The organism is Methylophaga sp. UBA3603, assembly GCF_002375335.1.
Taxonomy (GTDB): domain Bacteria; phylum Pseudomonadota; class Gammaproteobacteria; order Nitrosococcales; family Methylophagaceae; genus Methylophaga.
The window spans coordinates 173,015-230,685 of sequence record NZ_DFMC01000010.1 but is presented as its reverse complement, the minus strand read 5'-3'; the positions used below and the strand labels follow the sequence as shown (position 1 = coordinate 230,685).

The window sequence follows — 57,671 nt, the reverse complement described above, 5'->3', positions numbered from 1 at the left end:
GGTAGGCCGGACTGCGGCAGCCATGTTTCATAAACTCATGAATCAGTTCCGCTTCGACTTCATATTCGAACTTACCCGGTTCGGTAAACTGCATCGCCCGGATATGTGCTTTGGCTGACGCTTCAGCCGCGTAGCGCATGCTCTTGATTTCCTGGCTGCTCTTAAACAGACGTAACTCATTGAGGCAATGTTCCAGTTCGATGATTTCAGTAGGAGAGTGTTTGCCTGAGCGGGAGGCCTGGCGAAGATGATTTAGCCAACCTACCATATGCTGATCAAATGCAGGTTGGTTACCCATGGTGTAATAGACTTTTTCCTTGTCTTCCATCAATCCCGGCAAAATATCATCTAGATCGGCGATAGGATAAGAATCATCTGCGTCATATAATGCAATGGCACCCTCCTGACCGGCACGATAACCATCCCAGATTTCCTTATCGAGATCGCGTTCCCGGCAGAACAGGATGAATTCGCCATGTTCCCGTCCGGGGATCAATACCAAAACTGACTCTGGCTCATCAAAACCACAAAGGTAATGAAAATTGCTGTCACTGCGAAATGGAAAATCGACATCGCGGTTACGTGGGTGAACCACAGCGTTTGGTAACACGGCAATACTGTCCGGGCCCATGATTTCCATCAATCTCTGGCGCCGTTTGGCGAATTCTTTTTTAGTCATTAATGCTCAATTATCTTGTCTTCGGGAGTAGTCGGATTTAACTCACCATAAAGGAGGAACAGACCCATTCGGAGATATTCCACTAATTCTTCATAGTTATTATCGTCATCGTCACTGGGTTGCAATTCAATATCATCAACCTGACTGATTTGTAACACATCTGTTAGATACTCCTGACAATCTGCCGGCAGTTCAGTTTCGTTGGTCAGACCAGAAACACCCAACCCGTATACCAGGCCCTGAGACCAATCGCTTAAAGCAGCAAGCCGTGAGCCCAAAGGTGCGTCATCATCCGGCAATTCCAGCTGAAAATCGAAATCAAGACTGTTAAGCGACTGCATCGTCTCATCAAACAGACCCAGCAGGTTTTGTTTTTCTTCTTCGCCAGGATGGTAATCCTCAAATAAATCGCTATACCAGGTATTACGATTGGCCTGAGAATTCATACACAACAAACCGCATAATGCGCCCTGCAACTCGGCTGTGCTGGCAGGACCATCGGCGGTCACGTTTTCCGGCGACAGGGATGGAAAATATAATTGAGACATAGAGATACAACCTGAAATTAAAAAACACATCATGCAGTTGTTGACCGGGTCAACGGCGCACGTCTATAGTTAGGCATTATTCTCGCATAGCCAAGACGCATATTAATGGATAAAAACCCGATTCAACAATTGGAACAGCAGCTCGATGAGCTGTTACGGGCCAGTAGACGCTTGCGTGAAGAGAATATGTTACTTCGTTCTCAGCAGGCAGCCTGGCTGAGTGAGCGTGCGCAATTAGTTGAAAAAACTGAAATTGCCCGTAACCGCATCGAGAATATGGTGAACCGTCTGAAGCAGCTGGATGAAGAACTATGACCGTACCTGTTAACGTCACAATCCTCGGTAAAGATTATCAAGTTGCCTGTCCCGAAGATCAACAAGATGCGCTAATTGCCTCTGCACGTATGGTGCATCAGAACATGGAAAAAATCCGTAACACCGGGAAGGTGGTAGGGGTTGATCGCATTGCAGTTATGGCGGCTTTAAATATTGCGCATGAGTTGCTGTCATTACAGCAGGATGAAAGTCAGGACATCAAAAAAGTTAATGAAAAAATTTCTCTGCTTAAAGAGCGGGTTAGTGCATTTATTAACGAAGATAGGCAGTTGGAATTATAAAATACTGACGACTTGGCGAATAAAGTTGCGTATCATTTAACTAACCCTGCGGTGAGCGATAGCGACATGTGTTGTCTTGAGCCGATAAGCAAATGCTTTAGGAAACCAAATTTACGGGGTTGAAAAACAAGCCCGCTCCGACGGGAAGTTTGCCATCCCCATGCGGTTTCCCACTTGAACCAACAGGTTCAAGAACCCCGTTCGTAACGCCACTGTGGGGCCTTTCTTTAAATTCTCTGTTGTGTGCAGATTCAGATCAGCGCATGCCGAGCTGATTAATCTTCGTTAATAACCTATTGAGCATCTCACGCTCATCACTGCTTAACGCATCGCTAAGTTGTTTTTCATGTCTTGCCAAGACTATCTCTAACGCTTCCTCAATCAGCTTTTTGCCTTTATCGGTCAGTTTCACCAACCGACTCCGCTGATCATCCGAACATTGTCGCCGAGTGATTAAGCCGTTTTTTTCCAGACTGTTAAGCACTTTGGTTAACCCCCCCGAGCTCACCAGATTCACCTGGCATATATTGGATGGGGTTTGCTCGTAGGGTGGCCCCTGCAAGCGCAATGATACCAACGCGTCAAATTCACCCACATTCAGATGAAATTGCTCCATCACAATTTTTGCATCAGAAAAAAATAATTCACGCGCACGAAACAGCCGCTTTATTGTCTCTGCTACAGCAAGATCATCGCTGTGCCAGCAACTGCGCATTTGTTCGAGTGTTTCTTCTATACTTAATAAGCGATCTGCCAAGTGAGTTCCTCCTGAGATGACAGAATTATGACAAAAAAATTTACTTGCACGTAAAAGAATCTTGCATTAGTCTTTCCAGAAACCTTTCTAGAAAGAATTCTAAGCTATTCCCCTCGCTTTCACCAGCGAATAACAAAGGATCTGTCATGCGTGATAACTCACTTGATACTAAGCCCTCTTATCTGCAGGCTTTAGCAATCACCGCTTTTTTCTCGTTAAGCCTTCTGTGTCATTCCGTCAGCGCTGAACAAAACCTTCCCAGAGTTCAGGTGGTAGAACCGGAAGTTCGCACGTTGACTGAGTGGAAAGAATTCACCGGTCGTTTTGAAGCGGTGGAGATGGTTGAATTGCGCGCAAGAGTAACGGGCTATCTGGATAAAGTGCATTTCGACGATGGCCAGATGGTAGAAAAGGGCGACTTATTATTTGAAATTGATCCGCGGCCTTATGCAGCGGCAGTGGCCAGAGCTGAAGCAGAACTGGCCAGAATGGAGAGTCAACTGAAACTGGCTGACCTGGATACCAAACGGGGTGAAAGGTTATTAACCCAGAGTGCGATTTCTCAGGAAGAGGTGGATACCCGTCGGGCACGTTTTCAGGAAGCCAATACTAATGTTGCATCTGCTGCAGCTGCGTTGAAAACCGCTAAACTGGACTTACAGTACGCCAAAATTACCGCTCCGGTAAGTGGACGGATTTCAAATCGCCGTGTTGACGTCGGTAATCTAATTGGCAGTGGAGATACAGGTGAACCTCTGACCACCATTGTCTCGCTGGACCCGCTGCATTTTGTTTTTGACGTATCAGAAACAGAATATCTGGAATTGATTCGTTTGCCAGAGGGCCAGGAGCAATTGGTTAATGGCAGAACCATGCCGACGGAACTTAAATTAATTGATGAAAAGAACTGGACGCGTGAAGGTCGCATCGATTTTGTTGATAATCGGCTGGACGAAAATACGGGTACGCTGAGAATGCGCGTCGTTGTTGACAATGCCGATGGTGTCTTACGTCCAGGACTTTTTGCCCGTTTGCGTTTACCAACCAGTCAAAATGCAGAAGCGATGCTGGTTCCGGATAAAGCGATTGTGACCGATCAGGCAGCCAAAATAGTGATGACGGTGGATGCCGAAGGCAAAGTCATTCCTAAACCGGTTGAACTTGGCACGCTACAAGGTGATATGCGGGTTATCAGAAGTGGATTGACAACATCAGATCGCATTATTGTTGAAGGTTTGCTGAGAGCTCGTCCGGGTGCCGAAGTGAATGCTGTTCCATATCAAGCTGATGAACAGCCTAATGATGACGGACAAGACTCATGAAGTTCACCCATTTCTTTGTTGAAAGACCAATTTTCGCGACCGTTATTTCGGTCCTGATTGTCCTGGTGGGCACAATTGCCTATAACAATTTGCCTGTTGCACAGTACCCTGAAATTGCGCCGCCCAGTATAGCGGTCACTGCCACCTACCCTGGCGCCACAGCCGAAACGGCTGGTAATACTGTAGCGACAGTATTGGAACAGCAGATCAACGGGGTAGAGAACATGCTCTACATGAAATCTGAAAATACCTCAGATGGACGCACCTCACTGAATATTACGTTCAAGCCGGGTACCGATTTAGATACAGCGCAGGTGCTGGTGCAAAACCGCATTGCCATTGCCGAGCCCTTACTTCCGGAGGAGGTGACTCGACAAGGTATCGATATTCGTAAAAACTCACCTGATTTGATGATGGTTATTCATATTCTGTCTTCAGATGGCAGTCGCGATAACCTCTATGTTTCAAATTATGCCAGAACCCAGGTAGTTGACCGGTTGGCCCGTATAGACGGGGTCGGTGAGGCGCGGATTGTTGCAGAGCGGGCTTATGCAATGCGGATCTGGATTGATCCGGAACGGGCTCAGTCGTTTGGTTTAACAGCGAATGAAGTAGTTGCCGCTTTACGTGAGAACAACACCCAGATTGCTGCCGGTACTATCAACAGAGAACCGATTGAAACCAAAGGCGGTTTTGAGTTGAGTGTGGAAACACAGGGCCGGCTGCTGGAAGAAGAAGAATTCGGCAATATCATTGTAAAACGTGGCACTGATGGCCGGACCGTGAGATTACGGGATTTAGCCAGAGTCGAGTTGGCTGCACAGGACTATAACAACATCGGTTATCTGGATGACAATCTGGCTTTACCGGTCGTTATCTTCCAACGCCCGGGTTCCAATGCATTGGAAACTGCTCAGGCGTTACGGGCAGAGATGAAAGATATTGCTCAAAGTATGCCTTATGGGGTCGAATACCAGATTATTTACGATCCAACCGAGTTTATCGCCAAATCCATCGAGAAGATTTATCACACCATTCTAGAAGCCATCATTCTGGTTATTTTGGTGGTAATGCTGTTCCTGCAGAGCTGGCGAGCATCCATTATTCCTATTTTGGCCATACCGGTTTCACTGATTGGTACGTTTGCCGTCATGTCCTTGCTAGGAGTTTCATTAAATAACCTGTCGTTATTTGGATTGGTATTGGCAATCGGTATTGTGGTTGATGACGCCATTGTTGTGGTTGAAAATGTGGAGCGTTACATACGAGATGGATTCACTCCTCGAGAAGCGGCACATAAAACCATGGATGAAGTGGGCGGCGCCTTGGTGGCTATTGCCATCGTATTGACTGCCGTATTTATTCCGACGGCTTTTATTTCAGGCATTTCCGGGGCATTTTATCAGCAATTTGCCTTGACCATTGCCACAGCAACCATTATTTCGCTGATTGTCTCTTTGACATTATCGCCGGCTTTATCAGCGTTGTTATTAAAGCCACATGTTGAAGGCCATCAGCCAAATGGTATTTGGGGCAAGCTTAGTTCTCCATTTCGTGCGTTTGGCAATGGCTTTAATCGTGCCTTTGAGTGGATGGGGGATCGTTATTCGGCACTGACACGCAAGTTGTTACGCATGATGACGGTAATGCTACTGATATACGTCGGTTTGATCATGTTGACTGGCTATCAGTTCAATAAAGTGCCAACAGGGTTTATTCCTGAACAGGATCAAGGTTATTTGATCAATGTCCTACAGTTACCCCCTGGCGCCACGTTGGAAAGAACTGATGCGGCAGCACGCGAAGCTTCGGCACGTTTAAGAAATGTTCCCGGCGTTGCACATGCGGTTTTGTTTGTTGGTCTGGATGGGCCTACTTTTACCAACGCATCTAACTCAGCGGTTATCTTTACGCCATTGGATTCGTTTGAAGACCGCATTGCCGCCGGTATTACCATCGATGATATTGTTGCAGGATCACAGCAGGCCTTATCTCAGGTTGATGCAGCGATGGCTTTTGCGATCAGACCACCGCCAGTTAGGGGTATGGGGAACTCAGGTGGGTGGAAATTGTATGTTCAGGATCGTGGCGGGCTTGGTCTGGAAAGGTTACAGGCTGTTACCAATGAGGTGATTGGCGCAGCAAATCAAACAGATGGTTTATCGGCAGTGTTTACCTTCTTTAACTCTGGAACCCCCAGAATTTACGCTGATATTGATCGTACCCGGGCAGAAATGCTCAATGTACCGGTAGGCAATGTTATCGATACCCTGGAAATCTATCTTGGCTCACGTTACGTCAACGATTTTAACTTTCTGAATCGGACTTATCGAGTTGTGGCGCAGGCGGATGGCCCTTACCGTGATGAAATTGAAGATATCGGTAAATTACGTACCCGCTCTGATAATGGAGCGATGGTGCCCATTGGGACGATAGCGACGTTTGAAAACATTACGGGACCAATACGTCTGCCGCATTACAATCTGTATCCTGCGATCGAAGTGCAGGGCAATACCGCACCGGGTTACTCCAGTGGCGAATCACTTGCCATTGTCGAAGAACTATTAAGCGATACATTGCCGGAGGGAATCAGTTTTGAATGGACTGAGCTGGCCTTGCAAGAGAAGTTAGCCGGCGACACAGCCTTTCTTAGTTTTTCTCTGGCAGTTGTCTTTGTCTTTCTGCTACTGGCAGCGTTATACGAAAGCTGGTTACTGCCCCTTGCAGTAGTGTTGATTGTTCCTATGTGTTTACTGGCAGCAATACTTGGGGTCAGTTTACGCGGTATGGACAACAACATTCTGGTGCAGATTGGCTTTGTGGTGCTGATTGGTTTGGCATCAAAAAATGCCATATTAATTGTTGAGTTTGCCAAACAGGCTGAAGATCGTGGTTTGAGCCGACTGGATGCTGCAGTTGAAGCAGCACGTACACGTTTGCGTCCAATCCTGATGACATCCTTTGCCTTCATTCTAGGCGTGGTACCATTAGTCTTGGCCTCTGGTGCTGGCGCCGAAATGCGGCAGGCCTTAGGAACGGCAGTATTTTTTGGTATGCTTGGTGTGACCTTCTTCGGACTGATATTTACCCCGGTCTTTTATGTTTTCTGCCGCTGGCTGGCGTCATTAAGGGATAAACGCGAGCAGCAACAAACCGCTGATGAAGTGAATTAAGTTCAGCAGACTGAGCTGGTTTGAACATTGAAACTCCATGGTCTCGAGCGAGTCCGATTAAGCGTCACACTAATTTTTGGAGGGATTATGAAACTATTGACGAGCATAATGATTGCGCTGACATCTTCAGTAGCACTTGCTGATACACAGATCGAGCTTTATGAAGTGGACAAACAGGGAACCGGCAAAAGCCTGGGAACCGTAGCAGTACATCAATCAGCATTTGGTCTGGTTTTTACCCCGGATTTAAAATCGTTAACACCCGGTTTGCATGGCTTTCATGTGCATCAGAATCCAAGCTGTGATGCCGCTGAAAAAGACGGTGAAATGGTGCCTGCATTAGCCGCTGGTGGTCATTATGATCCCTACGATACTGGTAAGCACGACACCCCTTGGGGCAGTGGTCATGCCGGTGACTTGCCACCGTTGTATGTAGCCGATGATGGAACAGCAACTCATCCAGTGCTTGCACCACGCTTGACGCTTAAAGATTTACAAGGGCGTTCATTAATGATTCATGCTGGTGGTGACAATCACTCTGATCATCCTAAACCCTTAGGTGGTGGCGGTGCCCGAGTCGCCTGCGGTGTAACGGAATAATCTCCGTCAACTAGATAAATCAGTAATCAGACCGGAAGCAAGATTGAAATATTAAGTCCGCCTTCCGGTCTGTTTGTTGCAATAATCTCGCCGCCGTGGATTTCAATAGCACGATGAGCAATCGTCAGCCCCAGACCGATACCATCTTGCTGGTGGTTGTCACGACTGCGAAAGAACGGCTGAAAAATTTGCTGTAAATCCTGTTCAGCAATTCCCGGACCCTGATCTTCTATAGTGATTTGCCAATGACCGGCTAATTTTTCAGTGGTTAGTTGGATCACTCCATTTTCAGGTGAATACTTAATCGCATTGCGCAAAACATTTTCAATAGCACTATGAATAAGCTCAGGGCGTGCAAACAGACTGATTTGCTCAAAAGTATTGTGCGTTATCTGAACATGTTTATTCTGGGCTTCAAAACGAGCGTCCTCCACAATATCCAGCAGCATTTCTGTTAGATCGAAAAGTTGTCTTTCATCATTTTCAGTTGTCGGATTTTCCAGACGAGATAAATTCAGCAACTCACCGATGAGATGATCGATACGCTCGGATTCACGTTCAACCCGATCCAGCATTTTTGCGGTTTTATCCGGACTTTGCTGTGCCAAACCAATCGCAGCCTGCATCCGTGCCAAGGGTGAACGTAACTCATGAGAAACGTCGTGGAGTAATCGTTTCTGTGCATTCAGCAACTGGCTTATGCGCCCGGTCATATAATCAAAGTTCTGCCCCAGTTCAGCCAATTCATCACGACGTTTTCCCATAGCCGGGCTAATTCGGGTATCCAGTTTGCCATCTGCAACATCATTAAAGGCTTTCTTTAGAATACGGATGGGTTTGGTAAACCACCAGGCCAGTAAAGCACTGAATAATAATCCCGACATCAACCACATGCCCAGTAATAATAAGAGTGGTGGTTTAGGAGGTTTGGGCCGATCCAGCTTCTGGCCGAGTTTTTCAGGGGAGGGGATAAATAACAGCAAGGCTCTGCCATCTTCCAAAATTACTTGTTGGACAGAGCGTATTCTTTGATTTTCAAATAATAATTGTCTCGTCGTTGCCAGTAATTGCGGATCAATATTCCGTTGCAGAATATCCTGATTATCCTGATTAACGGCGAAAAGCTTAATGCCATTACGTTGTTGTTCATGGAGGTACTTTTTTAGCGGCTCGATACCGGCATAACGCGCTATATCAGCCGCACTGTCGACAAGGTCTGTAGCTTTCCAGCCCATTTGCACCGGAATTGCCTCGAAGGACTGACGTTCTGCATTATGGCGTAGCCACATGCCACTGGCGACACCAATACTCGTCAGTAATAAAGCCAATAAAAAAACAAAAAAGAATTTCCAGAATAAACTTCGCATTACTTAATCAACTGATAACCTTTACCACGGACTGTCTGAATATAAGAATGGCCATCCTGTTGTTCTCCCAGCTTATGCCGAATACTGCTCATATGCACATCAATACTGCGATCAAAGCGTGCCAGCGGCCGGCCTAATGCTGCTTCTGATAATGCATTTTTACTGACGACCTGACCGGCATTTCTTGCAAGGGATTCCAACAGGCTGAATTCGGTACTGGTCAGTTCCAGCGCGGTATCAAACCATAAGGCTTTACGTTGTTGAGGCCAGAGTTGTAACGGACCCGTTTGAATAACGGTTTCATCCTGTTGCTGTTGTCGGGTGATTTCACTGCGCCGCAAAATAGCTTTGATTCGAGCAATTAATTCTCTGGGAGTACAGGGTTTAGGTACATAGTCATCGGCCCCAGATTCCAGTCCCATGATGCGATCAACATCGTCACCCTTTGCGGTAAACATTAAAATGGGCACATGACTTTGCTGACGGATGAGTTTTAATACTTCAGTGCCACTCATATCAGGCAACATCACATCCAGAATCACAATGTCGAAATCTCCCTGCAAGGCAAGCTGCAGCCCTTCTGTTGCTGTATCTGCAGTGCGAACCTGAAACTTCTCTTCCTCCAGATAGTCTTGAAATAGACCAGAAAGAATCACATCATCATCAATAATTAATACTTTGCTCACAGAGATGTCCTGTTATTTTTTTAAAGTAATGATACGTCCGCAAATATTAATCAGCTAATTGTAAATCAGTGTTTTACCTGAATTTACATATCAAAACAGTCATTAACAGTTAATCCATCAATACTGTCTGCAACCTGTCGAACGACAGTATTTCGTTAAAAAAAATAACCTTTTTAGGAGAATACCTATGCGTAGCAAATTAATGGCGCTCAGTTTGATTCCAGCTTTATTTTTAGCAGTACCTGCCATGGCCGATAAACATAAAAGCTGTGGTGAAGGCAGTAAATACAGCGATATGAAGAAAATGCACGGTGAACATGATGGTATCCCTCTTATGTTGCAAGGCATTGATTTAAACGAGGATCAAAAATCAGAAATCAAAAAATTAGTTGAGGCTCAGCAAACTGATAAAAGAAATGATATGAAGTCGCACTGGGAGCTGCGCAAGAAATTAAACCAATTGGCTTTTAATGATCGTCTGGATCAAAACAAGCTAGAAGCCATAATCAATGAAGCCACAGAATCTCATGCCGACAGATTAGCTAAAAAAGCTAAATTGAATAATGCGATTTTCAATGTGCTAACAGCAGAACAAAAACAGCAGCTGAAGCAGAAAATGGCCGACTCTGAAAACCGTAACAAGCCTTGAATAAAATTACTTACCTCATCCTGACAATGAATGCAGGATGAGGTTTTTATGGGCGTTGTTCAGGATTTCTTTTGAAGCAGTGAAATTACTGAAGCTGTTTGCGGACGCACACCACGCCAGATATAAAAGGCTTCTGCGGCCTGTTCAACCAGCATGCCCATACCATCAATTGTCTTGGCTGCATTATGTGTTTTAGCCCATTTGATAAATGCTGTATCAGCTTCGCTGTACATCATGTCATAACAGCAGGCGCCACTTGCCAGCACCGTATCAGGCAAAGGAGGCACTTCACCCTGTAAACTGGCTGCGGTGGCATTAATCACCACATCAAATTCACCGTCAATGTCATCAAATCCACCGCCATGAACATTGCCCAGATGGGCAAACAGCTCGGCAAGGTGAATGGATTTTGAAGCCGTTCTGTTGGCAATAAATATTCCGAGCGGTTTGTATTCAAGTAGGGGCGCGATCACGCCACGTGAAGCGCCACCGGCTCCAAGTAATAAAATTCTTTTGCCGGTAAGCTCCACCTGATGATTGACCGCTAAATCACGGCAAAGACCAATGCCATCTGTATTGTCACCAAACAAGCTGCCATCACTATTGAATACAACGGTATTAACTGCTCCAGCCAATTCGGCCCGGGCAGATTTTTGCTGGGTTATCTCCCAGACCTGCTCCTTAAATGGCACCGTTACATTGATGCCTTTTAACTTAAGCACGTCGCGAAGCTGTTGAAGACTGTTATGCAGTCCGTCCAACTGTACTTCAATCGCTGTATATTCAATATCCTCACCGGTTTGTCTGGCAAACGCGGCATGAATCAGCGGGGATTTACTATGGTGGATCGGGTTACCGATCACGGCGTATTTATCTGTCATGATTTAGCGCTGTAACTGTTGTGCAATATCTTTAGCGAAATAGGTGAGGATACCGTCTGCACCCGCACGTTTAAATGCCAGCAGGCTTTCCATAATCACTTCTTCACTGAGCCAGCCTTTCAACGTTGCTGCCTTGAGCATCGCATATTCACCACTGACCTGATAAACAAAAGTGGGTTTCTGGAAAGACTGTTTCACCCGGTACAAGACATCAAGATAGGGCATGCCGGGTTTAACCATCACCATATCAGCACCTTCCTGAATATCCAATGCGACTTCATGTAAAGCCTCATCAGAATTGGCTGGATCCATCTGATAACTGAATTTATTGCCACCGGCTAAATTCCCTGCACTGCCCACAGCATCGCGAAATGGTCCATAAAAACTGGAGGCATATTTAGCGGAGTAAGCCATGATACGAGTATGTATGTGCCCGGCATTTTCCAGCGTGTTACGTATCGCGCCAATACGTCCATCCATCATATCGGAGGGAGCGACTACATCGGCTCCTGCCTCGGCATGAGATAACGCCTGTTTGATTAATACTTCCACCGTTTCATCATTAATAATATAGGCGTTGTCATCAATCAGCCCATCCTGACCGTGAGTGGTAAAAGGATCCAGAGCAACATCAGTCATTACCCCCAAATCGGGGAAGGCTTTTTTTAAGGCTCTGACAGCGCGTTGCGCCAGACCATCGGGATTAAACGCTTCTGCAGCATCCAGTGACTTCTGCTCCAATGGGGTCACTGGAAACAATGCCATCATCGGAATACCCAATTTGTGAATGATTTCAGCTTCCTGAAGCAGCAAATCAATGCTCAATCTCTCCATCCCAGGCATTGAAGTGACTTTTTCTCGTTGATTTTTGCCTTCGAGTACAAAGCAGGGATAAATCAGATCATCGACGGTGAGCTGATGCTCTCGAACCAGTCGCCGGGAAAAGTCATCTTTGCGCAAACGGCGGGGTCTTTGTTGTGGAAAAGCGGAAAAATTAAAATACTGTTGGGTCATAAGTTCTGCCAGGTAAATAAGCTGCGCTTCATACTACCGCTGGCAAGGTAACTTGTCATCGTTTTTAGCGTGGACGCATAGGCTGCAGATAGGCTAAAATTGCAAAGATTTTGTCCGGGGAGAACGTCGTCCCCTGTTCCTTTTTTATCTGGTGGAGGTTCCCCTTGCGTACAACTGCGCTACTTGCTCTTGAAGATGGCACGGTCTTTCACGGCGAATCAATCGGTGCTGTGGGCCAGTCAGTTGGTGAAGTGGTCTTCAACACCGCGATGACAGGTTATCAGGAAATTATTACCGACCCGTCGTATTGCCGCCAAATCGTCACCCTGACTTATCCGCATATCGGTAACGTTGGCGTCAATAAAGACGATGAAGAATCTGACCAGGTGTATGCCAGTGGTTTAATCATTCGCGAACTTTCACCGGTCATGTCCAGCTGGCGTGGTGAAGAAGCTTTGGATAAATATCTTGAGCGCCAGAATGTAGTCGGACTGGCTGGTATTGATACCCGGCGGCTGACCCGTCTGTTACGGGAAAAAGGTGCGCAAAAAGGCTGCATCGTTGCTGGCGATAATATTGATGTTGATGCGGCAATTGCTGCGGCCAAAGCCTTTGCTGGTTTGAAAGGCATGGATCTGGCCAAAGAAGTTTCAACCAAACAGGCTTATGAGTGGACTGATGGTATCTGGCACATCGACAACCAGTCTCGTAAAGCCGAGCCGCGTTTTCATGTGGTTGCCTATGATTATGGCATCAAGAAAAACATCATGCGTATGCTTACCGAACGTGGCTGCAAATTGACAGTAGTGCCTGCACAAATGCCTGCTGAAGAAGTCATGAAGTTGAATCCTGATGGTATTTTCCTGGCCAATGGCCCGGGTGATCCAGAACCTTGTGATTATGCGATTAAGGCGATTCAGTATTTCCTCGATAAAGAGATGCCGATTTTTGGTATCTGTCTGGGACATCAATTACTGGCATTGGCCTGTGGTGCCAAAACCGAAAAAATGAAATTCGGTCATCATGGGGCGAATCATCCGGTTCAGGAATTGCTGGCAGGTCTGGTGATGATTACCAGTCAGAATCACAGTTTTGCTGTAGATGAATCCACTCTGCCTGACACCGTTGAAACCACTCATCGTTCTTTATTTGATGGAACATTGCAGGGTATTCATCATAAAACCAAACCGGCTTTCAGCTTCCAGGGACATCCGGAAGCCAGCCCTGGTCCACAGGATGCATCACCTCTATTCGATCACTTTATCGACCTACTCGAACAAGCGACAGGTAAATAACACATAATGGCTAAACGTACTGATATTCAAAGCATTCTGATTCTGGGTGCTGGTCCGATTGTTATCGGTCAGGCCTGCGAATTTGATTATTCTGGCGCACAGGCTTGTAAAGCCCTGCGAGAAGAAGGTTATCGCGTCATTCTGGTCAATTCCAACCCGGCCACTATCATGACTGACCCAAATATGGCTGATGCGACATATATTGAGCCAGTTACCTGGGAAGCAGTCAGCAAGGTTATCGAAGTTGAACGTCCCGATGCGATATTGCCAACCATGGGAGGCCAAACCGCGTTGAACTGTGCATTGGCACTGGAAAAACATGGCGTTTTGGAAAAATATGGCGTCGAGATGATCGGTGCTGACAGTGAAGCCATAAATAAGGCCGAAGATCGCGATTTGTTCCGCGCGGCGATGCGTAAAATTGGTCTGGATATGCCGCAATCGGATATTGCGCACTCCCTTGATGAAGCGCTTGAAGTTCAACAGAAATTTGGTTTCCCGGTCATTATCCGGCCGTCATTTACCATGGGCGGCAGCGGTGGCGGAATTGCCTATAACCGTGAAGACTTTGTCGATATCTGCCAGCGTGGCTTATATCTCAGCCCGACCTCAGAATTGCTGATTGAAGAGTCAATCATCGGCTGGAAAGAATACGAAATGGAAGTGGTGCGTGACAAAAAAGATAACGCCATCATTATCTGTTCCATTGAAAACTTTGATGCAATGGGCGTGCATACTGGTGACTCAATCACTGTGGCACCTGCCCAGACGCTGACCGATAAAGAATACCAAATCATGCGTAATGCCTCGCTGGCAGTTTTGCGTGAGATTGGCGTGGAAACCGGTGGTTCGAACGTGCAGTTTGCGGTAAATCCGGAAACCGGTCGTTTGATCATTATCGAAATGAATCCACGGGTGTCACGCTCATCGGCTTTGGCTTCGAAAGCCACCGGTTTTCCAATTGCCAAAGTCGCTGCCAAACTGGCAGTGGGTTACACACTGGATGAATTACAGAACGAAATTACCGGCAATGCGACACCAACGTCATTTGAACCGACTATTGATTATGTCGTCACTAAAATTCCACGTTTTACCTTTGAAAAATTCCCGTTGGCGGATAACCGTCTGAGCACTCAGATGAAATCTGTCGGTGAAGTGATGGCCATTGGTCGTAATTTCCAGGAGTCTTTACAGAAAGCATTACGTGGTCTTGAAACAGATCGGGATGGTTTTAACGAAATTCTGGATCTGAAAGCCGAAAATACCGCTGAAGTATTACGCCGTGAATTAAGTTTGCCTGGCTCCGATCGTCTTTGGTACGTAGGTGATGCTTTCCGTTATGGAATGGGCTTTGACGAAGTTCAGCAGCTAACACATATTGATCCGTGGTTCCTGATTCAGATTCAGGAGCTGGTGGAAATTGAAAATCAGCTTAAAGAGCGTTCGTTAAACGATATTGATGAAGCTGAAATGCGCGCGTTGAAGCGCAAAGGTTTCGCTGATTCACGACTGGCAAAATTGTTACACAAAACAGAAAAACAATTTCGCAGCCATCGTCATGCATTGGGAGTTCGTCCGGTGTATAAACGGGTTGATACCTGTGCAGCTGAATTTTCAACCTCTACTGCCTATATGTACTCAACCTATGACGAAGAGTGCGAAGCCAATCCGACTAATCGTGACAAAATCATGATTTTAGGTGGTGGTCCTAACCGTATTGGTCAGGGTATTGAGTTTGATTATTGTTGTGTTCACGCCGCGCTGGCGTTACGCGAAGATGGTTACGAAACCATTATGGTCAACTGTAATCCAGAAACCGTTTCCACCGATTACGACACATCGGATCGACTATATTTTGAGTCACTGACGCTGGAAGACGTACTGGAAATTGTTGCGCTGGAAAAACCTAAAGGCGTGATCGTCCAGTTCGGTGGTCAGACACCATTGAAACTGGCGCGTGCACTTGAAGCTGCCGGTGTGCCAATTATTGGTACTTCGCCGGATGCCATTGACCATGCAGAAGATCGCGAACGGTTCCAGCAAATGGTCGAAAAACTCGGCTTACTGCAACCGCCAAATCGTTTGGCACATTCAGTTGATACCGCTGTGTCACTGGCGGCAGAAATCGGTTATCCATTAGTGGTTCGTCCATCTTATGTATTGGGTGGCCGTGCAATGGAAATCGTTTATAACGAAGAAGAGTTACAACGTTATATGCTGACTGCGGTATCGGTTTCCAATGATTCTCCGGTATTACTGGATCGTTTCCTGGATGACGCCATTGAGGTCGATGTCGATGCAATTTGTGACGGTAAGGAAGTGCTTATCGGCGGCATTATGGAACATATCGAACAGGCGGGTGTTCATTCCGGTGACTCTGCCTGCGCCTTACCCCCTTACAGTCTGAGTCAGGAAGTCATGGATCAGTTACGGGTACAGGTGAAACAGATGGCACTTGAACTGGGCGTAGTGGGACTTATGAATACCCAGTTTGCCATTCAGGGTGACCGTATATTTATTCTGGAAGTGAACCCACGCGCATCACGTACCGTGCCATATGTATCTAAATCGATTGGTGTACCGCTGGCTAAAGTTGCTGCACGCTGTATGGCCGGTATGAGCCTGGCAGAGCAGGGTGTAACTAAAGAAGTGATTCCGTCTTACTATTCGGTTAAAGAAGCGGTGTTCCCATTCATCAAGTTCCAGGGTGTGGATCCGATTCTTGGACCGGAAATGAAATCCACTGGTGAAGTAATGGGCGTGGGCCGTACTTTCGGTGAGGCTTTTGCCAAATCCCAGTTAGCGGCATCGGTGAGTCTGCCGGTTGGAGGTAAAGCCTTTATTTCAGTGCGTGATGCCGACAAACAATCGGTTATCAAGATTGCCAAAGATTTGTTAGGCTTGGGTTTCTCGTTGCTGGCCACGCGAGGCACACAACAAACGCTGATGGAGGCCGATGTGCCCTGTGAGCGAGTTAAAAAAGTCGCAGAAGGTCAGCCGCATATTGTGGATATGATTAAAAACGATGAAATTGCCCTGATTGTGAATACAACAGAAGGTCGTCAGGCCGTTGCGGATTCAAGAGAAATACGCCGCGCTGCATTGCAACATCAGGTGAACTACACCACAACATTAGCCGCTGCTCGTGCCACAATTCTGGCCCTGCATTGCGAAGACAGTGTCTCGGTGAATCGTTTACAGTCATTACATGGAGAATTGAATTAATGGCCGTACCAATAACAGAACGCGGTGCTCAGGCACTGAAAACTGAATTACATGAACTGAAAACCGTTAAACGTCCAGCCGTGGTGGATGCGATTTCTGAAGCCCGTGCGCATGGCGATTTAAAAGAAAATGCTGAATACCATGCAGCCCGTGAACAGCAAAGTTTTATTGAGGGCCGTATTCAGGAACTTGAATCGACTTTGGCTGATTGTCAGATAATTGATCCCACTTCGTTGCCTAAAGATGGCCGTGTTGTGTTTGGTGTTACGGTCGATTTGCTGAATATCGATACTGATGAAGAAAAGCAGTATCAGATCGTGGGCGATTATGAATCCGATATTAAATTGAACCGTATCTCAATTTCTTCACCTATTGCACGGGCATTGATCGGCAAGGAAATTGACGATGTAGCAACTGTCCAGGCGCCGGGTGGTGCAATCGAATATGAAATTACCGGCATTCATTATCTGGGCTAACGGTTGAATCGTTCTGAAACTATTGGCGAACGCTTATTACTGACACTGTGGGTAGGCGCTTTATGGTCAGTCGGTTATCTTGCTGTTCCGCTGGCTTTTATCAGCCTTGAGACATTGGTGGCCGCAGATTATGCGGCCAAACTGTTTTTTGCAGTGAATGTTATTGGCATAATCAGTGGTACGCTGATTCTTCTGGGCAAAATAATTATTCAGCGTGGCCGGGCAATACATTCCTGGCGTTTCTGGATTTTGATGGCCATGTTGGTGATTACCTTGATATTCAGCATGTATATACAGCCTGAGATGGCCAGCATAAAAACGGTCGATAACTGGCGTCTAGAGACCAATCTCGCCGAGCGCTTTGAATGGTTACATATGCTGAGTCAGAACCTGTATCTGATGTTGAGTATTGCCGGATTATTGTTAGTACTGAGTACTGACAAAATCCACGTGGCAGAGAAGAGCTGAAATGGCACGCAGTAAATCCAGCACAAATTGGCTGAAAGAACATTTTGACGATCCTTATGTCAAAAAAGCACAGCAGAAAGGTTACCGTTCCAGAGCAACCTTCAAACTGGAAGAAATCGATCAGAAAGACAAATTAATACGCAACGGCATGTCGGTGGTCGACCTTGGTTCGGCGCCGGGCGGATGGTCTGATTATGCTTTGCATAGGGTCGGTGACAAAGGTAAAGTTATCGCATTGGATATTTTACCGATGACGCCTTTGACTGGAGTACATTTCATCGAAGGTGATTTTCGTGAGGATCATGTACTCGAAAAACTGAATGAAGTATTGGCCGGACAATCAATAGACCTTGTATTATCGGATATGGCCCCCAATATGACAGGTGTAGGCGCAATCGATCAGCCGGGTAGTATGTATCTTGTCGAACTGGCATTGGATTTTGCTATTAATAACTTGAGTAAACAGGGTGATTTTCTGGTCAAAGTTTTTCAGGGTGAAGGCTTTGATGAATTTTTGAAGTCTATGCGGTCACATTTTAATAAAGTGACAACCCGTAAACCTGATGCTTCACGTGCTCGCAGCCGTGAGGTATATCTACTCGGACGTGGACTGAAATGACAGTAAAAAGACTAACGTTACTAGGGGTAACAAACATTGAGTGACATGATGAAAAATATTGTTTTATGGGTCGTCATCGCGATGGTATTGATGTCGGTATTTAACAATTTCGGTCCGCAGCAAAGCAAGCAGAGCGAAATGGATTACTCGACCTTTATCAGCAGTGTGAAAAATGGCGGGGTCTCCAGTGTGGATATCCAGGGTCGGACGATCACCGGCAAATTATCGGATGGCAGTAACTTTACTACCTACAGTCCAGATTACGATCCAGGCCTGATTGGTGATTTGCTGGATAACGGAGTGGCTATCAAAGCTGAACCAGCAGAAAAAACCGGTCTGCTAATGCAGATATTTATTTCATGGTTCCCAATGTTGTTACTGATTGGTGTGTGGATTTTCTTCATGCGTCAGATGCAAGGTGGCGGTGGTAAAAACCCCATGTCGTTTGGCAAAAGCAAAGCCCGCATGTTGAATGAAGATCAGGTTAAAGTGACCTTCAAAGATGTTGCTGGCGTCGAGGAAGCTAAAGAAGAAGTTCATGAATTAGTCGACTTCTTGCGTGATCCAGGCAAATTCCAGAAGCTGGGTGGACGCATTCCACGCGGTATTCTGATGGTTGGTTCGCCAGGTACTGGTAAAACATTATTAGCCAAAGCGATTGCCGGTGAAGCGAAAGTACCTTTCTTTACTATTTCGGGTTCTGATTTCGTTGAAATGTTTGTTGGTGTCGGTGCCTCACGGGTTCGTGACATGTTTGAACAAGCAAAAAAACATGCACCATGTATTATCTTTATCGATGAGATTGATGCCGTCGGTCGTCACCGTGGAGCCGGTATGGGCGGTGGTAATGATGAACGTGAGCAGACACTGAATCAGTTGTTGGTTGAGATGGATGGTTTTGAAGGTAATGAAGGCGTCATTATTATTGCCGCCACCAACCGTCCTGACGTACTTGATCCCGCCTTATTGCGTCCGGGTCGCTTCGACAGACAGGTAGTAGTGCCATTACCGGATATTCGTGGACGTGAACAGATTCTGAAAGTTCATATGGGTAAAGTGCCCGCTGATGAAGATGTTGATCCAAGTGTCATTGCACGTGGAACGCCAGGCTTTTCAGGTGCTGACCTTGCCAATCTGGTGAATGAAGCTGCTTTATTTGCGGCCCGCACCAACAAACGCCTGGTATCAATGGTGGATTTGGAGTTAGCCAAAGATAAAATTATGATGGGTGCTGAACGTCGCTCAATGGTCATGAGTGATAAAGAAAAAGAACTGACGGCCTATCATGAAGCCGGTCACGCCATTGTTGGGCGCAGTGTACCGGGCCACGATCCAGTGTATAAAGTGAGTATCATCCCTCGTGGTCGTGCGCTGGGTGTAACGATGTTTTTACCGATCGAAGACAGATACAGTTACACCAAACAACAATTGGAAAGTCAGATTTCAAGCCTGTATGGCGGTCGACTGGCTGAAGAAATGATTTTTGGTGCTGAAGCAGTGACTACTGGTGCCTCAAATGATATTCAGCGGGCAACAGAACTGGCACACAATATGGTCACCAAATGGGGACTATCGGACAATATGGGGCCTTTATCTTATGGTGAAGAAGAAGGCGAAGTTTTTCTGGGTCGCAGTGTTACCCAGCACAAGTCAGTATCTGATTTGACAGCTAAACAGATTGATGAAGATGTTCGTGCATTGATTACCAGGAATTATGATCGTGCCAAAAATATTCTGACTGAAAATGCTGATAAATTGCACACCATGGCAAAACTTCTGATCAAATACGAAACGATTGATAGCGATCAGATAGATGCGATCATGGAAGGACGTGAACCAGGTGCACCTAAGGGTTGGGATGATAAATCATCGACTCCACCACCATCCGCTAAAGCAGATGAAGATGGCCCGGAACCTACAGGCAAACCTGCTGATCAATTAAACTGAGAAAAGTTAAATCATGATGATGGATTTTGCGGGCAAATCTCTGGATTTGTCCGCTCCGCACGTTATGGGCATCGTCAATGTAACGCCCGACTCCTTTTCGGATGGCGGGCGTTTTTTTTCGGCTGATAAAGCCCTCGAACAAGCTCGAAAACTGGTTGCTGATGGCGCTACTATTATTGATATTGGTGGCGAATCGACTCGTCCCGGCTCTGAACCTGTTGGTGTTGAAGAAGAAATTCGCCGAGTGGTGCCTGCAATAGAAGCCATTCATGCTGAGCTTGATGTGGTTATTTCAATTGATACCATGAAGGCTGAGGTGATGCGTGCTGCAGTCACTGCTGGAGCGAGCCTGATAAACGATGTAAATGCATTGCGTGGTGATGGGGCATTACAGGCAGCTGCAGAACTGGGCGTGCCGGTGTGCCTGATGCATATGCAGGGCTCACCTCAAACCATGCAACAACAGCCCCACTATTCCGATGTGGTCAGTGAAGTAAATGAATTTCTGTCTGAGCGGGTTGCTGCCTGTGAAGCAGCGGGAATCTCGCGTTCAAAGATTATTCTGGACCCGGGATTTGGCTTTGGTAAAAATGCCCGTCATAATCTGCGATTAATGAAGCATCTATCGGTGATAACGGAATCGGATCTGCCTGTGCTGGTCGGCGTTTCACGAAAATCCATTATCGGTGCGATGCTCAATATATCGGTTGAAGAACGATTGGCGGGAAGCCTGGCTCTGGCATCGATAGCGATATGGCAAGGCGCAAAGATCATACGCAGTCATGATGTCCGGGAAACCGTACAGGCAGTCCGATTGTGTGAACATGTAATGCAGGTTAACGATTTTGACTGAACAAAAACGACGTTATTTTGGTACTGATGGCATCAGAGGAAGAGTAGGCGATGGCGCCATTACACCTGACTTTGTATTAAAACTCGGCTGGGCGATTGGACGTGTGTTGGCGAAGGAACGTAACAGCAAGGTTTTGATCGGTAAAGACACCAGAATATCCGGTTATATGTTTGAATCCGCATTACAGGCAGGCCTTTCAGCCGCTGGTGTAGATGTATATTTAATGGGGCCAATGCCAACCCCCGCAGTAGCTTATCTAACCCGCACATTTCATGCCCAGGCAGGCATTGTAATCAGTGCCTCGCATAATCCCTATCATGATAATGGCATTAAATTCTTCTCTGATAAGGGAACCAAGTTACCGGATTCAGTTGAACTGGCGATTGAGGCAATGCTTGACCAGCCGATTAGAACGGTTGATTCTGCCTATTTAGGCAAGGCCCACCGTATTGCTGATGCTGCAGGACGTTATATTGAGTTTTGTAAAAGCACCATTTCGACTGGGGTTGATTTATCCAATCTGAAAATTGTGGTGGATTGCGCTCATGGTGCCACTTATCACATCGCACCAAACGTATTCCGTGAACTGGGTGCCGAAGTCATTTTGATGGGCGCCGAGCCGGATGGTCTGAATATCAATCAGAATTGTGGTTCGACTGAACCGCGATTACTGCAAGCCAGCGTTCTCGAGCATAAAGCTGATTTGGGTATTGCTCTGGATGGCGATGGTGACCGCCTTATCATGGTGGATCATCAGGGCGAGCTGGTAGATGGTGATGATATTCTGTTTATCATTGCCCGTGGAAGACAACGTGTTGGTCTGGATAGAGGCCATGTGGTCGGTACACAGATGTCGAATCTGGGATTGCAACATGCCTTGGAAAAACACGACATTATTCTGCATCGGGCAAATGTCGGTGATCGTTATGTGATGGAGAAGCTGCAACAGGTTGAAGGACTGATTGGTGGCGAGGCCTCAGGACATATTATCTGTCTGGATAAAACCAGCACGGGGGATGGTATTGTTGCAGCATTGCAGGTACTGGCTGAAATCCAGCAAACGGGTAGCAGCCTGCATGAACTGTGCTCTGCTGTCATAAAATATCCACAACGTCTTGTTAATGTACGTATTGATAAGCTGGTTAATTTACGGGATTATCCGGAAATTCAAACGGCTGTAGAAGAAGTGGAGAAAACACTTGGTCAGGAAGGGCGAGTGCTGCTGAGAGCTTCCGGAACAGAACCGGTTATAAGAGTAATGGTTGAGGGGCACGATGCAACCCGCACGAACCAGTTAGCCAAGTCTCTGGCCGAACAAATTGAGATAATATTACAACGTTAGATAAGTAATTCTATGCCAACAGAGTGAGCGGAGAGGACATTGCTTTATCTTCGGTCTGTCGGTACCCTTTATAATTAATTCTTATTGAGAGTAGGTGTCTGTGCGCAAACCGCTGGTCGCTGGTAACTGGAAAATGAACGGCTCTAGCGCAAGCAACAAATTGTTGCTTGATGCGATACTGGCGCAAAGAGACTCCTTTGCTTCAGTTGATGTCGCTTTATTCCCTCCTGCACTATATATACAACAGGTTCAGTCTGCTTTATCCGGTACAGGAATGTATTGGGGGACGCAAAATGTGTCGCAATTTGATTCTGGTGCTTATACCGGTGAAATTTCAGCGGCAATGTTGCATGACTTTAGTTGTCAGTATGTGTTGATTGGTCATTCCGAACGACGTTGCCTGTATGCAGAGCTAAATCTGGATCAGGTTTTTCTTGATCATATCATCGCAGAAAAATATGAAATGTCCGTCAAGCATGGCATTACCCCCATTATCTGTATTGGTGAAAGCCCGGAAGAACACTCCATGGGCCGCACCGAAGAAATGGTGGCACGCTTGATGGATATAGTGATTGCGCAACAAGGGGTCAAAGCGCTGTCAAAAGTGGTATTGGCATATGAACCTGTCTGGGCAATCGGAACAGGTAAGACAGCCAGCCCGGAATGGGCGCAGGATGTACATTCGTTCATGCGTCAGCGGGTGGCAAAACATGATGCGAATATTGCCGCATCACTCAGAATACTTTACGGCGGCAGCGTAAAAGGTAATAATGCTGCTCCATTATTTGCCAAGCCCGATATTGATGGTGGATTAATCGGCGGCGGCTCTAGAGATGCCGATGAATTTGTAAAAATCTGTCAGGCTGCAGTTCAAAATTAGGAAGTTAAATGGATGCGTTGATTCTGGTGGTTCACATTGTGATCTCACTATTGTTAGTTGGTTTGATCTTAATCCAGCACGGTAAAGGTGCTGATGCCGGTGCTGCATTTGGCGGCGGTGGCAGTGGCGGCGGTGGGGCTTCTTCAAGCCTGTTTGGGAGTCAGGGCTCTGCATCTTTCCTGAGTCGTAGCAGCGCCATTCTGGCCACAGTATTTTTTATTACCAGTCTGACATTGGCTTATCTTGCTGGTAACGCTGATCGTGTTCAGAGTGTTACTGACTCAGTGGTAATTGAACAGCCTGCAGAAGAAAGTCCTGCGGATCTCCCAGACTTTCCATAAAAATCCCTCACAGTTAATTGCCGTCGTGGTGAAATTGGTAGACACGCTATCTTGAGGGGGTAGTGCCTTAGGGTGTGCCGGTTCGACTCCGGCCGACGGCACCAATATATAAAAACCCGCCAGTGAATAAAATCGCTGAGCGGGTTTTTTATTTTTGAATATAATCGGCAAATTCCAAATTGTTAGCCCAATAAGTCGATTTATAGAAAGCGTATTATTGGTGATTAACCTGTCGACGATGCTTTTTCCACATACCTGCAATAAAGAATATTAACGCTATCCAGATTAATCCAAAGGTTATCAGCCTTTCCGGTGGGTAGGCTTCTTTGAGCACAAAAACACCAATCACAAATTGAATTGTCGGGTTGATGTACATAATAAACCCCACTACTGATAAATCGACTCGACTGGCCGCCATGGCAAATAGAACCAAAGGCAGAGCAGTGAGAAAACCTGAACCAATAAGTAGCAACGTTAATTGTGAGCTCTCACCAAATGCGAGATTGTAATCAACGTTTGTTGATTGCCAAAGGATCCAGAACAGCGCAACAGGGGCCAACCATAAGGTTTCAATGGTCAAGCCGTTTACGCCATCGACAGGATGTTTTTTTCGAATGAGTCCATAAAGTGCAAATGCCAGGGCCAACGATAAGCCTACCCATGGAATGCTCCCCAGGCTGACCCATTCCCACAAAACCGCAATTGTGGCCAGCACCCCGGCCCATGCCTGTAAAGGATGCAGCTGTTCTTTAAGTAACCATCTCGCCAATAACAGACTCATTACCGGGGTAATGAAATATCCCAGGCTGGCTTCTAGCACACGATGCTGTGAAACTGCCCAGATAAATATCAACCAATTTACCGCAATAAGTAATGATGATAACGCCAGCCACAATAATAATTTTTTATCGGCAAAAGTCTTAATCAACTTACGGCCGCGGCCCAGTAAAAGGCCTACCACCGTGGTGGCAAGTAAAGACCAGAGAATTCGGTGCGACAACACTTCAACGGCTGATACGCTATTGAGATAACTGAAATAAAGTGGGAAGCTGCCCCAGATAACGTATGCAGCAATGGCGAAAATCAGTCCATACATAAAGTAAATCGCTTAAAGATAATGTTATTGATGACCTTGGCTAAAAGGCTTGAGGTTGTACATATTAACGAAATGGCTATGCTAGGGTCTTTTTAAGTAATTAAACCCATGAACGATACTTAAAAGAGTATGGTTACAAAAAATATAAACGTAATAATTAAGATGGTATGAATTGGATAGGTAGACCGGGTGTTAAGCAATAAACTCAACCAATTGCAGAGTCGACTTAATAAGTCTCGAAGAGCAGGATATCTTGCACCACTGCGAATTGCATTGTTTTATGCCATTTTTGCCACATTATGGATTATTTTTTCAGATCAACTTATAGAACGGTTCACCCGAGATCCCCTGTTATTGTCACGTTTACAAACATACAAGGGATTACTGTTTGTCACTATCACGACCATCCTGGTCTGGTTGATGACCCAACGTTCATGGTTATCGCAAAATAAACTTATTGCTGCATTGCAGGATAGTCAATCAAGGTTATGTTTGATCTTTGATAATGTGTCATGCGGGATACTGGAATGCGATCTGCAAGGGCGAATTACTTTCAGTAATCAAGCCCATCATGAGATTCTGGGCGTTAAACCTAATGAGTTGATCGGATCCCATATCTGGGATTATCAACCGGATGAAACCACTCAACAGCAATTTAAACGATTGTTCGATAATTTGGTGATCCATCAGCCATCACCAGATTTAATGGTTACCACCAATCTTAGCCAGCAAGGTCAGCAAAAAATTCTGGAATATAGCTGGGACTATATTTATGACGAGCTGGGTGATTTGACGGGGCTAATTGCCGTTATTTCTGACATTACCACACGTAAACAGCAGGAAGAACGAATACTTCATCTGGCGCAATACGATACGTTAACGAGCCTGCCTAATCGCTTTCTGGCATTGGATCGTTTATCCCAACGGCTGAAGTTGGCCCACCCCAATAAAGACATGGTGGGTGTGTTATGTATGGATTTAGATGATTTTAAAAAAATTAACGAATCATTGGGACATTCTGCCGGCGATGCCTTACTGATCCAGGTCACAAAGCGTATTCAGACGCATATTCGCCATGGTGACACTCTTGGTCGGCTTGGTGGTGATGAATTTATTGTGTTGCTGACCGACCTGCAGACAACGGAGGAAATTACGCAAATTGTTGAAAATCTGATTCAGCAATTTCGCTTGCCTTTCAGCATTGATGGGCAATCTCTCACAATGACCTTAAGTATTGGTGTTGCCATTCATCCTGTGGATGGAAATGATGCTTCACAATTACTCAGACAAGCTGATGCAGCCATGTTTTATGCTAAAAGTAATGGGCGTAATACTTTTACATATTACACCGAGTCAATGAACCGTGATGCAACCCGCCGATTATTGATAGAGCAACAGATGTATGGAGCTTTGGAAAGAGGCGAGTTTTATCTGTTTTATCAACCACAGATTGAGTTGGCAACGGGGAAAATGATTGGTGCTGAAGCCTTGTTACGTTGGCAAAACGATCAGTTGGGTCCCATCGGTCCTGATGAGTTTATACCTGTTGCTGAGCAAACCGGTCTGATTGTCTCGATTGGCGAATTTGTGATGCATTCAGCTATAAAAATGGCATCAAAATGGCAGGCGCTTCAGCCAGATTTTCGCATGGCGATCAACCTTTCTCCCTGTCAGTTTCGTGACCCTGGATTGTTAGGTTTTGTAGAGCAGCAGCTACTGCAATACCCAGTTCAGCCCAATACGCTGGAATTGGAAATAACCGAGGGTGTATTACTTAGCGGCTACCTGATGACTGATGAGTTATTTCAGTCTTTTACTGCTAAGGGAATTGAGATGGCGATGGACGATTTTGGTACTGGCTATTCATCACTTAGCTATCTGCGGCGCTATCCTTTTGCCATATTAAAAATCGATCGAAGCTTTATTAACGATATGACAACTGATCCAGCCGATAGGGAATTGGTTAATGCCAGCATTGCCATGGCGCATGGGCTTGGCCTGAAAGTCGTTGCTGAAGGTGTGGAGACTGAAGAGCAGGCAAACTCCCTCAAAATAATGAATTGCGATTATGTGCAGGGATATTATTTCAGCAAACCGATTACCCCTGATGAATTAATCTCAAAGCTGGAGAATTATGTTCATGAATAAATGCATCTAAATGCACGCTTCAAATACAGCCCGTTAATGTGTACTATCGGGAGTTGATCAAATAATTTTGATTTCGTAAAAACAATAATAATTATCAGGTGTCACAAAGACACTACATCTCGGAAGAGTGGAAGGGCGGCATGTTAGAGGGATACCTCCCCATTTTGTTGTTTATTATCATTGGCATTGGCTTCGGTGTGATGCCTCTTATTGCGGGCTTTATTATCGGGCCACAGCGCCCTGATGCCGAAAAACGCTCCAGCTATGAATGTGGCTTTGAACCTTTTGAAGACACGCATGGCAGATTTGATGTGCGTTATTACCTGGTTGCCATTCTGTTTATCATTTTCGATCTGGAAATCGCCTTTTTATTCCCTTGGGCTATCGTGCTCGATGAAATCGGGGTGTTTGGTTTGCTGGCCATGTTCCTGTTTCTGGGGATTCTGGTAGTAGGCTTCATCTATGAATGGAAAAAAGGAGCCCTGGAATGGGAATAGAGGGCGTTCTTCACGAAGGTATAGTCACCACTTCTGCAGATAAATTAATTAACTGGGCCCGGACCGGTTCTTTATGGCCGATGACCTTTGGTCTGGCATGTTGTGCGGTTGAAATGATGCATGCCGGAGCTTCACGTTATGATCTGGATCGTTTCGGGGTAGTGTTTCGGCCCAGTCCCCGTCAGTCGGATGTGATGATTGTGGCTGGCACCCTTGTTAACAAAATGGCACCGGCATTACGCAAGGTCTATGACCAGATGTCCGAACCTCGCTGGGTTATTTCAATGGGATCCTGTGCTAATGGCGGTGGCTACTACCATTATTCCTATTCAGTCGTTCGGGGCTGTGATCGGATAGTACCGGTGGATATTTATGTGCCGGGTTGTCCGCCAACTGCTGAAGCCTTACTCTACGGTATTATTCAGTTACAGAAAAAGATTCAACGTACCAATACCATCGCTAAAAGCTCACAAGCATAAGGTTGTTGCATGGAATCGCTTAAACATAAACTGGAACAGCATTTTGCCAATCAGCTGGTGGAGTGTGAGTTTAATCGTGGCGAATTAACAATCCATGTTGAGGCTGAACAGATTATTCCAGTATGCCAAGCATTACGCGATGAATTTGAGTTTACCCAATTAATTGATTTATGCGGTGTAGATTATTCCGTATACGGCAACAGTGGCTGGGAAACCAAACAGGCCACTGAACATGGTTTCAGTCGGGCACGTGAACCGTTTTCGCAAATCGACGAAATGGACGAAGGCTTTCGCTATGCCGTTGTTTATCATTTGCTATCGGTGCAACACAATAATCGACTTCGCCTTAAGGTGGATCTGATTGCTGAAACGCCCATTATTGATTCAGTTACCAGCATCTGGCATTCGGCTGACTGGTACGAACGTGAAGCCTTTGATTTGTTTGGCATCCTGTTCAAAGGCCATGAAGATCTGCGACGTATTCTGACGGATTATGGTTTTGTCGGACATCCGTTTCGCAAGGATTTCCCATTGATTGGCAATGTAGAAATGCTTTATGACCCCGAACAGAAACGGGTGATTTATCAGCCAGTCAGTATTGAACCTAGAACACTGGTCCCGCGGGTAATTCGTGATGATAACCGTTACCTGCAACCGCATGGCAGCGAGGCCAAGAAATAATGGCTGAAATTAAAAATTACACGCTGAATTTTGGCCCACAACATCCAGCAGCACATGGTGTATTACGGCTGATTCTGGAAATGGATGGCGAGGTTATTGTGCACGCTGATCCACATATTGGTTTGCTGCATCGTGGTACCGAAAAGCTGGCTGAGTCCAAACCCTATAACCAGAGTATTGGTTATATGGATCGGCTGGATTATGTGTCGATGATGTGTAACGAACATGCCTATGTGATGGCGATAGAAAAGCTATTAGGTATTGAACCTCCGGTTCGGGCACAGTACATCCGGGTTTTGTTTGATGAAATGACCCGGGTTTTGAATCACCTGATGTGGCTTGGTGCACATGGTCTGGATATCGGTGCTATGACCGTCTTTCTTTATTGCTTTCGTGAGCGTGAAGATTTAATGGACTGTTACGAAGCTGTATCCGGTGCAAGGTTACATGCAACCTATTATCGTCCAGGTGGCGTCTATCGTGATTTACCCAACAGCATGCCGCAATATCAAAAATCCAAATGGCATTCTGACGCAGAGGTTAAAAAGTTAAACCAAAGCCGCGAAGGCAGCCTGCTCGATTTTATTGAGGACTTCTGTCAACGCTTTCCCAAATGCGTTGATGAATATGAAACGCTGTTGACCGATAACCGTATCTGGAAGCAACGTACCGTAGGAATTGGTGTGGTATCGCCGGAACGCGCGCTGCAACTTGGTTTTACCGGACCAATGCTACGTGGCAGTGGTGTGGAATGGGATTTAAGGCGCAAGCAGCCCTATGAAGTTTATGACCGATTGGATTTTGATATCCCGGTGGGTAAAGAGGGGGATTGTTATGATCGATATCTGGTACGCATTGAAGAGATGCGTCAGTCCAATAAAATCATGCAGCAATGTATTGACTGGCTGCGAGTCAATCCGGGGCCAGTGATTGTTGATAATGTCAAAATAGCGCCTCCCAGCAGAGCGGATATGAAAGATGATATGGAAGCATTAATTCATCATTTCAAACTGTTTACTGAAGGCTATTGTGTGCCAGAAGGTGAGGTATACAGTGCAGTAGAACATCCAAAAGGTGAGTTTGGAATTTATATGGTTTCGGACGGTGCCAATAAACCTTATCGCGTCAAAATACGTGCTCCGGGCTTTCCCCATCTTGCCGCAATGAACGAAATGGCTAAAGGCCACTTGCTGGCTGATGTGGTGGCCATTATCGGTACCATGGATATTGTTTTCGGGGAGATTGACCGATGACAGCAGAGTTGCAACTCACAGGCCACCGGGATCAGCTGTTCAGTGAAGCCATCCGCCAACAGTTGGATAGCTGGATTAGTAAATATCCACCAGGCCAGGCTCAATCAGCGGTCATACCGGCTTTGCATATTCTGCAGGATGCGCATGAAGGATGGCTAAGCGAGGGATTGATGCGTGCGTTGGCGGAATATCTGGATATTCCGGTTATCAGTGTGTTTGAAGTCGCTACGTTTTATACGATGTTTGAACTCAAACCGGTGGGCCAGCATAAAATCAGCCTTTGTACCAATATTTCCTGTCAGCTATGTGGTTCGGAAGATATCGCCAGACATATTCAGAAAAAGCTGGGGGTTGGTTTTGGGCAAACCACTGCTGACGGCAAATTCACGTTAAAAGAAGTAGAGTGCCTGGGAGCTTGTGTCGGTGCCCCCATGTTATTGCTGGATCGTGATTACCATGAGCACCTGACCGTGGAAAAAATCGATACGCTTTTAGACGGGGTGAAATGATGCAACAAAACCAGGTTTGTTTTCGCACCATGCACCTTGACCAGCCCTGGTCGATGGAAGCTTATCGCAGCGTTGGCGGTTACGAAGTACTGGAGAAAATTCTCCGTGAAAAGACCCGTCAGGAAAGTATTATTGAGACCATCAAAAATTCGGCACTACGTGGACGCGGCGGTGCTGGCTTTCCAACCGGGCTGAAATGGAGCTTTATGCCGCGGCGTATGCCAGGGGATAAATATATTGTCTGCAACTCGGATGAAGGCGAGCCCGGCACCTGTAAAGATCGTGACATTATGCGTTACAACCCGCACCAGCTGATTGAAGGCATGATTATCGCCGGCTATACCATTGGTGCCCAACGTGGCTACAACTATATTCGTGGTGAGTTTTTTGAGCCGATTGAACGGTTTGAACAAGCATTAATTGAAGCACGTGAAGCGGGTTATTTAGGCAAGGATATTCTTGGTAGTGGATTTAATTTTGAACTTCATACCCATCCTGGGGCCGGTGCGTATATCTGCGGTGAAGAAACGGCATTACTCGAATCCCTGGAAGGCAAAAAAGGCCAGCCGCGTTACAAACCCCCATTCCCGGCAGGCTATGGTTTATACGGCCGGCCAACCACAATAAACAATACCGAAACGTTAGCCTCGGTGCCTGTCATACTGCAACATGGTGCGGACTGGTTTCATGAGCTGGGCACACCAAATAACGGCGGTCAGAAAATCTTCTGCATGACCGGCCATGTGAATAAACCGGGAAATTATGAAGTGCCATTGGGAATGCCCTTTGCAGAATTACTGGAACTCGCCGGTGGTGTCCGCAATGGCAACAAACTTAAAGCCGTTATCCCCGGTGGCAGTTCGACACCTGTGGTACCTGCAGATGTCATGATGCAAACCGCAATGAGCTATGACGGTATCGGCAAGGCAGGTTCGATGCTTGGGGCAGGGTCAGTGATTGTAATGGACGAAACCACCTGCATGGTCAAAGCGTTGGAGCGCATCGCCTATTTTTATTACGAGGAGTCCTGCGGTCAGTGCACCCCTTGTCGTGAAGGCACCGGCTGGCTATATCGCGTTATTAAACGCATTGAAAATGGCGAAGGCCGTCAGGAAGATCTGGATCGTCTGGTAGATGTTGCGAACAACATTAACGGTAATACGATCTGTGCTCTGGGCGATGCCGCAGCCGCGCCGGTTATCAGCTTTATCAAGCATTTTCGCGATGAATTTCAGTATCACATCGATCACCAACGCTGCCTGGTTGATGAACCAGAATTGAAGTTGAACTATGGTTAATATCGAAATTGATGGCATTCCACTTAAAGTGGATTCAGCCAAAATGATTATTCAGGCTGCTGATGAGGCGGGTATTGATATTCCGCGTTTTTGTTATCACAAAAACCTGTCGATAGTGGCCAACTGCCGTATGTGTCTGGTTGAAGTCGATAAGGCTCGTAAAGCCTTGCCAGCTTGTGCCACGCCAGTTGCAGAGGGAATGAAAGTATTTACTCAGTCAGAAACAGCGCTGGCAGCACAACGTGGCGTTATGGAATTTCTGCTGATCAATCACCCGTTGGATTGCCCGATTTGTGATCAGGGCGGCGAGTGTGAATTACAGGATTTATCGCTGGGCTATGGCAGTGGCATAAGCCGATTCAGTGAGAAAAAACGGGTTGTGAAAGACAAGGATATCGGACCGCTGGTGCAAACCGATATGACCCGCTGCATCCACTGTACCCGTTGTGTGCGCTTTGGGCAGGAAATTGCCGGCATCAAAGAATTGGGTGCGACAGGCCGTGGTGAACATATGGAAATCGGTACCTATGTTGAACACAGTCTGGCGTCGGAGTTATCAGGCAATATCATTGATATCTGTCCGGTAGGTGCACTGACTTCCAAACCTTTCCGTTATAAAGCACGGGCCTGGGAGATGACTTCCCACCCGTCAATTGCGATGCATGATGCCGTGGGTTCCAGTGTGGAGATTCATACCCGGCAGAATGATGTTATGCGTGTGGTTGCCAGAGATAATGAATCCGTCAATCAAAGCTGGATTTCAGACCGGGATCGTTTCAGTTATCTTGGTTTAAAACATCCTGATCGTTTGCTGCATCCCATGATTAAGCAAAATGGTGAATGGCAGACTACCGATTGGCAGACGGCTCTTGAGTTTGCAGTAGAAGGAATCAAACACGTTAAAACCAAAAATGGTGCCGATCAGATTGCCGGCTTGATATCCCCCACAGCTACATTGGAAGAAGCCTATCTGTTCCAGAAATGGCTACGTAATTTTGGTAGTCAGAATATTGATCATCGCTTACGGCAGCAGGATTTCAGTGACGCAGGGCAGGAGCAATTCAGCCCAATCTGCCTGGCAGAAGTTGAAGATTGTGATGCGATTGTCTTATTGGGTTGTAATGTTCGCAGTGAAGCGCCCCTGTTAGCCCATCGAATTCGCCAGTCGGCTTATGCCGGCGGGCTGGTCAGTGATATTAATTTCTTCAAAACCGATTTGCTGATGCCGACAGACCGTCAGGTGGTGGTGAATACGGCACAACTATTCGCCTTGCTCAGCGGCATTACCAAAGCGTTATTACATTTGGATAAGGAGGCTGCTGCAGCCTGGCAACATCTGATTCCTGAAAAAGCGGCCTCGGCAACCGAGCAGAATATTGCGATGCAGCTGGCTAATGGCAATCAACCATTAATTGTTGTTGGTGCATTAGCCAATCAGCACCCTCAGGCAGCAGTCATTCGATCAATGGCGGCGCTTATCAGTAAACTGACAGGAGCACGGCTGTTAATTCTACCGGAAGCGAATAGTCAGGCTTTGCATTTGGCCGGCGCTTTACCGCATAACGAAATGATTAAAGACGTAAAGCCTGGCCTGGATGCTAAAACGGTCTGGGAAGAGCAGTTACGTGCATATGTATTAATGAATATTGAACCGGAATTTGACTGTTCAAATCCCTCTGCTGCCCAACTTGCCTTGCAACGAGCCGGTTTTGTGGTCGCAATAAACAGTTTTCATTGCAACAGTCTTCATGAGTATGCCGACGTATTACTGCCTTTGGCGGCATTTGCAGAAACGTCTGGTACATTTGTCGGTCTGGATCATCAATGGCAGTCCTTTACCGGCGCAGTGGCACCACCGGGAGAAAGTCGTCCAGGCTGGAAAATTCTGCGGGTACTGGGCAATATTTCAAAATTCAACGGGTTTGATTATGTTTCTTCAGAAGGGGTGCGCCAGGAGTTGCAGGATCAGTTGAACCGGCATTCTCCGGTTAAACACGGTTTGTATATTCCAGCTGAAATTTCTCAGGCTGACGGTTTGCAGCTGATTTCAGAGGTGCCGATATATCGTACAGACAGTCTGGTCAGACATAGTAAAGCCCTGCAATTAACACCGGAAAATCAGTTTCTGGATACCTTGCGGATTCATCCGATACAGGCTGAGCTGTCAGGTCTACATCAGGGGGATCAGGTGCATATTCAGCAGGGTGAAATCTCCGTATCGACCACCGTACTGATAGATGAACAGGTTGCTGAGGGCATGGTTTATCTAGCTGCAGCCTCGCCATTAAGTGCCAAATTAACATCAGCCTTTGGTGATGTAGAATTATCAGCCATACTGGAGACAGCAGATGCTTGATCTGCTCACCCAGCATTTGTTACCCAATATAGGCAAAATTTTGCTGATTGTAGCGATATTGATGCTGGCGGTAGCCTATCTGACATTGGCCGAACGGAAAGTTATTGGCTATATCCAGATGCGTATTGGCCCCAATCGTGTGGGGCCGCGTGGCCTGCTGCAACCGATTGCTGATGGTCTGAAGTTATTACTTAAAGAAATCATCTTGCCCACGCGCTCCAATCTCTATTTGTTTGTATTGGCACCGGTATTAGCAATTGGTCCTGCTTTGGCAGCCTGGGCGGTTATCCCGTTTGACGCTGGCATGGTGTTGGCCGATATTAATGCCGGTTTGTTATATGTACTGGCTATTACCTCAATGGGTGTTTACGGCATTGTGATTGCTGGATGGGCCTCCAATTCACGCTATGCTTTTTTAGGCGCGATGCGCAGTGCCGCTCAAGTAGTCTCCTATGAAATTGCCATGGGTTTTGCCCTGGTAGGCGTACTGATTGCCGCTGGTAGCTTGAACCTGAGTGAGATTGTTATGGCTCAGCAAGGCGGTATTTTTTACTGGTACTGGTTACCTTTGTTACCGTTGTTTGTTGTGTATTTTGTCTCTGGTGTGGCGGAAACCAATCGCGCACCGTTTGATATTGCCGAAGGTGAATCCGAAATTGTTGCCGGCTTCCATGTGGAATATTCCGGGATGGCGTTTGCGATATTTTTCCTCGCTGAATACGCCGATATGATTTTGATTTCGATCCTGGCCGCCACCTTGTTTATGGGCGGCTGGTTATCACCTTTTGAAGGTATTCCGGTTTTAGAGCCGATGTTTGCCTGGGTACCGGGACTGGTCTGGCTATTACTGAAAACCAGTATGTTTCTGTTTATCTATTTATGGATCCGCGCCACCTTTCCTCGCTACCGTTATGATCAGGTGATGCGTCTCGGCTGGAAAGTATTTATACCAGTGACATTAGTTTGGCTGGTGATTATTTCGACCATGCAGGTGTTCGATATCGGGCCCTGGTTTAACAACATCGTCGAGGTGACAAGTCCATGAATGAGTCAATTCGTCACTTTTTTAAGAGTTTTCTGCTGTGGGAGTTAGTGCAGGGATTACGTCTGACCGGGCGACATTTGTTTTCGCGCAAGGTCACGGTGCAATATCCCGAAGAGCAAACGCCACAATCGCCACGTTTCCGCGGTTTACATGCTTTACGTCGGTATCCCAATGGTGAAGAACGCTGTATCGGTTGCAAGTTGTGTGAAGCGGTTTGCCCTGCATTGGCAATTACCATCGATACCGAACCTCGTGAAGACGGCACACGCCGAACCACGCGCTATGACATCGATTTATTCAAATGTATTTACTGTGGATTTTGTGAAGAATCCTGTCCCGTGGATTCAATAGTCGAAACCCGAGTATTTGCCTATCACTTTGAAAATCGTGGTGAAAACATTATGGACAAACAACAGTTGCTGGCGATTGGCGATAAATACGAGACGGAAATCGCTGCTGACCGGGAGGCTGATGCGCCTTATCGATAGGCCGGATAATTATGGAAAAAATACTGTTTTATTTTTTTGCTGGCATTTTATTGTTTGCCGCCACCATGGTGATTACCGTAAGAAATCCGGTGCGTGCAGCATTGTTTCTGGTGCTGGCCTTTTTTACCAGTGCAGCCATCTGGTTGATGCTGGAAGCCGAGTTTCTGGCGATCAGCCTGGTTTTGGTATATGTCGGTGCGGTGCTGGTGCTGTTCCTGTTTGTGGTCATGATGCTGGATATAGATACCAGTGCACTTAAGGAAGGATTTACCCGTTATCTGCCGTTAGGCTTATTAGTTGCCGTTTTGATCGTGCTGGAATTAATTGCCGTATTGGGTGCGGCGAATTTTGGTTTGGATCAGGTGCCAGTTCCTGAAGGTTCTGATGAAAGTAATACCAAAACGCTGGGCCGACTGTTGTATACGGTTTATGTTTATCCATTCGAAATCGCTTCGGTGATTCTGACGGTGGCCATCGTGGCAGCCATTACGCTGACCTTACGGCCCAATAAACGCAAAACTCAGGATCCAGCTGAGCAGGTCAAAGTTCGTAGTAAAGACCGCGTCCGTCTGGTGAAAATGGCCTCGGAAAAACGCCAGGATGGGAAAGGAAAACCATGATTGCTTTATCTGACTTTCTGATTGTTGCCGCTATTTTGTTCAGCTTGTCTGTTGCCGGTATTTTTCTCAATCGTAAAAACATCATTATCCTGCTGATGTGTATTGAATTGATGTTGCTGGCGGTTAACCTGAACTTTATTGCCTTTTCTTATTACGCCGGGGATGCCGCTGGCCAGGTATTTGTGTTTTTTATTCTGACTGTTGCGGCGGCTGAAGCAGCGATTGGCCTGGCAATCCTGGTCGTATTATTCCGCAATCTCAGCACCATCAATGTTGATGATCTCAACCGGTTAAAGGGCTAACGGCATGACCCAGACCCTGTTACTGACCATTGTTTTAGCCCCCTTACTGGGCAGTATCATTGCTGGTTTTTTTGGTCGTAGGATTGGCCGGAACTGGTCACATCGAGCGGCAATCGCCGGTGTCAGTATTGCGTTCTTTTTATCGCTCTGGGTGTTGAAGCTGGTAGTCATGGATGGCGCAACCTATAACCAGGCGGTATATCAGTGGCTGCAAGTTGGCAGCCTGAGCATTGAAGTCGGCTTTTTGGTTGATTCACTGACTGCAGTGATGATGACCGTGGTGACCTTTGTATCGCTGATGGTGCATATCTACACCATTGGTTATATGCATGATGATGACGGCTACAGCCGGTTTTTCAGTTATATCTCGCTGTTTACCTTCTCAATGCTGATGCTGGTGATGGCCAATAACTTTATGCAGCTGTTTTTTGGCTGGGAAGCGGTTGGCCTTGTTTCCTATCTGCTGATTGGTTTCTGGTACAAAAAGCCCACTGCAATTTACGCTAATCTCAAGGCATTTCTGGTCAATCGTGTGGGGGACTTTGGCTTTCTGCTAGGTATCGCTGCCGTATTGATGTATTCCGGTAGTCTGGATTATATGGAGGTATTTAATCAGGCTCCGGTGATGGCGGGGCAGACCATTTCCATATTTGATAATTACGCCTGGTCGTTAATGACGGTGATTGGCATTCTGTTATTTATCGGCGCAATGGGTAAATCAGCGCAGGTTCCACTGCATGTGTGGTTACCGGATTCGATGGAAGGCCCGACCCCGATATCTGCATTGATCCATGCGGCTACTATGGTCACGGCAGGTATCTTTATGGTGGCGAGAATGTCACCTCTATACGAATATTCTGAAACTGCACTGTCATTTATTCTGGTGATTGGGGCGATCACCGCTTTGTTTATGGGCTTTTTGGGCTTGATTCAGAACGATATCAAACGGGTTATTGCCTATTCAACCTTGTCACAGCTCGGCTATATGACCGTAGCACTTGGGGTGTCGGCTTATTCTGCCGCGATTTTTCATTTATTCACCCACGCATTTTTTAAAGCGTTGCTGTTTTTAGCGGCTGGTTCAGTGATTTTAGCGCTGCATCATCAGCAGGATATTCGGCAAATGGGCGGGCTGAAAAAATATCTGCCAATCACCTATTGGACGAGTCTGGTTGGTACGCTGGCGTTAATTGGTTTTCCCGGGCTGGCCGGTTTTTTCTCCAAGGATGCCATTATTATGGCGGTACATGAGTCGACCATCCCAGGCAGTAGCTTCGCCTTATGGGCTGTGATGATAGGGGTATTTGTTACCAGTCTGTACAGCTTTCGGCTTTTGTTTTTGGTGTTCCACGGCAAAGAACGTTTTGATGCGCATGGCCATCCGCCACATGAATCCCCTAGCGTGGTTACCTGGCCGTTGATTCTGCTGGCGATTCCATCGGTATTGGCCGGTTATTTGATTGGCACTTTGGTGTATGACAATTTCTTCAGCGATGCGATAACCGTTATGCCGCAGCATGATGTACTGGCAGCTGCCCACTATCATGGGTTAATCGGATTTATCAGCCATGGATTGATGACCGCACCGTTCTGGCTGGCAATGGCCGGTTTGGTAACCGCCTGGTATCTCTATCTCAAACGTCCGGATCTGCCTGCCAAAATTCAGCATCGACTGATGTGGCTATGGCAAATTCTGGAAAATAAATACGGCTTTGATGCATTTAACGACAAAGTTTTTGCCGGTGGATCACGAGGTCTGGGCTGGCTGTTCTCTCGCGTGGGTGATCGAATGTTAATTGATGGTTTAGTGGTTAACGGTACAGCACGAACAGTGGGTTTAATCTCGAGAGTAGGGCGCAAAATGCAGAGTGGTTATTTATACCATTACGCCTTTGTAATGATTATCGGGGTGTGGCTGTTGCTCACCTGGTTTGTGGTTTAGGAGCAAGCTGATTAGATGATGGACTTCCCGCTACTCAGTATATTGATTCTGCTGCCAATTATCGGCGGCGGTTTGCTGTTGTTCTGTAAACAGAATCAGATTTTGGCCCGCCAATTGGCTTTAGTTATCAGTGTCGTCACCATGATGCTGTCTTTTTTGCTGTATATCGGTTTTGATAACACCAGTCATCAAATGCAGTTTGTTGAACGCCTGTCATGGATCGCCACATTTAATATCGAGTATTACCTTGGCATTGATGGCTTTTCGATGCCACTGATGATCCTGACCACGATATCTACAGTTCTGGTTGTTATCGCTGGTTGGCAGGTCATTCAGGATCGGGCAGCACAATACATGGCTGCTTTTTTGATTATGGAAGGCTTGATGCTGGGTGTGTTTGCAGCGCTTGATGCCATTCTGTTCTATCTATTTTTTGAATCAATGCTGATTCCGCTGTTTCTGGTGATCGGCATCTGGGGAGGACCCAATCGGGTCTATGCCACGATTAAGTTTTTTCTGTATACCTTTTTCGGCTCAGTGTTTTTGCTTATTGCACTGTTATATCTGCAATTTCAGGCGGGCAGTTTTTCGATTCTGGACTTTCATGCTGTCAGCTTGACTCTGACTCAACAGATATGGATTTTCCTGGCATTTTTAATTGCCTTTGCAGTGAAGATTCCGATGTGGCCGGTACATACCTGGTTACCCGATGCTCACGTTGAAGCGCCTACCGGTGGTTCGGTAATTCTGGCGGCGATCACGCTGAAAATCGGTGGTTATGGTCTACTACGTTTTGCTCTGCCGATTACCCCGGATGCCAGTATGACGCTGGACTGGCTGGTCATTGGCTTATCGTTGATTGCCATTGTTTACATTGGCTTTGTCGCGTTGGCGCAATCCGATTTGAAAAAACTGATTGCCTATTCAAGTATTGCTCATATGGGTTTTGTCACCCTGGGCTTGTTTATTATATTTCGGATTACTGCCAATGAGGCAATCACTATCGGTATCGGGAATGGGCAGGTGCTGGCGATTGAAGGTGCGATGGTCCAGATGATTTCGCATGGCTTTATCGCTGCGGCGATGTTCCTCAGCGTGGGCGTGTTATACGACCGGATGCATACCCGGGAAATCAGTGCCTATGGCGGTGTCGCCAACAGCATGCCGAAATTTACCGCGTTGGCCGTGTTCTTTGCGATGGCCAATGCCGGGTTGCCCGGTACTTCAGGTTTTGTCGGTGAGTTTATGGTGATCCTGGCGGCGTTTCAGGCCAACTTCTGGTATGCCTTTCTGGCGGCCACGACTTTAATTCTGGGCGCGGCTTATACCTTGTGGATGGTCAAACGGGTATTTTTTGGAGAGATCGCCAATGACCAAGTCGCTAAATTACAGGATATTAACTCACGGGAAATGCTGCTGTTGGCAAGTCTGGCGGTCATTGTCTTAGTGATTGGTATTTGGCCCGATCCGTTACTTAATGTGATGCATGCGTCGGTAGATAATCTGCTGCTGCAAATCACTCAGTCAAAGCTTTAAAGGAAACACCATATGGCGTTTGAGGTTCCAAATATGCTGTTTGCCTTGCCAGAGATGCTGCTGCTGGCTATGTGCTGTATTGTGCTGCTCGTGGTCGCTTTTACCGGTAATCGTCGAATCAATCTGGTACATGCATTAAGCCAATTGAGTCTTTTAGTAACCTTTTTCACGGTTTTCTGGATGATGGGTGAGGGTGGGCTGACCTTTTCTGAAACTTATATCAAAGACCCGCTTAGCGATATCCTTAAACTGGCGATCTGTCTGGTAAATATGCTTGTGTTGAGTTATTCCTATAGTTATTTACAGGCCCGAAATTTATTGCAGGGCGAATTTTATGTACTGGCCTTGTTTGCCACCCTGGGTATGCTGGTAATGGTGTCGGCACATCACTTTTTGACGCTGTATTTAGGGTTGGAATTGATGTCGCTTTGTCTATACGCCATGGTGGCCATGCAACGAGATTCATTTGCCGCTACCGAAGCCGGAATGAAGTACTTTATTTTGGGCGCATTGGCTTCGGGCATGTTGTTATACGGCATGTCGATTATCTACGGGGTCACTGGTGAATTAGGTATCCAGGCCATAGCCGTAGCATTAGACACTGAAGAATTGAATCAGACAGTCCTGAGTCTGGGCATTGTGTTCTTGGTGATTGGTATCGGCTTCAAGTTTGGTGCGGTACCGTTTCATATGTGGTTACCGGATGTCTATCAGGGGGCGCCCACAGCTATTACTTTATTTGTCGCTAGTGCCCCCAAAATAGCGGCTTTTGCCTTGTTGATACGTATATTGACGGAAGGTATGGGCGATATGCTTAGTGTCTGGCGCAATATGCTGATCATGCTGGCCGTATTGTCGATTATCCTGGGTAATCTGCTGGCAATTGCACAGAGCAACTTAAAGCGGATGCTGGCCTATTCCACCATTTCGCACGTTGGTTTTTTATTATTAGGTGTTTTAGCCGGAACACAGGCAGGCTATGCTGCAGCATTGTTTTACACCCTGGTCTATGCACTGATGACATTAGGCAGTTTTGGTATGATTCTGCTGCTGAGTCGTGAGGGCTTTGAAGCTGAAGAGATAGAAGACTTTAAAGGTCTGGGGCAACGCCACCCCTGGCATGCGTTGATGATGCTGTTACTGATGTTTTCCATGGCGGGTATTCCACCACTGGCCGGTTTCTATGCGAAATTAGGCGTGATTAAATCAGTCGTCGATGTTAATTTACTGGCCGTTGCTATTGTTGCTGTCGTGATGTCGGTTATAGGTGCGTATTATTATTTGCGAGTGGTCAAGGTGATGTTTTTCGACACTGCCACCGAAAAGCCCCATATCGCAGCCACAACCTCAATGCAGTACCTGCTGAGTGGCAACGTATTAGCAGTACTGTTACTCGGTTTGTTTCCGGGAAGTTTATTTGCGCTTTGCGCCAGAATATTTAGTTAGGTTTAAAAATGTCGATTTGGTTACTGCTGTTGATAATGTTTGTGCTGGCAAATTTACCATGGGTAAATTCAAGATTATTTCTGTTTATCCCGTTAAAAAATGGTAAAAATGCCTGGTTAAGACTGTTTGAAGTAGTAGTATATTATTTTGTAGCTTTACTGGTCTCCATCGCTTTTGAGCAGCAGTATGCAGGCAATATTTATCCCCAGCAGTGGGAGTTTTTTGTCACTACCTTGAGTTTGTTTCTGGTGTTTGCCACACCGGGCGTAGTGTATCGGCATCAATGGTTGCCATTACAGCAAAAGCTCCGTTAAAAATCGCAAAAATGCGCCTGTTAAGGGCGTAGTAATTCAATCCGAAACTTCAAAAGACTGCTATCAGGGCACTTACAGGCTTTGATATCAATTCGGGATGCATCCCGAAGCATTGTAGTTTAGAATTTGCGGGTTTAACTCCCTGATGATGTAAACAACATCGGTTTTTCACACAAAAGAGACAGGATTATGGCTTCTTCCGATTTATCCAAGTACAGAAATATTGGTATTTTCGCTCACGTTGATGCGGGCAAAACCACCTCCACCGAACGTATTCTTAAACTGACCGGTAAAATTCATAAATCCGGTGAGGTTCATGATGGTGAATCCACCATGGACTTTATGGATCAGGAAGCCGAACGCGGTATTACTATCCAGTCAGCAGCCACAACCTGTGAATGGAAAGGCCATCGTCTGAACGTTATCGATACCCCAGGTCACGTTGACTTCACGATTGAAGTATATCGTTCACTGAAAGTATTGGACGGCGGTATTGGTGTTTTCTGTGGTAGTGGTGGTGTTGAGCCGCAATCAGAAACCAACTGGCGTTATGCGAATGACTCAGAAGTTTCTCGTCTGATCTTTGTTAATAAGCTGGATCGTATCGGTGCTGATTTCTACCGTGTTGTAAAACAGGTTGAAGACGTACTGGCAGCAACGCCACTGGTAATGGTTTTGCCAATCGGTATTGAAGATGAATTTACCGGTGTTGTCGATTTGCTGACCCGTAAAGCATGGATCTGGAAAGATGAGAAAAATGCTGAAGACTACACCATCGAAGAGCCACCAGCTGATATGGCTGACCAAATTGAAGAATGGCGTGAAAAACTGATCGAAACTGCTGTAGAGCAGGATGATGATCTGATGGAAAAATATCTGGAAGGTGAAGAGCCTTCTATCGAAGATCTGAAAAGATGTATCCGTAAAGGTACATTGCAATTGGATTTCTTCCCAACATACTGTGGTTCGGCATTCAAAAACAAAGGTATGCAGTTAATCCTGGATGCCGTTGTTGATTACCTGCCTGATCCAACTGAAGTTGATCCACAACCAGAAGTTGATTTGGAAGGTAACGAAACCGGTAAACACGCTATAGTTGATATCAAAGGCCCACTGCGTGCACTGGCATTCAAAATCATGGATGACCGTTTTGGCGCATTGACTTTCGTTCGTGTCTACTCAGGCGAATTGAAAAAAGGCGATACCATCCTGAATACTTTCACCGGCAAAACAGAACGTGTTGGTCGTATGGTGGAAATGCACGCCAATGATCGTAACGAACTGGATTACGCACACGCTGGTGACATTATCGCCATCGTCGGTATGAAAGATGTTCAGACTGGACACACCTTATGTGACCCGAAAAATCCGGCGACATTGGAACCAATGGTCTTCCCGGATCCCGTTATCTCAATCGCGATTGCGCCTAAAGATAAAGCTGCCGCTGAAAAACTCGGTGTTGCACTGGGCAAAATGATTAAAGAAGATCCTTCTTTCCGTGTTGAAACCGATGACGATAGCGGTGAAACCATTATGAAAGGTATGGGTGAATTACATTTGGATATCAAAGTCGATATCCTGAAGCGTACCCATAACGTTGATGTAATTGTTGGTGAACCGCAGGTTGCTTACCGTGAAACCATTACGCAAAAAATCGAAGACAGTTACACCCACAAGAAACAATCGGGTGGTTCTGGTCAATTCGGTCGTATTGACTACATCATTGAACCAGGTGAACCAGGCAGCGGTTTCAATTTTGAATCAACCGTAACCGGTGGTAGCGTTCCTCGTGAATACTGGCCAGCTGTTGAAGCCGGCTTCAAGAAAATGATGGGCCGTGGTGTTTTAGCGGGCTTCCCATTACTTGACGTCAAAGTAAACTTGTTTGATGGTGCATTCCACGCCGTGGATTCATCAGCAATGGCCTTTGAAATTGCTGCGATGGGTGCGTTCCGTCAAACCATTCCGAAAGCGGGCCCACAATTGCTGGAGCCGATCATGAAAGTAGATGTGTTCTGCCCGGATGATAACGTTGGTGATGTTATCGGTGACTTGAACCGTCGTCGTGGCATGATCAAATCGCAGGATGCCGGTGCAACTGGCGTACGTATTAAAGCTGAAGTCCCACTGAGCGAAATGTTCGGTTACATCGGTACTCTACGTACGATGACATCTGGTCGTGGTCAGTTCTCTATGGAGTTCCTGCACTACTTGCCATGCCCACGTAACGTGGCAGAAGAGGTTATTAAAGAAGTTAAAGAACGTGAAGCTGCTGCGAAAAAATAAGCAGTCTACTAAAAGTTCTATTGAGAAAGGGGCGTTTATCGCCCCTTTTTTTTGGCCAAAAATTGACCTTAACTCAGGTTAGCCCAGTATTGAAAGAACTAGTCTATGCTGAGCTTTCTTTACAATGGACAAGGCTGAAAAATGGACCTGAAAAGCGGGTATCCCTACTGGGCGATTAGAAATGGATTGATGCGAATCTTTCCGGCTCAGGATCAGGATATTGACTGTGATGTAGCAGTTATTGGCGGTGGTATAACCGGAGCTTTGATTGCTGACGATCTCAGTTCAAATGGATATGCCGTGGCGGTTATCGAACAACGGGATATTGGCTGGGGCAGCACTGCTGCCAGTACCGCTATGCTGCAATACGAAATTGATACTCATCTGACTGAGCTTGCAGAATTGTATGGCGAAGTGGATGCATTAAAAGCTTATCGGGCATGTGCAGAGGCAATTAATGGCCTTAAAAAACTTGCTGAGACTGTCGGTGATGTCGATTTTGAAATGCAGGAAAGTCTGTATTATGCCAGTCGCAGTCGTGATAAAAAATCCCTAAAAGCTGAATTTCTGTTACGACAAAAACATGGATTTGATGTTGAATGGTTGGAATCAGACGCGATAAAAAAATTGTATGGTTTTAAATCATCCGGGGCCATCCTTAGCAAACTGGCTGCTCGAGTTGACCCTTATCGACTGGCGCATAAACTTCTGGACAGGCTGAAAAGTAGTGGCCATCACGTTTATGACCGAACCGAAATAAAAGATTTGAAGCCTTCTGATAAACAGGTTGTTTTAACGACAACGTCTGGATTTAAAATTGTTTGTAAACACGTGGTAATAGCAACGGGTTATGCCAGTCAGAAATTACTGAAACAAAATGTAGCATCAAATCGCAGCAGTTATGCCTTTATCACCGACCCGATAGATCCCGAGTTACTGGGCGAATTAAATAAAACCATGATGTGGGAATCCACCAGACCGTATCTTTATATGCGAACTACTGGCGATGGTCGTTTGTTGGTCGGTGGGGAAGATGATGATATTGATATCCCGGCAAAACGGGATAAACGTGTCGATAAAAAAGCCCAGACTCTGGCCAAGAAAGTCGAAAAATTGTTTCCCAAACTACCAATGAACCCGACATTTTCCTGGGCGGGTACCTTCGCTGAAACGGAAGATGGCTTGCCATTTTTTGGTGCTCATCCCCAATATGGTGAACGTGTGCAGTTTGCCATGGCCTATGGTGGAAACGGTATTACCTACAGCATGATTGGTGCTGGCTTGTTAAGAGCGAATATCGAACAGCGCGAACACCCGTTAGCGGAGCTGTTTTCTTTCTCCAGATTAGACCAAAGCAACAACGATTGATGCACTGACACAGAACAATACAGTCCATAATGCCGAACGTTTCAGCACGAAAATAATTAAAAAGCCGCCGAGCGCAATCAGTAAATCCAGCCAATGATTTACGCCTTCAGTGAAAATCGGATCGTATAAAGCAGCGGCCAGTAAACCGACTACAGCTGCGTTAATGCCGGCAACAACGGCACCTGCATTGGGCAGATGAGCAAGTTGCTGCCACAGCGGTAATATCGCCAGCAATAATAAAAACCCCGGAACAAAAATGGCGAGGGTAGCCAGTAGGGCATTCCAGGCCGAGGGCAATTGAGTGGGGATTTCAGCGCCGAGATAGGTTGCCAGCGTAAACATCGGGCCAGGAACGGCCTGAGCGGCACCATAACCGGTTAAAAACTGATCGGTGGTGAGCCAACCAGTGGCAACGGTCTGTTGTTCGAGCAACGGCAACACAACATGGCCACCACCAAATACCAATGCGCCGGCCTGATAGAAGCCAGCCAGCATATTAGTGGTATTAAGCTCACTGCCTGCAAAAAGACTGAGAATAAGCAGCAACATAAACACACTGAATAATATCCACGCGGTTTGTTTGCCATAATTGACCGGGAATCTAAAATCCGCTGAAAGTTGTTGCTGGCGACATAAAAACCAGCCTGCCAGTCCACCCAGGATAATCACTGCAATTTGCATAATCGCCAGATTGAAAATCAACAGTAAGGCAAAACTGAACAGTGCTATCAAGATACGTTGCCAGTCCGGCGTCAGTTTCTGAGCCATACTGATAACGGCATGAGCGACCACCGCAACCGCCACCAGTTTTAGACCATCAATAATAGCCATGCCGATAGCATTGTCCAGCTGATGAGCAATGGCGGCAAAAGCAAACAGCAGTAATGCAGAAGGCAGGGTAAACGCGATAAAAGCAGCAATGGCACCAAGCCAGCCAGCGCGAAACAAGCCAATTGAAAATCCCATCTGGCTACTGGCTGGGCCAGGTAAAAACTGTGTAACAGCAAGTAACTGAGAAAACTGCTGTTCAGAAAGCCATTGCCGTTTATTGATAAATTCAGTGCGAAAATAACCAATGTGAGCAATCGGTCCGCCAAACGCCGTCAGACCCAGTTTGAGAAAGGCTAAAAACACATCAATGACATGATGCAGATTGTTTGGTGCCTTCACAGTTCTTTCCTCTGGTTAATCGGTATGGCTGGTAGCATCCATCCGTAACAGTTCCAATAATCGTTGCATATCATCGGGTAAGGGGATCTGCCAGCTTACTGCTTCCCCAGTAGTCGGATGATCAAACCCCAGTAAACCGGCATGTAAAGCCTGACGATGTGTATTCTGCAAGGCAGCCAGACAGCTATCCGTCATCCCTTTTGGTGTTTTAAACCGGCCACCATATAAAGGATCGCCCAATAAAGGATGGCGAATATGCGCCATATGCACACGGATCTGGTGAGTGCGCCCGGTTTCCAGTTTGCAACGCAAATGGGTATGTGCCCGAAAGCGTTCCTCAATCCGATAGTGTGTCACGGCAGGTTTACCGTTTTGTGTCACGGCCATACGTTTACGATCAATATGATGTCTACCAACTGGTGCATCAACCGTTCCCCCGGCGGTAAACACACCGCAGGCAATGGCCTGATATTCACGAATTACGGTACGCTGCTGTAGTTGGCTGATTAATGAATGATGTGCTTGCAGACTTTTAGCGACCATTAATAGTCCGGTAGTGTCTTTATCAATGCGATGCACAATCCCGGCGCGCGGAATATGAGTAAGTTGGGGCGCATGAGCCAATAACGCGTTGACCATTGTGCCATTCTGGTTGCCAGCGCCAGGATGCACTACCATGCCTGCCGCTTTATTGATGATTAATACATCGTCATCTTCATAAATAATATCCAGTGCGATAGTTTCGGCCTGCCAGTTATCTTCATGAATAATCTGCTGTGCGGCAATTTCAATCTGGTCACCGGTGCGTACCGCATCTTTAGGGCGACAGACTTTCTGATTGACCAATACATCGCCGGCTTTAATCCATTTGGTCAGCTGACCGCGGGAGTATTCTGAGAACAGCTGGGCCAAGGCCTGATCGACACGCAAGCCACTTAATGACTCGGGAATGGTGGCATCTAGTTTAATAATCTCGGTCATGAATGGCTTTGCATAAAATGGGTTACGTATTATAACGTAGCTTGATACATCGCCGTGAAACGGACGAAAGGGGGATTATGAAACGACTGCTGATATGTCTTGCATTGCTACTGACTTCGACCTGGATTCAGGCTGAGCCAAATATGGCTTTACTGGCTTCATCCTGCGCGACTTGTCATGGTACCAATGGCCACAGCAAAGGTGAAATGCCCAAACTTGCAGGTTTGGAGCAAGATTATTTTATTGAACAGATGCTGGGGTTTGCCAGCGGGGCGAGAGAGTCTTCTGTTATGCGACATCATGCTGCGGCGTACAGCGAAACTGAAATTCGCCTATTGGCAGAGTATTTCTCTAAACAATAATTTGCTTCAAATCTTTTGGCAATATGGGCAGAAATAGGTCGCCCGCTGTGACTGGCGAATCAATTCTATTGGATGACCACATTGTTTACAGCCTTGTTTCTGCCGGGCATAAACCCATAATTCCTGAGCAAAATATCCGGGTTTGCCTTCGCTATCCCGAAAATCCCGTAAGGTTGTCCCGCCCGCTGCAATAGCTTTTTCCAATGTCAGTTTGATCGCGGCAACCAGTTTTTCTGCCTGTTTTTTTGTTAGTTTTGCAGCTATCAGCTGAGGGTGAATGGCGGAGAGAAACAGCGATTCACTGGCATAGATATTCCCCACACCTACAACGATCTCCGCATTCATAATAAAAGTTTTAATGCTGACCTGACGTTTACGGCTACGTTGGAACAGATATTCGGCGTCAAAATCCTCCCCCAGTGGCTCTGGCCCCAGATGGTTTAATAACGGATGTTGCAGCGGTGGCTCACTGGTCCACAATACAGCCCCAAAGCGGCGTGGATCGGTAAAGCGCAGAATAATATCATTGGCAAACACAATATCAACATGATCGTGTTTTTCGGCTGGCTGAAAAGCAGTCAGAATACGTAACCGCCCGGACATACCCAGGTGGATAAACAGCGTGCCTTCAGTGGTATGCAACAATAAATACTTGGCGCGGCGGCTGACCGACTGAATGATTTTCCCACACAGTTTTTCATCCAGGTTGTCAGTGATAGGCCAGCGCAGTCGAGAGTCACGAATGACAACCTGCTTAACCTGCTGATTTTCTATATATGGCGCAATGCCACTGCGGGTGGTTTCGACTTCAGGTAATTCAGGCATATCACTCGTTTATTGAAAAGAGGGCAGGAATAATGGTGGCTGGAAACAGATATTGTAATTGTTGTTGATGATCAGTAAGCGTAAGACCTTCCTCGCTATGTGATACAACAAATTTACGCTGTGTGTTATCGGTTAATTTAATGGTCACTTCCTGCTCATCCGGTGTACTTGTTTCATCATCTAACATGATAACAACCTGCATGGCATAAGCCTGTTGCCAGTTTTGCAAAAGTGCCAGGAGTTTATCCTGAGGATAATTTTGCGGCATGGAGTGCCAGCTGTCATTTTGCTGAACTATGGAGAGTGCCGCGTATTTTTGCTGGCCCTGTTGGTTTTGCAGCTCAGGCAAGTGCAGAGCTGCAATTTTGCTGGCCGGATCCAATAAACGGTTATCGACAAAGCTACTGGCACTGGCACCGAGTAATGGTGAAATATCATCGTTAATTAAATAAATCTGCTGATTGTGCAGAATATAACGATACCCGCTGAGCGGTTCAGTATCACCAAAAGCAAAATGGTATTCATTGAAAACTAATGACAACTCAGGCTGCTGCAGTCCGAATTCTGCCAGGTCAGTTGTTTGTGTCACCGGGATCTGTTGATGAGCTGGTTGTTGTAACAGACTGAGTAACAGATTGATCCGGGTTTGATTGGCTCGCACATGTATTGGCTGGCTTAACTGCCATTGCTGATCGCGTTGCAAGTGAATGGTTTGCTGTTCACGGCGAACAATTGTAATTTGATTGACCTGTGCCGCCTGAATTTTATCAGTGATATAAGCTGAATCCTCTACTTGCGATTCTGTCATTAACCACACTAATAGAACCGCAACCACCAATAACAGCAGATTGGTCAGATATGTGCTTTTCATCAGCGTCTTCTAATCCACCAGATACTTATGCCAATCAAAAGCAGACTAAGTGGTAATCCGAGTAAAAATCCAATACCAATAAATAATGATTGGTGCTCGGTTAATACCAGTTGGTTATCTCGGGTTGTGATGACCGGAATATCGATTGAATCATCCTCAGCAACCAGCCAGTTTGCCAGAGCCATCGCAAGTTCAAGATTGGCCGCTGTGCCAAGATACAGGTCGGAGACAAAATCGCCATCACCAAATACGGCAACACGTTGTTGTTGAGTTGTTGAAACAGGTTTTTCCATTAATACGCTGAGCATTAACGGCCCTGGAATATCGATTTCTGCATCAAAACGTAAATCATCCAGACTAGTGCCGGTCATATCACCTAATTCAGACCAGCTATCACTTTGTGATTGCATCAGCTCAGTAACTTGCCAAGCAGATTCAGCTTCTGATAATTGAATAGCATGCGCTTCTGGCATCAGGGTGACGCTGGAAGTGGCTGCCGTAACCGGGTGATTGGCGTAATCTGTCACAATCACAAAACGTGGATCTTCCAGACCTAATTTACCGGCATTGGGATCCACCATCGTACCCGGTACAAAGCTCAGATTAAGCTGTTCACGGATGGCCGCCAAGCCCGTATCAGTGTCAGGTTCGCTGAGCCAGAGCAGATTACCGCCTTGCTGCAACCATGACTGTAACTGGACAATATCGCTTTGCGGCCAGGCGGCTTGTGAACTGGCAATAACCAATACAATTTTTTTATCCTCGCTGTTAAGTTGCATCGCTTCTGTCATGGTCAGAGATTGCACCTCAAAGCCGGTGCTATTCAACTGTTGTCCCCATTGCGACATATCAAATGCACCATCACCGGCAATATCCCGTTCACCATGACCAGTAATAAAGATTAATTCAGGCAAGTTACTGCGACTGACTTTTATAATGGCATTGCTTAGCGATTGCTCAGATAAATCATATACATGTTGTTGTCCCTGTTGACCTGAAACTACCATTTCAGCCTGCTGCTGAATGTCCAGTTCACGAACCCGCTGTGGCTGGCTGACAGGATCAATAAACGACACTGTAAGTTGCTGACTATGCTGTTGATAGCGCTTTAATAAACTTTCTGCTGCTGATTGATACTGATGTCCGGGACTGATAAATACTTCTATTGTCACTGGTGTTTCAAGCGACTGTAATAATTCGGTAGTAGCAGAAGAGAGGGTATGTCGCTGGTTAGCTGTCCAGTCTGACTCAAAGCTGTAACGATTCGAAAGAACGGCTACTGCGATAATCACTACCAGCAATAAAATGTAAAAGATGATCTGTTGCAGGCGATGTTGATATTTAAACTGTTTTGACATCTTCATAGACTCAACCTCGCTGCATCAAGTCGCCGAATAGTCATCAGAATAAATACCACGCAGAACAGAGCAAAAAAGCTTAGATCAACACTGTTAATCTGTCCTGCCAGCAGCGGTTGAAAATGTCCTAACAGGGATAACCAGGCCAGCCAGTTAATTTGGCCTGAAACAGCGCTGGCCGCAGCAAAATCAATTATCCATAATAAAAACAGTAAACAGAATGTCATCACCGCTGCAATAATCGGCTGGGTGGTGAGTGATGATAAAAATATTCCGGCGGCCAAGAAACTGGCTACCAGCAAAAACAGCCCGAACATGCTCACACCAAACTGGTAAAAATCGATTGCTGATCCGGCAAGCAGCGATAGTGGCATTAAAGCAATCAATGCTAATTGCAGCAGAAAAAAACCAAGATATCCGAGGTATTTACCTAACACAATCTGACTGGCGGAAAGTGGCGCAGAGATCAAAAGAGGCAGACTATGGTTACGATGTTCATCAGCAAAAGCCCGCATGGTGATAAATGGGGCAATCAATAGCAACACCAGAGCAGCATTGCTTAATAATGGCGCAATAATCATTTCTGTTACACCGGCAGCTCCCGGGATGGCTGAAATCTGGCCCTGAATCTGAGCAAAATACTCAATATGACTGAGAAACATATATGCCAGTAAAAACTGTACTAATGCCAGCATTATCCAGGCAAAAGGAGACAAAAACAGTCGCGAAATTTCAAGTCTTGCCACGCACCACATCAGTTTTTAACCTCAGCTAGCGGTGCGTCATCTTTTATCAGATGCATAAAAATATCTTCCAGCGAGTCCTGTTCACGCAACAGTTCCTGCAGTTGCCAGTGTTTAGATACGGCACTCGCTATCAGGTTTTCTGTAGGATCCTGTTCCGGGTGATAAAGGATTCGAAACTGATTGGCTGAAACGGGCTCCACCGAAGACACATTCGTTAGAGCCTGAAGCTCGGTGATCGGTGGCGGGGCAGATAAAGTGATCCTCAGGCTGCTGTTGAGTCTTTGCTGATGCAGAGCTGTCAGGCTATCGGCAAACATGACCTGGCCTTTACTGATGATTTGTACCCGATCGCAGAGCATTTCCACTTCTGGCAGAATATGCGTCGACAGTATCACGCTATGTTCATTGGCCAGTTCACGAATGAGTTCGCGGATCTGCCGAATTTGTAGGGGATCCAGACCAGAAGTCGGTTCATCCAAAATGACCACCGCCGGGTTATGCACGATCGCCTGAGCGATGCCGGTACGCTGTTGGTAGCCTTTGGATAATTGACCGATCAAACGTCGCTGGACATCACCCAGTCCACAGCGCTCAATGACCGTTGCAACTGCAGATTTAAGTTGCTGGCCTTTGAGCAGATTGAGTCTGGCACAATGCTGTAAATATTCGTTGACGGTCAATTCACGATATAACGGCGGATTTTCCGGCAGATAGCCCAGTTGAGCCTTGGCCTGCTTAGGTTGCGACAATAAATCAAAACCATTGATATGGATCTCGCCTTTATCCGGCGCCAGATTACCGCTAAGCATTTTCATAGTGGTGCTTTTACCAGCACCATTGGGACCGAGAAAACCCAGTATTTCTCCGCGTTTTACCGTGAGATCGATATTTTGAACCACAACATTGGGTCCAAAATAACGTGACAGATTTTGTGCTTCCAGCAATATAGTCATAGCGCACTATAATACGGTTTTGAGGTGAATCGTCTACTACGTTGTTGCAACATAGATATCATCTGAGATTTCAATATTTTTGGAGCGCGGCACAGTTCATCTCATTGCCCAAAATAAAGAACAATTTTAAGTTTAATTTATTCGAGCCATAAAAAAACCCGCATTAAAGAGCGGGTTTTTTTAGAAGCAGTAAACAATAGTGTTACTTGATTTTTGCTTCTTTATACATCACGTGTTGACGGATAACGGGATCAAACTTTTTGATTTCCATTTTTTCCGGCATGGTGCGTTTGTTTTTATCAGTAGTGTAGTAGTGACCTGTACCTGCTGATGAAACTAATTTGATTTTATCGCGCATGTCCTGACTCCTTAGATTTTTTCGCCGCGGCTACGGAGATCAGATAAAACGGTATCAATACCTCTTTTATCAATGATACGCAGACCATGATTGCTGACACGCAATTTTACCCAACGGTTTTCAGACTCAACCCAAAAACGGTGTGAGTGAAGGTTAGGTAGGAAACGGCGTTTTGTTTTGTTGTGAGCGTGTGAAACATTGTTTCCGCTCATAGGGCGTTTGCCCGTTACCTGACATACTCTGGACATGTTAATCCTGCTCCTGATGCATTTTTAGTGACTGACGCGTCCTGCCAACGCATCATTCTGAATAAACTAAGCCGGACTTTATACCATATGTGCTATCTGATGTGTAGCAGTTTTAAGCTATAAATCAGCTGAGGCCCATTTTGTCGAGCTGTGCTGAAACGCTCTCTTTATCGAGTACACCAATTTTGCGCATCACAATTTTGCCTTCGGGCGAAATCAGATAATGCGTTGGTGTCACCCGAACATTATTAAATGCGCTGGAAATTTCGCCTTCACTGTCCCAGATAAGCGTGTAGGGAAGACCCCGGTCTTCACGCATTGCCTTGATATGTGAAGGTGTGTCGTGGGGCAGTGAAACGCCCAGCATGACCAAGCCTTTTTTTGCGTATTCTTCATGCAAAGCAATGAGTTCGGGCAGTTCCTGAATACACGCCGGGCAATCAGTCGCCCAGAAAATCATCAATATTGGTTTACCGGCATATTCGGTGAAATTATGCATTTTTCCGTCTACATCCTCAAACGTAAGTTCGGTGTAGGCCGGAGCGGTAGCATTCTTGTACATAAAGACGACAAACAATAATGCAAATAGGGCGGCTATAAACAGTGCAAAACGTTTTCCAGACTTCATTTTATCTCTCAGTTTGCTGGGTTAATTGACCTAGAGATTCTGTCAGTTTCAGATTTTCACGATAATCCACCGGACAATCAATAACGGTGACTGTATTTCTGTCCAAAGCTTCTTTTAAAACAGACATTAACTCTTCGGTCTTATTCACTCTGACACCCGTTGCGCCAAATGATTGCGCATATTGTACAAAATCCGGATTGCCGAATTTTACATTACTGGTTCGGCCAAACTGGTTTTGCTGTTTCCATTCAATCAGACCGTAGCTTGCATCGTTCCAAATCAGAATGACAATCGCGATATTCAAACGAATGGCTGTCTCAATTTCCTGAGAGTTCATCAGAAAACCAGCGTCACCGGTTACTGCAACGACTTTGCGTTCCGGATGTGCCAGTTTGGCTGCAATTGCACCCGGAACTGCTATGCCCATGCTGGCAAAGCCATTGGAAATAATGCAGGTGTTCGGGTATTCACAGCGGAACATTCGTGACATCCACATTTTATGGGCACCCACATCGCAGATTACGATATCTTCCAGATGCATGGCGGTACGCAGATCCCAGATGATTTTCTGTGGTTTAACAGGGAATTCGGTATCACGGCGATGCTGATTCATTTCTGTAATCAGACTATCGCGTAAAGTACGCATGGCCTTACCTTCGTGCGGCGTGGTTAGGGCTGCAATTCGATTCAGACTGTGCGTAATATTGCCCACAACACCCAATACCACACTGTAATATCCATCAACCTCAGCATGGGTGGTATCAATATGAATCAGCGTGCGATCCCGTGAGGGATGCCAGAGATAGGGGTGGTATTCAACCATGTCGTAGCCGATACAAATAATTACATCGGCATTGGCAAAGCCGGTATTCACATAGTCATTTGACTGCAACCCAACACTGCCCAGTGACATGGGATGACCAAACGGAATGACGCCTTTGGCCATAAAGGTGTTGGCGACAGGAATTCCCAGCTTTTCAGCAAATTCTGTAAGCGCTTTAGCGGCATGCGCACGAATGACGCCATTACCCGCCAGAATAATCGGATTTTCTGCATTGGAAATTAATTCTGCTGCTCGTTCGATATGTTCAGCAGCCGGTTCAGGAGGTGTGGCGTGTTTGACCCGCAGTGGAGCATCGTCAATTTCCATCTCGGCAATATTTTCAGGAAACTCAATAAAACAGGCACCGGTTTTCTCGGTCTGCGCCACTTTAAAAGCTTTGCGAACAATTTCCGGAATCACTTCAGGGCTGACAATTCGAGTGGAGTATTTGGTGATGGGCAAAAACATCGCTTCCAGATTCAGGACCTGATGCGATTCTTTATGCAAGCGATTGGTCGAAGCCTGACCGGCAATGGCTACCAGGGGGGCATGATCCATATTGGCATCAGCCACACCGGTAATCAGATTGGTCGCACCCGGACCGAGTGTCGCCATACAGACTCCTGCACGGCCAGTGAGTCGACCATAAACATCTGCCATAAAGGCCGCACCTTGTTCATGCCGGGTGGTAATAAACTGAATGGAGGAATCCAGCAAGGCGTCCATGACATCCAGATTCTCCTCACCGGGAATACCAAAAACATATTCCACACCTTCATTTTCCAGAGTACGGACAAATAGCTCTGCTGCTTTCATTTTTTCGCTCCGCGATGAATGGCTTTAAAAAAGGGGCTTTCGCCTCTAGGGTCTGTTGATCTTTCATAGCCACCACTGCTGGAGGCTATTTTTTTCGTCCTACAAGGCGGAAATGATGCGATGTAGTTGTTCTACATAAGTCATTTTCAACACTGTAGGGCGGAAAAATAGTCCCAGCCCTTTGGGTTGTGACTGAAAATGTACCACTCCACGTTGCTCGTCATGTATTTAGAGCAACTACAAAAACGTCTGGAACGTTTTTAAGCGTAAGCCCCTTAGGGGTGAGATACATGGATGTATCTCACAAACTGCATTCCTCGCGCCTTGATTGGAGCATTTTAGTCACAACAGAGGCGGCTCTGAAAGATCAACAGACCCTAGGTTTCACTGAAATGCTGTTGGAATTTGTTTATGCCAATCAGTGACCTGTTGGTATTGATGAGCAACATTAAGTAAACGTGCCTCATCGAAATAATTACCAATGATCTGTAAACCAGCAGGTAAGCCATTGGCAAAACCTGCCGGAATTGACATACCGGGCAAACCAGCAAGATTGGTATTAATGGTATAGATATCCGCTAAATACATGGCTACTGGATCATCGGCTTTATCACCCAGTTTAAAGGCTGTGGTTGGCGCGGTAGGTCCCATAATCACATCAACTTCTTCAAATGCCTGTTGGAAGTCATCGCTTATCAAACGGCGGCATTTCTGAGCTTTAAGATAGTAGGCATCGTAATAACCGGCAGATAGTGCATAGGTTCCGATCATGATGCGACGTTTAACTTCGTCACCGAAACCTTCACCGCGTGAACGTTGGTACAGATCCAGTAAATCTTTTGGATCTTCACAGCGATGGCCAAAGCGCACGCCGTCCATACGAGACAAATTGGATGAGCATTCTGCAGGGGCAACCACATAATAAGTTGGTATCGCCAGAGAGGTATTTGGCAGGCTGATCTCTTTGACGGTTGCCCCGAGCTTTTCGAATTCCTTAATGGCGACATCAATTATTTCTGCCACTTCCGGTGCCAGACCTTCACCAAAGTATTCTTTTGGCAGACCAATGCGCAGACCTTGCAGGGAATCATTCAGATTTGCGGTGTAATCTGGAACATCACGTTCCACGCTGGTGGAATCGCGTTCATCAAAACCCGACATGACATTTAACAATAATGCCGCATCTTCGGCGTTGGCCGTCATCGGGCCCGCCTGATCCAGGCTGGAGGCAAAAGCAATCATGCCGTAACGGGAAACACGACCATAAGTTGGTTTCAAACCGGTTAAATTACATAAAGATGAAGGCTGACGAATTGAACCACCTGTATCTGTACCGGTAGCCGCCGGTGCCAGTCGAGCAGCGATTGCTGCTGCAGAGCCTCCGGAAGAACCACCTGGAACCCGTTCAGTATCCCAGGGATTTTTGACCGGACCGTAAAAGCTGGTTTCATTGGATGAACCCATGGCAAATTCGTCCATATTGGTTTTACCCAACATTACCATGCCACTGGCTGCAATTTTTTCCACCACAGTCGCATCATAGGGCGCAACAAATTTATCGAGCATTTTTGATGCACAGCTGGTACGAACGCCCTTGGTGCAGAAAATATCTTTATGCGCCATTGGAATGCCGGTCAGTTTACCGGCAGTCTTGTCTGCAAACTGTTTATCAGCAGCCGCAGCCTGCGCCAGCGCGCTTTCTTCAGTCACACTGATAAAAGCATTCAAATTGCCATTATGCGTTTTGATACGGTTTAGAAAGTGTTGAGTCAGTTCCACACTGGTGATGTCACCGTTGTGTAGCAAGGCCGAAAGTTCAGAAAGAGTTTTGTTATGCATGTACTTGCCTGTGTTGGATTTATTCGATGACCTGTGGAACCAGGTAGACGCCAGCGTCGGTTTTAGGGGCAATAGACTGGAACAATTCACGTTGGTCAGTTTCGGATACCACATCCTCACGCAATCGTTGGTGTGCATCCAGTGGGTGCGCCATGGGACTGACTGCATCGGTATTCACCGCGCTCATCTGTTCGACCAGATTGAGAATGTTATTAAGATCTCGGGCGTAATCAGGAATCGTGCTTTCATCAATGGCAAGCCGCGCAAGATGCGCGATTTTTTCTACATCG

56 protein-coding genes, 1 tRNA gene and 1 other RNA gene (2 of these 58 running past the window's edge) are annotated in these 57,671 nt (G+C 46.3%); 37 read left to right on the top strand and 21 right to left on the bottom strand.

Annotated features, from left to right (window positions below; genetic code table 11):
- Together pepP and B4F66_RS11895 are read right to left on the bottom strand one after the other, a co-directional pair.
- On the bottom strand, window positions 1–679 hold the 5' portion of the coding sequence (gene pepP, locus B4F66_RS11900) for a Xaa-Pro aminopeptidase (RefSeq protein ID WP_292353684.1). 632 nt of this gene lie to the left of the window's left edge; only the first 679 of its 1,311 coding nucleotides appear in the window; its start codon is at window positions 677–679; its stop codon lies beyond the left edge, outside the window.
- Window positions 679–1,227 (bottom strand): UPF0149 family protein, encoded by a 549-nt coding sequence (locus B4F66_RS11895; protein ID WP_014708052.1) that lies wholly within the window; start codon window positions 1,225–1,227, stop codon window positions 679–681. Before B4F66_RS11895 ends, pepP begins: the two co-directional genes overlap by 1 nt.
- Before the next feature lie 105 nt (window positions 1,228–1,332).
- Between B4F66_RS11895 and B4F66_RS11890 the strand changes: the two genes are divergently transcribed.
- The 3 genes from B4F66_RS11890 to ssrS all read left to right on the top strand — a co-directional run bounded on the left by B4F66_RS11890 (window position 1,333) and on the right by ssrS (window position 2,069).
- Window positions 1,333–1,542, top strand: coding sequence for a TIGR02449 family protein (locus tag B4F66_RS11890; protein ID WP_069294960.1), 210 nt, complete (start codon window positions 1,333–1,335; stop codon window positions 1,540–1,542).
- Window positions 1,539–1,844 carry a cell division protein ZapA gene (locus tag B4F66_RS11885; RefSeq protein ID WP_292353685.1) on the top strand — a complete coding sequence of 102 codons (306 nt, stop codon included), beginning with the start codon at window positions 1,539–1,541 and terminating at the stop codon, window positions 1,842–1,844. The genes B4F66_RS11890 and B4F66_RS11885 overlap by 4 nt, the downstream gene beginning before the upstream one ends.
- A gap of 40 nt (window positions 1,845–1,884) precedes the next feature.
- A non-coding RNA gene (gene ssrS / locus B4F66_RS11880) (6S RNA) lies at window positions 1,885–2,069 on the top strand.
- 31 nt (window positions 2,070–2,100) lie between these two features.
- Here the strand turns inward: ssrS and B4F66_RS11875 are convergent.
- On the bottom strand, window positions 2,101–2,601 hold the full coding sequence (locus tag B4F66_RS11875) for a MarR family winged helix-turn-helix transcriptional regulator (RefSeq protein WP_292353686.1): 501 nt from the start codon (window positions 2,599–2,601) through the stop codon (window positions 2,101–2,103).
- Window positions 2,602–2,747: 146 nt separating this feature from the next.
- Here B4F66_RS11875 and B4F66_RS11870 point away from each other — a divergent pair, with 146 nt between their 5' ends.
- From B4F66_RS11870 to sodC, 3 genes are all read left to right on the top strand, one after another.
- On the top strand, window positions 2,748–3,923 hold the full coding sequence (locus tag B4F66_RS11870) for an efflux RND transporter periplasmic adaptor subunit (RefSeq protein ID WP_292353687.1): 1,176 nt from the start codon (window positions 2,748–2,750) through the stop codon (window positions 3,921–3,923).
- The gene (locus B4F66_RS11865) at window positions 3,920–7,096 is read left to right on the top strand and encodes an efflux RND transporter permease subunit (protein WP_292353688.1); all 3,177 of its coding nucleotides are present in this window, start codon (window positions 3,920–3,922) and stop codon (window positions 7,094–7,096) included. Before B4F66_RS11870 ends, B4F66_RS11865 begins: the two co-directional genes overlap by 4 nt.
- An 87-nt stretch (window positions 7,097–7,183) precedes the next feature.
- Window positions 7,184–7,696, top strand: a complete 513-nt coding sequence (sodC, locus tag B4F66_RS11860; protein ID WP_292353689.1) for a superoxide dismutase [Cu-Zn] SodC — start codon at window positions 7,184–7,186, stop codon at window positions 7,694–7,696.
- Between the two features lie 26 nt (window positions 7,697–7,722).
- On the opposite strand, the gene B4F66_RS11855 is transcribed toward sodC, so the two are convergent.
- Both B4F66_RS11855 and B4F66_RS11850 read right to left on the bottom strand, forming a co-directional pair.
- Window positions 7,723–9,063, bottom strand: coding sequence for a sensor histidine kinase (locus tag B4F66_RS11855; protein WP_292353690.1), 1,341 nt, complete (start codon window positions 9,061–9,063; stop codon window positions 7,723–7,725).
- On the bottom strand, window positions 9,063–9,749 hold the full coding sequence (locus tag B4F66_RS11850; protein WP_292353691.1) for a response regulator transcription factor: 687 nt from the start codon (window positions 9,747–9,749) through the stop codon (window positions 9,063–9,065). Before B4F66_RS11850 ends, B4F66_RS11855 begins: the two co-directional genes overlap by 1 nt.
- Before the next feature lie 247 nt (window positions 9,750–9,996).
- On the opposite strand from B4F66_RS11850, the gene B4F66_RS11845 reads away from it, so the two are divergent.
- Window positions 9,997–10,398, top strand: a complete 402-nt coding sequence (locus B4F66_RS11845) for a Spy/CpxP family protein refolding chaperone (RefSeq protein WP_292353692.1) — start codon at window positions 9,997–9,999, stop codon at window positions 10,396–10,398.
- A 59-nt stretch (window positions 10,399–10,457) separates the two neighbouring features.
- Here the strand turns inward: B4F66_RS11845 and aroE are convergent, their stop codons facing one another.
- Window positions 10,458–11,279, bottom strand: coding sequence for a shikimate dehydrogenase (gene aroE, locus B4F66_RS11840; protein WP_292353693.1), 822 nt, complete (start codon window positions 11,277–11,279; stop codon window positions 10,458–10,460).
- Between the two features lie 3 nt (window positions 11,280–11,282).
- Window positions 11,283–12,293 carry a porphobilinogen synthase gene (gene hemB / locus B4F66_RS11835; protein ID WP_292353694.1) on the bottom strand — a complete coding sequence of 337 codons (1,011 nt, stop codon included), beginning with the start codon at window positions 12,291–12,293 and terminating at the stop codon, window positions 11,283–11,285.
- Between the two features lie 164 nt (window positions 12,294–12,457).
- Here hemB and carA point away from each other — a divergent pair, with 164 nt between their 5' ends.
- The 11 genes from carA to B4F66_RS11780 all read left to right on the top strand — a co-directional run bounded on the left by carA (window position 12,458) and on the right by B4F66_RS11780 (window position 23,843).
- Window positions 12,458–13,588, top strand: a complete 1,131-nt coding sequence (gene carA, locus B4F66_RS11830) for a glutamine-hydrolyzing carbamoyl-phosphate synthase small subunit (RefSeq protein ID WP_292353695.1) — start codon at window positions 12,458–12,460, stop codon at window positions 13,586–13,588.
- 6 nt (window positions 13,589–13,594) lie between these two features.
- Window positions 13,595–16,813 carry a carbamoyl-phosphate synthase large subunit gene (carB, locus tag B4F66_RS11825; RefSeq protein WP_292353696.1) on the top strand — a complete coding sequence of 1,073 codons (3,219 nt, stop codon included), beginning with the start codon at window positions 13,595–13,597 and terminating at the stop codon, window positions 16,811–16,813.
- The gene (greA, locus tag B4F66_RS11820) at window positions 16,813–17,289 is read left to right on the top strand and encodes a transcription elongation factor GreA (RefSeq protein WP_292353697.1); all 477 of its coding nucleotides are present in this window, start codon (window positions 16,813–16,815) and stop codon (window positions 17,287–17,289) included. The genes carB and greA overlap by 1 nt, the downstream gene beginning before the upstream one ends.
- A gap of 3 nt (window positions 17,290–17,292) precedes the next feature.
- A complete protein-coding gene (locus B4F66_RS11815; protein ID WP_292353698.1) occupies window positions 17,293–17,757 on the top strand; it encodes a DUF4149 domain-containing protein in 465 nt (154 codons plus the stop codon).
- Between the two features lies 1 nt (window position 17,758).
- Window positions 17,759–18,376, top strand: coding sequence for a 23S rRNA (uridine(2552)-2'-O)-methyltransferase RlmE (gene rlmE / locus B4F66_RS11810; RefSeq protein ID WP_292353699.1), 618 nt, complete (start codon window positions 17,759–17,761; stop codon window positions 18,374–18,376).
- Window positions 18,377–18,421: 45 nt separating this feature from the next.
- The gene (gene ftsH / locus B4F66_RS11805) at window positions 18,422–20,323 is read left to right on the top strand and encodes an ATP-dependent zinc metalloprotease FtsH (RefSeq protein WP_292354101.1); all 1,902 of its coding nucleotides are present in this window, start codon (window positions 18,422–18,424) and stop codon (window positions 20,321–20,323) included.
- A gap of 13 nt (window positions 20,324–20,336) precedes the next feature.
- Window positions 20,337–21,176 (top strand): dihydropteroate synthase, encoded by an 840-nt coding sequence (folP, locus tag B4F66_RS11800; RefSeq protein WP_292353700.1) that lies wholly within the window; start codon window positions 20,337–20,339, stop codon window positions 21,174–21,176.
- Entirely contained in the window at window positions 21,169–22,518 is a 1,350-nt protein-coding gene (glmM, locus tag B4F66_RS11795; protein WP_292353701.1) for a phosphoglucosamine mutase, read from the top strand. Before folP ends, glmM begins: the two co-directional genes overlap by 8 nt.
- Before the next feature lie 100 nt (window positions 22,519–22,618).
- Complete coding sequence (gene tpiA, locus B4F66_RS11790; RefSeq protein WP_292353702.1) at window positions 22,619–23,398, top strand: triose-phosphate isomerase; 780 nt, start codon at window positions 22,619–22,621, stop codon at window positions 23,396–23,398.
- Between the two features lie 8 nt (window positions 23,399–23,406).
- Complete coding sequence (gene secG, locus B4F66_RS11785) at window positions 23,407–23,739, top strand: preprotein translocase subunit SecG (protein WP_292353703.1); 333 nt, start codon at window positions 23,407–23,409, stop codon at window positions 23,737–23,739.
- Window positions 23,740–23,758: 19 nt separating this feature from the next.
- A tRNA-Leu gene (locus B4F66_RS11780) sits at window positions 23,759–23,843 on the top strand.
- 110 nt (window positions 23,844–23,953) lie between these two features.
- Here the strand turns inward: B4F66_RS11780 and rarD are convergent.
- Complete coding sequence (rarD, locus tag B4F66_RS11775; protein ID WP_292353704.1) at window positions 23,954–24,835, bottom strand: EamA family transporter RarD; 882 nt, start codon at window positions 24,833–24,835, stop codon at window positions 23,954–23,956.
- Between the two features lie 189 nt (window positions 24,836–25,024).
- On the opposite strand from rarD, the gene B4F66_RS11770 reads away from it, so the two are divergent.
- The 18 genes from B4F66_RS11770 (at window position 25,025) to B4F66_RS11685 (ending at window position 45,403) form a co-directional block, all read left to right on the top strand.
- Entirely contained in the window at window positions 25,025–26,983 is a 1,959-nt protein-coding gene (locus B4F66_RS11770) for a putative bifunctional diguanylate cyclase/phosphodiesterase (RefSeq protein WP_292353705.1), read from the top strand.
- Window positions 26,984–27,123: 140 nt separating this feature from the next.
- Window positions 27,124–27,480 (top strand): NADH-quinone oxidoreductase subunit A, encoded by a 357-nt coding sequence (locus tag B4F66_RS11765; protein WP_292353706.1) that lies wholly within the window; start codon window positions 27,124–27,126, stop codon window positions 27,478–27,480.
- Entirely contained in the window at window positions 27,471–27,959 is a 489-nt protein-coding gene (nuoB, locus tag B4F66_RS11760; RefSeq protein WP_292353707.1) for a NuoB/complex I 20 kDa subunit family protein, read from the top strand. The genes B4F66_RS11765 and nuoB overlap by 10 nt, the downstream gene beginning before the upstream one ends.
- Window positions 27,960–27,968: 9 nt before the next feature.
- The gene (locus B4F66_RS11755) at window positions 27,969–28,640 is read left to right on the top strand and encodes an NADH-quinone oxidoreductase subunit C (RefSeq protein ID WP_292353708.1); all 672 of its coding nucleotides are present in this window, start codon (window positions 27,969–27,971) and stop codon (window positions 28,638–28,640) included.
- Window positions 28,640–29,893: an NADH-quinone oxidoreductase subunit D gene (locus tag B4F66_RS11750; RefSeq protein ID WP_292353709.1), complete on the top strand. Its 1,254-nt coding sequence runs from the start codon at window positions 28,640–28,642 to the stop codon at window positions 29,891–29,893. Before B4F66_RS11755 ends, B4F66_RS11750 begins: the two co-directional genes overlap by 1 nt.
- Window positions 29,890–30,402: an NADH-quinone oxidoreductase subunit NuoE gene (nuoE, locus tag B4F66_RS11745; RefSeq protein ID WP_292353710.1), complete on the top strand. Its 513-nt coding sequence runs from the start codon at window positions 29,890–29,892 to the stop codon at window positions 30,400–30,402. The genes B4F66_RS11750 and nuoE overlap by 4 nt, the downstream gene beginning before the upstream one ends.
- Window positions 30,402–31,700: an NADH-quinone oxidoreductase subunit NuoF gene (nuoF, locus tag B4F66_RS11740; protein WP_292353711.1), complete on the top strand. Its 1,299-nt coding sequence runs from the start codon at window positions 30,402–30,404 to the stop codon at window positions 31,698–31,700. Before nuoE ends, nuoF begins: the two co-directional genes overlap by 1 nt.
- On the top strand, window positions 31,693–34,056 hold the full coding sequence (gene nuoG, locus B4F66_RS11735) for an NADH-quinone oxidoreductase subunit NuoG (RefSeq protein ID WP_292353712.1): 2,364 nt from the start codon (window positions 31,693–31,695) through the stop codon (window positions 34,054–34,056). Before nuoF ends, nuoG begins: the two co-directional genes overlap by 8 nt.
- The gene (gene nuoH / locus B4F66_RS11730) at window positions 34,049–35,101 is read left to right on the top strand and encodes an NADH-quinone oxidoreductase subunit NuoH (RefSeq protein WP_292353714.1); all 1,053 of its coding nucleotides are present in this window, start codon (window positions 34,049–34,051) and stop codon (window positions 35,099–35,101) included. The genes nuoG and nuoH overlap by 8 nt, the downstream gene beginning before the upstream one ends.
- Window positions 35,098–35,589 (top strand): NADH-quinone oxidoreductase subunit NuoI, encoded by a 492-nt coding sequence (nuoI, locus tag B4F66_RS11725; RefSeq protein WP_292353716.1) that lies wholly within the window; start codon window positions 35,098–35,100, stop codon window positions 35,587–35,589. The genes nuoH and nuoI overlap by 4 nt, the downstream gene beginning before the upstream one ends.
- Window positions 35,590–35,600: 11 nt before the next feature.
- The gene (locus tag B4F66_RS11720; protein WP_292353718.1) at window positions 35,601–36,209 is read left to right on the top strand and encodes an NADH-quinone oxidoreductase subunit J; all 609 of its coding nucleotides are present in this window, start codon (window positions 35,601–35,603) and stop codon (window positions 36,207–36,209) included.
- The gene (gene nuoK, locus B4F66_RS11715) at window positions 36,206–36,511 is read left to right on the top strand and encodes an NADH-quinone oxidoreductase subunit NuoK (RefSeq protein WP_292353720.1); all 306 of its coding nucleotides are present in this window, start codon (window positions 36,206–36,208) and stop codon (window positions 36,509–36,511) included. The genes B4F66_RS11720 and nuoK overlap by 4 nt, the downstream gene beginning before the upstream one ends.
- A 4-nt stretch (window positions 36,512–36,515) precedes the next feature.
- Window positions 36,516–38,453: an NADH-quinone oxidoreductase subunit L gene (gene nuoL / locus B4F66_RS11710; protein WP_292353722.1), complete on the top strand. Its 1,938-nt coding sequence runs from the start codon at window positions 36,516–36,518 to the stop codon at window positions 38,451–38,453.
- A gap of 15 nt (window positions 38,454–38,468) precedes the next feature.
- Window positions 38,469–39,989, top strand: coding sequence for an NADH-quinone oxidoreductase subunit M (locus B4F66_RS11705; protein WP_292353724.1), 1,521 nt, complete (start codon window positions 38,469–38,471; stop codon window positions 39,987–39,989).
- A 12-nt stretch (window positions 39,990–40,001) separates the two neighbouring features.
- Entirely contained in the window at window positions 40,002–41,435 is a 1,434-nt protein-coding gene (gene nuoN, locus B4F66_RS11700; protein ID WP_292353726.1) for an NADH-quinone oxidoreductase subunit NuoN, read from the top strand.
- Between the two features lie 8 nt (window positions 41,436–41,443).
- Entirely contained in the window at window positions 41,444–41,749 is a 306-nt protein-coding gene (locus B4F66_RS11695) for a DUF2818 family protein (protein WP_292353728.1), read from the top strand.
- Between the two features lie 189 nt (window positions 41,750–41,938).
- The gene (fusA, locus tag B4F66_RS11690; protein ID WP_292353729.1) at window positions 41,939–44,035 is read left to right on the top strand and encodes an elongation factor G; all 2,097 of its coding nucleotides are present in this window, start codon (window positions 41,939–41,941) and stop codon (window positions 44,033–44,035) included.
- A 141-nt stretch (window positions 44,036–44,176) separates the two neighbouring features.
- Window positions 44,177–45,403 (top strand): NAD(P)/FAD-dependent oxidoreductase, encoded by a 1,227-nt coding sequence (locus B4F66_RS11685; protein WP_292353731.1) that lies wholly within the window; start codon window positions 44,177–44,179, stop codon window positions 45,401–45,403.
- On the opposite strand, the gene chrA is transcribed toward B4F66_RS11685, so the two are convergent.
- Together chrA and rluD are read right to left on the bottom strand one after the other, a co-directional pair.
- Window positions 45,380–46,573, bottom strand: coding sequence for a chromate efflux transporter (gene chrA / locus B4F66_RS11680; protein WP_292353732.1), 1,194 nt, complete (start codon window positions 46,571–46,573; stop codon window positions 45,380–45,382). The genes B4F66_RS11685 and chrA overlap by 24 nt on opposite strands.
- A gap of 15 nt (window positions 46,574–46,588) precedes the next feature.
- The gene (gene rluD / locus B4F66_RS11675) at window positions 46,589–47,554 is read right to left on the bottom strand and encodes a 23S rRNA pseudouridine(1911/1915/1917) synthase RluD (protein WP_292353734.1); all 966 of its coding nucleotides are present in this window, start codon (window positions 47,552–47,554) and stop codon (window positions 46,589–46,591) included.
- A 77-nt stretch (window positions 47,555–47,631) separates the two neighbouring features.
- On the opposite strand from rluD, the gene B4F66_RS11670 reads away from it, so the two are divergent.
- On the top strand, window positions 47,632–47,916 hold the full coding sequence (locus B4F66_RS11670) for a c-type cytochrome (RefSeq protein WP_292353736.1): 285 nt from the start codon (window positions 47,632–47,634) through the stop codon (window positions 47,914–47,916).
- A gap of 6 nt (window positions 47,917–47,922) precedes the next feature.
- Here the strand turns inward: B4F66_RS11670 and mutM are convergent, their stop codons facing one another.
- The 11 genes from mutM to gatC all read right to left on the bottom strand — a co-directional run.
- Window positions 47,923–48,741, bottom strand: coding sequence for a bifunctional DNA-formamidopyrimidine glycosylase/DNA-(apurinic or apyrimidinic site) lyase (gene mutM / locus B4F66_RS11665; RefSeq protein ID WP_292353738.1), 819 nt, complete (start codon window positions 48,739–48,741; stop codon window positions 47,923–47,925).
- Between the two features lies 1 nt (window position 48,742).
- On the bottom strand, window positions 48,743–49,612 hold the full coding sequence (locus tag B4F66_RS11660) for a DUF4340 domain-containing protein (RefSeq protein ID WP_292353739.1): 870 nt from the start codon (window positions 49,610–49,612) through the stop codon (window positions 48,743–48,745).
- Complete coding sequence (locus B4F66_RS11655; RefSeq protein WP_292353741.1) at window positions 49,612–50,976, bottom strand: GldG family protein; 1,365 nt, start codon at window positions 50,974–50,976, stop codon at window positions 49,612–49,614. The genes B4F66_RS11660 and B4F66_RS11655 overlap by 1 nt, the downstream gene beginning before the upstream one ends.
- Window positions 50,973–51,725 carry an ABC transporter permease gene (locus B4F66_RS11650; RefSeq protein WP_292353743.1) on the bottom strand — a complete coding sequence of 251 codons (753 nt, stop codon included), beginning with the start codon at window positions 51,723–51,725 and terminating at the stop codon, window positions 50,973–50,975. Before B4F66_RS11650 ends, B4F66_RS11655 begins: the two co-directional genes overlap by 4 nt.
- Entirely contained in the window at window positions 51,725–52,669 is a 945-nt protein-coding gene (locus tag B4F66_RS11645; RefSeq protein WP_292353745.1) for an ABC transporter ATP-binding protein, read from the bottom strand. Before B4F66_RS11645 ends, B4F66_RS11650 begins: the two co-directional genes overlap by 1 nt.
- Before the next feature lie 202 nt (window positions 52,670–52,871).
- Window positions 52,872–53,027, bottom strand: coding sequence for a 50S ribosomal protein L33 (gene rpmG, locus B4F66_RS11640; RefSeq protein ID WP_014707985.1), 156 nt, complete (start codon window positions 53,025–53,027; stop codon window positions 52,872–52,874).
- An 11-nt stretch (window positions 53,028–53,038) separates the two neighbouring features.
- Window positions 53,039–53,275 carry a 50S ribosomal protein L28 gene (gene rpmB / locus B4F66_RS11635; protein WP_226070964.1) on the bottom strand — a complete coding sequence of 79 codons (237 nt, stop codon included), beginning with the start codon at window positions 53,273–53,275 and terminating at the stop codon, window positions 53,039–53,041.
- A 124-nt stretch (window positions 53,276–53,399) separates the two neighbouring features.
- Window positions 53,400–53,903: a peroxiredoxin family protein gene (locus B4F66_RS11630; RefSeq protein WP_292353753.1), complete on the bottom strand. Its 504-nt coding sequence runs from the start codon at window positions 53,901–53,903 to the stop codon at window positions 53,400–53,402.
- A gap of 1 nt (window position 53,904) precedes the next feature.
- A complete protein-coding gene (locus tag B4F66_RS11625) occupies window positions 53,905–55,542 on the bottom strand; it encodes an acetolactate synthase large subunit (protein ID WP_292353755.1) in 1,638 nt (545 codons plus the stop codon).
- Between the two features lie 384 nt (window positions 55,543–55,926).
- A complete protein-coding gene (gene gatA, locus B4F66_RS11620) occupies window positions 55,927–57,381 on the bottom strand; it encodes an Asp-tRNA(Asn)/Glu-tRNA(Gln) amidotransferase subunit GatA (protein ID WP_292353757.1) in 1,455 nt (484 codons plus the stop codon).
- Window positions 57,382–57,400: 19 nt separating this feature from the next.
- On the bottom strand, window positions 57,401–57,671 hold the 3' portion of the coding sequence (gene gatC / locus B4F66_RS11615) for an Asp-tRNA(Asn)/Glu-tRNA(Gln) amidotransferase subunit GatC (protein ID WP_014707980.1). The gene runs 17 nt beyond the window's last position; only the last 271 of its 288 coding nucleotides appear in the window; its start codon lies beyond the right edge, outside the window; its stop codon occupies window positions 57,401–57,403.

Excerpts from the sequence above, each read along its gene's own strand:
- B4F66_RS11895 (WP_014708052.1), bottom strand. The coding sequence starts at position 1,227 with ATGTCTCAATTATATTTTCCATCCCTGTCGCCGGAAAACGTGACCGCC.
- B4F66_RS11890 (WP_069294960.1), top strand. The coding sequence starts at position 1,333 with ATGGATAAAAACCCGATTCAACAATTGGAACAGCAGCTCGATGAGCTG.
- B4F66_RS11885 (WP_292353685.1), top strand. The coding sequence starts at position 1,539 with ATGACCGTACCTGTTAACGTCACAATCCTCGGTAAAGATTATCAAGTT.
- B4F66_RS11870 (WP_292353687.1), top strand. The coding sequence starts at position 2,748 with ATGCGTGATAACTCACTTGATACTAAGCCCTCTTATCTGCAGGCTTTA.
- B4F66_RS11865 (WP_292353688.1), top strand. The coding sequence starts at position 3,920 with ATGAAGTTCACCCATTTCTTTGTTGAAAGACCAATTTTCGCGACCGTT.
- sodC (WP_292353689.1), top strand. The coding sequence starts at position 7,184 with ATGAAACTATTGACGAGCATAATGATTGCGCTGACATCTTCAGTAGCA.
- B4F66_RS11855 (WP_292353690.1), bottom strand. The coding sequence starts at position 9,063 with ATGCGAAGTTTATTCTGGAAATTCTTTTTTGTTTTTTTATTGGCTTTA.
- B4F66_RS11845 (WP_292353692.1), top strand. The coding sequence starts at position 9,997 with ATGGCCGATAAACATAAAAGCTGTGGTGAAGGCAGTAAATACAGCGAT.
- aroE (WP_292353693.1), bottom strand. The coding sequence starts at position 11,279 with ATGACAGATAAATACGCCGTGATCGGTAACCCGATCCACCATAGTAAA.
- hemB (WP_292353694.1), bottom strand. The coding sequence starts at position 12,293 with ATGACCCAACAGTATTTTAATTTTTCCGCTTTTCCACAACAAAGACCC.
- carB (WP_292353696.1), top strand. The coding sequence starts at position 13,595 with ATGGCTAAACGTACTGATATTCAAAGCATTCTGATTCTGGGTGCTGGT.
- greA (WP_292353697.1), top strand. The coding sequence starts at position 16,813 with ATGGCCGTACCAATAACAGAACGCGGTGCTCAGGCACTGAAAACTGAA.
- rlmE (WP_292353699.1), top strand. The coding sequence starts at position 17,759 with ATGGCACGCAGTAAATCCAGCACAAATTGGCTGAAAGAACATTTTGAC.
- ftsH (WP_292354101.1), top strand. The coding sequence starts at position 18,422 with ATGATGAAAAATATTGTTTTATGGGTCGTCATCGCGATGGTATTGATG.
- folP (WP_292353700.1), top strand. The coding sequence starts at position 20,337 with ATGATGATGGATTTTGCGGGCAAATCTCTGGATTTGTCCGCTCCGCAC.
- secG (WP_292353703.1), top strand. The coding sequence starts at position 23,407 with ATGGATGCGTTGATTCTGGTGGTTCACATTGTGATCTCACTATTGTTA.
- rarD (WP_292353704.1), bottom strand. The coding sequence starts at position 24,835 with ATGTATGGACTGATTTTCGCCATTGCTGCATACGTTATCTGGGGCAGC.
- B4F66_RS11765 (WP_292353706.1), top strand. The coding sequence starts at position 27,124 with ATGTTAGAGGGATACCTCCCCATTTTGTTGTTTATTATCATTGGCATT.
- nuoB (WP_292353707.1), top strand. The coding sequence starts at position 27,471 with ATGGGAATAGAGGGCGTTCTTCACGAAGGTATAGTCACCACTTCTGCA.
- B4F66_RS11755 (WP_292353708.1), top strand. The coding sequence starts at position 27,969 with ATGGAATCGCTTAAACATAAACTGGAACAGCATTTTGCCAATCAGCTG.
- B4F66_RS11750 (WP_292353709.1), top strand. The coding sequence starts at position 28,640 with ATGGCTGAAATTAAAAATTACACGCTGAATTTTGGCCCACAACATCCA.
- nuoE (WP_292353710.1), top strand. The coding sequence starts at position 29,890 with ATGACAGCAGAGTTGCAACTCACAGGCCACCGGGATCAGCTGTTCAGT.
- nuoF (WP_292353711.1), top strand. The coding sequence starts at position 30,402 with ATGCAACAAAACCAGGTTTGTTTTCGCACCATGCACCTTGACCAGCCC.
- nuoG (WP_292353712.1), top strand. The coding sequence starts at position 31,693 with ATGGTTAATATCGAAATTGATGGCATTCCACTTAAAGTGGATTCAGCC.
- nuoH (WP_292353714.1), top strand. The coding sequence starts at position 34,049 with ATGCTTGATCTGCTCACCCAGCATTTGTTACCCAATATAGGCAAAATT.
- nuoI (WP_292353716.1), top strand. The coding sequence starts at position 35,098 with ATGAATGAGTCAATTCGTCACTTTTTTAAGAGTTTTCTGCTGTGGGAG.
- B4F66_RS11720 (WP_292353718.1), top strand. The coding sequence starts at position 35,601 with ATGGAAAAAATACTGTTTTATTTTTTTGCTGGCATTTTATTGTTTGCC.
- nuoK (WP_292353720.1), top strand. The coding sequence starts at position 36,206 with ATGATTGCTTTATCTGACTTTCTGATTGTTGCCGCTATTTTGTTCAGC.
- nuoL (WP_292353722.1), top strand. The coding sequence starts at position 36,516 with ATGACCCAGACCCTGTTACTGACCATTGTTTTAGCCCCCTTACTGGGC.
- B4F66_RS11705 (WP_292353724.1), top strand. The coding sequence starts at position 38,469 with ATGATGGACTTCCCGCTACTCAGTATATTGATTCTGCTGCCAATTATC.
- nuoN (WP_292353726.1), top strand. The coding sequence starts at position 40,002 with ATGGCGTTTGAGGTTCCAAATATGCTGTTTGCCTTGCCAGAGATGCTG.
- B4F66_RS11695 (WP_292353728.1), top strand. The coding sequence starts at position 41,444 with ATGTCGATTTGGTTACTGCTGTTGATAATGTTTGTGCTGGCAAATTTA.
- fusA (WP_292353729.1), top strand. The coding sequence starts at position 41,939 with ATGGCTTCTTCCGATTTATCCAAGTACAGAAATATTGGTATTTTCGCT.
- B4F66_RS11685 (WP_292353731.1), top strand. The coding sequence starts at position 44,177 with ATGGACCTGAAAAGCGGGTATCCCTACTGGGCGATTAGAAATGGATTG.
- rluD (WP_292353734.1), bottom strand. The coding sequence starts at position 47,554 with ATGACCGAGATTATTAAACTAGATGCCACCATTCCCGAGTCATTAAGT.
- B4F66_RS11670 (WP_292353736.1), top strand. The coding sequence starts at position 47,632 with ATGAAACGACTGCTGATATGTCTTGCATTGCTACTGACTTCGACCTGG.
- mutM (WP_292353738.1), bottom strand. The coding sequence starts at position 48,741 with ATGCCTGAATTACCTGAAGTCGAAACCACCCGCAGTGGCATTGCGCCA.
- B4F66_RS11660 (WP_292353739.1), bottom strand. The coding sequence starts at position 49,612 with ATGAAAAGCACATATCTGACCAATCTGCTGTTATTGGTGGTTGCGGTT.
- B4F66_RS11655 (WP_292353741.1), bottom strand. The coding sequence starts at position 50,976 with ATGAAGATGTCAAAACAGTTTAAATATCAACATCGCCTGCAACAGATC.
- B4F66_RS11650 (WP_292353743.1), bottom strand. The coding sequence starts at position 51,725 with ATGTGGTGCGTGGCAAGACTTGAAATTTCGCGACTGTTTTTGTCTCCT.
- B4F66_RS11645 (WP_292353745.1), bottom strand. The coding sequence starts at position 52,669 with ATGACTATATTGCTGGAAGCACAAAATCTGTCACGTTATTTTGGACCC.
- rpmG (WP_014707985.1), bottom strand. The coding sequence starts at position 53,027 with ATGCGCGATAAAATCAAATTAGTTTCATCAGCAGGTACAGGTCACTAC.
- rpmB (WP_226070964.1), bottom strand. The coding sequence starts at position 53,275 with ATGTCCAGAGTATGTCAGGTAACGGGCAAACGCCCTATGAGCGGAAAC.
- B4F66_RS11630 (WP_292353753.1), bottom strand. The coding sequence starts at position 53,903 with ATGAAGTCTGGAAAACGTTTTGCACTGTTTATAGCCGCCCTATTTGCA.
- B4F66_RS11625 (WP_292353755.1), bottom strand. The coding sequence starts at position 55,542 with ATGAAAGCAGCAGAGCTATTTGTCCGTACTCTGGAAAATGAAGGTGTG.
- gatA (WP_292353757.1), bottom strand. The coding sequence starts at position 57,381 with ATGCATAACAAAACTCTTTCTGAACTTTCGGCCTTGCTACACAACGGT.